Source organism: Mesorhizobium sp. M0119, from assembly GCF_040322615.1.
Lineage (GTDB): Bacteria > Pseudomonadota > Alphaproteobacteria > Rhizobiales > Rhizobiaceae > Mesorhizobium.
This window is the reverse complement of the sequence record NZ_JAMYTU010000037.1, coordinates 1-51,437: the sequence shown is the minus strand read 5'-3', so window position 1 is coordinate 51,437 and position 51,437 is coordinate 1. Positions and strand designations below refer to the sequence as shown.

46 protein-coding genes are annotated in these 51,437 nt (G+C 63.1%); 26 read left to right on the top strand and 20 right to left on the bottom strand.

What is annotated here, in order from left to right; translation table 11 throughout:
• Positions 1-298: 298 nt before the first annotated feature.
• From NKJ40_RS25410 to NKJ40_RS25400, 3 genes are all read right to left on the bottom strand, one after another.
• On the bottom strand, positions 299-796 hold the full coding sequence (locus tag NKJ40_RS25410) for a MaoC family dehydratase (RefSeq protein ID WP_352468430.1): 498 nt from the start codon (positions 794-796) through the stop codon (positions 299-301).
• Positions 797-934: 138 nt separating this feature from the next.
• Positions 935-1,363: a phasin family protein gene (locus tag NKJ40_RS25405; protein ID WP_352468429.1), complete on the bottom strand. Its 429-nt coding sequence runs from the start codon at positions 1,361-1,363 to the stop codon at positions 935-937.
• Positions 1,364-1,446: 83 nt separating this feature from the next.
• Positions 1,447-2,751: a DUF445 domain-containing protein gene (locus tag NKJ40_RS25400; RefSeq protein WP_352468428.1), complete on the bottom strand. Its 1,305-nt coding sequence runs from the start codon at positions 2,749-2,751 to the stop codon at positions 1,447-1,449.
• A 191-nt stretch (positions 2,752-2,942) separates the two neighbouring features.
• Between NKJ40_RS25400 and rirA the strand changes: the two genes are divergently transcribed.
• Positions 2,943-3,404, top strand: a complete 462-nt coding sequence (gene rirA, locus NKJ40_RS25395; RefSeq protein ID WP_023676431.1) for an iron-responsive transcriptional regulator RirA — start codon at positions 2,943-2,945, stop codon at positions 3,402-3,404.
• A 156-nt stretch (positions 3,405-3,560) separates the two neighbouring features.
• On the opposite strand, the gene NKJ40_RS25390 is transcribed toward rirA, so the two are convergent.
• The 5 genes from NKJ40_RS25390 to hemP are packed head-to-tail and all read right to left on the bottom strand — an operon-like array spanning position 3,561 to position 7,666.
• Complete coding sequence (locus NKJ40_RS25390; RefSeq protein WP_352468427.1) at positions 3,561-4,349, bottom strand: heme ABC transporter ATP-binding protein; 789 nt, start codon at positions 4,347-4,349, stop codon at positions 3,561-3,563.
• Positions 4,350-4,359: 10 nt separating this feature from the next.
• Positions 4,360-5,463, bottom strand: a complete 1,104-nt coding sequence (locus tag NKJ40_RS25385) for a FecCD family ABC transporter permease (RefSeq protein ID WP_352468426.1) — start codon at positions 5,461-5,463, stop codon at positions 4,360-4,362.
• A 5-nt stretch (positions 5,464-5,468) separates the two neighbouring features.
• Entirely contained in the window at positions 5,469-6,377 is a 909-nt protein-coding gene (locus NKJ40_RS25380) for a heme/hemin ABC transporter substrate-binding protein (RefSeq protein WP_352468425.1), read from the bottom strand.
• An 11-nt stretch (positions 6,378-6,388) separates the two neighbouring features.
• On the bottom strand, positions 6,389-7,450 hold the full coding sequence (locus NKJ40_RS25375; RefSeq protein WP_352468424.1) for a hemin-degrading factor: 1,062 nt from the start codon (positions 7,448-7,450) through the stop codon (positions 6,389-6,391).
• Positions 7,451-7,459: 9 nt separating this feature from the next.
• A complete protein-coding gene (gene hemP / locus NKJ40_RS25370) occupies positions 7,460-7,666 on the bottom strand; it encodes a hemin uptake protein HemP (protein ID WP_352468423.1) in 207 nt (68 codons plus the stop codon).
• Positions 7,667-7,954: 288 nt separating this feature from the next.
• Between hemP and NKJ40_RS25365 the strand changes: the two genes are divergently transcribed.
• Genes NKJ40_RS25365 through NKJ40_RS25355 form a run of 3 tightly spaced genes read left to right on the top strand, consistent with a single transcriptional unit; the run spans position 7,955 to position 11,863 of the window.
• Positions 7,955-10,102 (top strand): TonB-dependent hemoglobin/transferrin/lactoferrin family receptor, encoded by a 2,148-nt coding sequence (locus tag NKJ40_RS25365; RefSeq protein ID WP_352468422.1) that lies wholly within the window; start codon positions 7,955-7,957, stop codon positions 10,100-10,102.
• Positions 10,103-10,107: 5 nt separating this feature from the next.
• Entirely contained in the window at positions 10,108-10,539 is a 432-nt protein-coding gene (locus NKJ40_RS25360) for a hypothetical protein (protein WP_352468433.1), read from the top strand.
• Between the two features lies 1 nt (position 10,540).
• Positions 10,541-11,863 (top strand): energy transducer TonB family protein, encoded by a 1,323-nt coding sequence (locus NKJ40_RS25355; protein WP_352468421.1) that lies wholly within the window; start codon positions 10,541-10,543, stop codon positions 11,861-11,863.
• A 67-nt stretch (positions 11,864-11,930) separates the two neighbouring features.
• Here NKJ40_RS25355 and putA read toward each other — a convergent pair whose 3' ends face one another.
• Positions 11,931-15,542, bottom strand: a complete 3,612-nt coding sequence (gene putA, locus NKJ40_RS25350) for a bifunctional proline dehydrogenase/L-glutamate gamma-semialdehyde dehydrogenase PutA (protein ID WP_352468420.1) — start codon at positions 15,540-15,542, stop codon at positions 11,931-11,933.
• A gap of 162 nt (positions 15,543-15,704) precedes the next feature.
• On the opposite strand from putA, the gene NKJ40_RS25345 reads away from it, so the two are divergent.
• On the top strand, positions 15,705-16,157 hold the full coding sequence (locus NKJ40_RS25345; protein WP_352468419.1) for an Lrp/AsnC family transcriptional regulator: 453 nt from the start codon (positions 15,705-15,707) through the stop codon (positions 16,155-16,157).
• Positions 16,158-16,394: 237 nt separating this feature from the next.
• Here NKJ40_RS25345 and NKJ40_RS25340 read toward each other — a convergent pair whose 3' ends face one another.
• Both NKJ40_RS25340 and NKJ40_RS25335 read right to left on the bottom strand, forming a co-directional pair.
• On the bottom strand, positions 16,395-17,594 hold the full coding sequence (locus tag NKJ40_RS25340; RefSeq protein WP_352468418.1) for a cytochrome-c peroxidase: 1,200 nt from the start codon (positions 17,592-17,594) through the stop codon (positions 16,395-16,397).
• Positions 17,595-17,601: 7 nt separating this feature from the next.
• On the bottom strand, positions 17,602-18,048 hold the full coding sequence (locus NKJ40_RS25335; RefSeq protein WP_352468417.1) for a FixH family protein: 447 nt from the start codon (positions 18,046-18,048) through the stop codon (positions 17,602-17,604).
• Positions 18,049-18,206: 158 nt separating this feature from the next.
• Here NKJ40_RS25335 and NKJ40_RS25330 point away from each other — a divergent pair, with 158 nt between their 5' ends.
• Positions 18,207-19,136, top strand: a complete 930-nt coding sequence (locus NKJ40_RS25330; RefSeq protein ID WP_352468416.1) for a sugar kinase — start codon at positions 18,207-18,209, stop codon at positions 19,134-19,136.
• Here NKJ40_RS25330 and NKJ40_RS25325 read toward each other — a convergent pair.
• The 3 genes from NKJ40_RS25325 to NKJ40_RS25315 all read right to left on the bottom strand — a co-directional run bounded on the left by NKJ40_RS25325 (position 19,129) and on the right by NKJ40_RS25315 (position 21,983).
• Entirely contained in the window at positions 19,129-20,130 is a 1,002-nt protein-coding gene (locus NKJ40_RS25325) for an NADP-dependent oxidoreductase (RefSeq protein ID WP_352468415.1), read from the bottom strand. The genes NKJ40_RS25330 and NKJ40_RS25325 overlap by 8 nt on opposite strands.
• 5 nt (positions 20,131-20,135) lie before the next feature.
• A complete protein-coding gene (locus NKJ40_RS25320) occupies positions 20,136-21,083 on the bottom strand; it encodes an alpha/beta fold hydrolase (RefSeq protein ID WP_352468414.1) in 948 nt (315 codons plus the stop codon).
• Positions 21,084-21,167: 84 nt separating this feature from the next.
• Positions 21,168-21,983: an oxidoreductase gene (locus NKJ40_RS25315; protein WP_352468413.1), complete on the bottom strand. Its 816-nt coding sequence runs from the start codon at positions 21,981-21,983 to the stop codon at positions 21,168-21,170.
• A 103-nt stretch (positions 21,984-22,086) separates the two neighbouring features.
• Here NKJ40_RS25315 and NKJ40_RS25310 point away from each other — a divergent pair, with 103 nt between their 5' ends.
• Positions 22,087-22,671: a TetR/AcrR family transcriptional regulator gene (locus NKJ40_RS25310; RefSeq protein WP_352468412.1), complete on the top strand. Its 585-nt coding sequence runs from the start codon at positions 22,087-22,089 to the stop codon at positions 22,669-22,671.
• 12 nt (positions 22,672-22,683) lie between these two features.
• Here NKJ40_RS25310 and NKJ40_RS25305 read toward each other — a convergent pair whose 3' ends face one another.
• A complete protein-coding gene (locus NKJ40_RS25305; protein WP_352468411.1) occupies positions 22,684-23,733 on the bottom strand; it encodes a LacI family DNA-binding transcriptional regulator in 1,050 nt (349 codons plus the stop codon).
• A gap of 147 nt (positions 23,734-23,880) precedes the next feature.
• Between NKJ40_RS25305 and NKJ40_RS25300 the strand changes: the two genes are divergently transcribed.
• From NKJ40_RS25300 to NKJ40_RS25280, 5 genes are all read left to right on the top strand, one after another.
• Entirely contained in the window at positions 23,881-24,921 is a 1,041-nt protein-coding gene (locus tag NKJ40_RS25300; protein WP_352468410.1) for an ABC transporter substrate-binding protein, read from the top strand.
• Between the two features lie 127 nt (positions 24,922-25,048).
• The gene (locus NKJ40_RS25295) at positions 25,049-26,086 is read left to right on the top strand and encodes an ABC transporter ATP-binding protein (protein WP_352468432.1); all 1,038 of its coding nucleotides are present in this window, start codon (positions 25,049-25,051) and stop codon (positions 26,084-26,086) included.
• A complete protein-coding gene (locus tag NKJ40_RS25290; RefSeq protein ID WP_352468409.1) occupies positions 26,083-26,970 on the top strand; it encodes an ABC transporter permease in 888 nt (295 codons plus the stop codon). Before NKJ40_RS25295 ends, NKJ40_RS25290 begins: the two co-directional genes overlap by 4 nt.
• Complete coding sequence (locus tag NKJ40_RS25285; RefSeq protein WP_352468408.1) at positions 26,963-27,754, top strand: ABC transporter permease; 792 nt, start codon at positions 26,963-26,965, stop codon at positions 27,752-27,754. The genes NKJ40_RS25290 and NKJ40_RS25285 overlap by 8 nt, the downstream gene beginning before the upstream one ends.
• Before the next feature lie 14 nt (positions 27,755-27,768).
• Positions 27,769-28,689, top strand: a complete 921-nt coding sequence (locus NKJ40_RS25280; protein WP_352468407.1) for a phosphorylase family protein — start codon at positions 27,769-27,771, stop codon at positions 28,687-28,689.
• 113 nt (positions 28,690-28,802) lie between these two features.
• Here NKJ40_RS25280 and NKJ40_RS25275 read toward each other — a convergent pair whose 3' ends face one another.
• The 3 genes from NKJ40_RS25275 to NKJ40_RS25265 form a co-directional block, all read right to left on the bottom strand.
• Positions 28,803-29,828: an aldose epimerase family protein gene (locus NKJ40_RS25275; RefSeq protein WP_352468406.1), complete on the bottom strand. Its 1,026-nt coding sequence runs from the start codon at positions 29,826-29,828 to the stop codon at positions 28,803-28,805.
• 81 nt (positions 29,829-29,909) lie between these two features.
• Positions 29,910-31,367 (bottom strand): NAD-dependent succinate-semialdehyde dehydrogenase, encoded by a 1,458-nt coding sequence (locus tag NKJ40_RS25270; RefSeq protein ID WP_352468405.1) that lies wholly within the window; start codon positions 31,365-31,367, stop codon positions 29,910-29,912.
• 170 nt (positions 31,368-31,537) lie between these two features.
• Positions 31,538-32,488 (bottom strand): AEC family transporter, encoded by a 951-nt coding sequence (locus tag NKJ40_RS25265; protein WP_352468404.1) that lies wholly within the window; start codon positions 32,486-32,488, stop codon positions 31,538-31,540.
• 150 nt (positions 32,489-32,638) lie between these two features.
• On the opposite strand from NKJ40_RS25265, the gene NKJ40_RS25260 reads away from it, so the two are divergent.
• From NKJ40_RS25260 to NKJ40_RS25230, 7 genes are all read left to right on the top strand, one after another.
• Positions 32,639-35,641 carry a caspase family protein gene (locus NKJ40_RS25260; protein WP_352468403.1) on the top strand — a complete coding sequence of 1,001 codons (3,003 nt, stop codon included), beginning with the start codon at positions 32,639-32,641 and terminating at the stop codon, positions 35,639-35,641.
• A 106-nt stretch (positions 35,642-35,747) separates the two neighbouring features.
• The gene (locus NKJ40_RS25255; protein ID WP_352468402.1) at positions 35,748-36,296 is read left to right on the top strand and encodes a histidine phosphatase family protein; all 549 of its coding nucleotides are present in this window, start codon (positions 35,748-35,750) and stop codon (positions 36,294-36,296) included.
• Positions 36,297-36,507: 211 nt separating this feature from the next.
• Positions 36,508-36,792, top strand: coding sequence for an acyl carrier protein (locus NKJ40_RS25250; protein ID WP_023719977.1), 285 nt, complete (start codon positions 36,508-36,510; stop codon positions 36,790-36,792).
• Positions 36,793-36,830: 38 nt separating this feature from the next.
• The gene (locus tag NKJ40_RS25245; RefSeq protein ID WP_352468401.1) at positions 36,831-38,018 is read left to right on the top strand and encodes a beta-ketoacyl-ACP synthase; all 1,188 of its coding nucleotides are present in this window, start codon (positions 36,831-36,833) and stop codon (positions 38,016-38,018) included.
• A 75-nt stretch (positions 38,019-38,093) separates the two neighbouring features.
• Positions 38,094-39,365, top strand: coding sequence for a beta-ketoacyl-ACP synthase (locus NKJ40_RS25240; protein WP_352468400.1), 1,272 nt, complete (start codon positions 38,094-38,096; stop codon positions 39,363-39,365).
• Positions 39,366-39,448: 83 nt separating this feature from the next.
• Positions 39,449-40,477 (top strand): zinc-binding dehydrogenase, encoded by a 1,029-nt coding sequence (locus NKJ40_RS25235; protein WP_254818204.1) that lies wholly within the window; start codon positions 39,449-39,451, stop codon positions 40,475-40,477.
• A gap of 2 nt (positions 40,478-40,479) precedes the next feature.
• The gene (locus NKJ40_RS25230) at positions 40,480-41,472 is read left to right on the top strand and encodes a lipid A biosynthesis lauroyl acyltransferase (protein WP_352468399.1); all 993 of its coding nucleotides are present in this window, start codon (positions 40,480-40,482) and stop codon (positions 41,470-41,472) included.
• 143 nt (positions 41,473-41,615) lie between these two features.
• Here the strand turns inward: NKJ40_RS25230 and NKJ40_RS25225 are convergent, their stop codons facing one another.
• Positions 41,616-42,044, bottom strand: coding sequence for a L,D-transpeptidase (locus NKJ40_RS25225; RefSeq protein WP_352468431.1), 429 nt, complete (start codon positions 42,042-42,044; stop codon positions 41,616-41,618).
• A 222-nt stretch (positions 42,045-42,266) separates the two neighbouring features.
• Between NKJ40_RS25225 and NKJ40_RS25220 the strand changes: the two genes are divergently transcribed.
• The 6 genes from NKJ40_RS25220 to NKJ40_RS25195 all read left to right on the top strand — a co-directional run bounded on the left by NKJ40_RS25220 (position 42,267) and on the right by NKJ40_RS25195 (position 49,652).
• Positions 42,267-43,556, top strand: a complete 1,290-nt coding sequence (locus NKJ40_RS25220) for an acetylornithine deacetylase/succinyl-diaminopimelate desuccinylase family protein (protein ID WP_352468398.1) — start codon at positions 42,267-42,269, stop codon at positions 43,554-43,556.
• A 129-nt stretch (positions 43,557-43,685) separates the two neighbouring features.
• Positions 43,686-45,164, top strand: a complete 1,479-nt coding sequence (locus NKJ40_RS25215) for an ABC transporter substrate-binding protein (RefSeq protein WP_352468397.1) — start codon at positions 43,686-43,688, stop codon at positions 45,162-45,164.
• Between the two features lie 259 nt (positions 45,165-45,423).
• Positions 45,424-46,371, top strand: coding sequence for an ABC transporter permease (locus NKJ40_RS25210; RefSeq protein WP_352468396.1), 948 nt, complete (start codon positions 45,424-45,426; stop codon positions 46,369-46,371).
• Positions 46,368-47,237 (top strand): ABC transporter permease, encoded by an 870-nt coding sequence (locus tag NKJ40_RS25205; RefSeq protein ID WP_352468395.1) that lies wholly within the window; start codon positions 46,368-46,370, stop codon positions 47,235-47,237. The genes NKJ40_RS25210 and NKJ40_RS25205 overlap by 4 nt, the downstream gene beginning before the upstream one ends.
• On the top strand, positions 47,234-48,856 hold the full coding sequence (locus tag NKJ40_RS25200) for an ABC transporter ATP-binding protein (protein ID WP_352468394.1): 1,623 nt from the start codon (positions 47,234-47,236) through the stop codon (positions 48,854-48,856). The genes NKJ40_RS25205 and NKJ40_RS25200 overlap by 4 nt, the downstream gene beginning before the upstream one ends.
• A gap of 52 nt (positions 48,857-48,908) precedes the next feature.
• Positions 48,909-49,652, top strand: coding sequence for a CPBP family intramembrane glutamic endopeptidase (locus NKJ40_RS25195; protein WP_352468393.1), 744 nt, complete (start codon positions 48,909-48,911; stop codon positions 49,650-49,652).
• Positions 49,653-50,463: 811 nt separating this feature from the next.
• On the opposite strand, the gene NKJ40_RS25190 is transcribed toward NKJ40_RS25195, so the two are convergent.
• Complete coding sequence (locus tag NKJ40_RS25190; protein ID WP_352468392.1) at positions 50,464-50,895, bottom strand: TerB family tellurite resistance protein; 432 nt, start codon at positions 50,893-50,895, stop codon at positions 50,464-50,466.
• A gap of 198 nt (positions 50,896-51,093) precedes the next feature.
• Between NKJ40_RS25190 and NKJ40_RS25185 the strand changes: the two genes are divergently transcribed.
• On the top strand, positions 51,094-51,264 hold the full coding sequence (locus tag NKJ40_RS25185) for a hypothetical protein (protein ID WP_023676480.1): 171 nt from the start codon (positions 51,094-51,096) through the stop codon (positions 51,262-51,264).
• The last annotated feature ends 173 nt before the right edge of the window (positions 51,265-51,437 follow it).

Here is a 51,437-nt window from a genome sequence, read left to right as displayed (position 1 = left end):
CGGAACTTGCAAGTAGAGGAGAAGATGGGTGTGACCGATCGAACCGGGACCAGCGAGACACTCCGAGGTGCTCACCGGCAGCCGATGCCGTGTCCATGCTTGGAACTCGCTATCCGCGTAGCCCATCTTGGCCAGCGCTCACAAACCGGCGCGCAAAAAGGCCGGACATATGAGCGCAAGCGATCCGATCAAACTATCCGAACCAATCCTTGCAAGCAGGGGGCCGTCCACATATGAGCACCGGAAGCGCAGAAAACGCCATCAGATGGCCGCCAGAGTAGAGTTTCCAAACGGTCTCTCAGGTGCCGGCCCGCTTGCGGCGTGCGTAAAGCATGACGAGCGTCTCGGCGGTCATCGCCGGCCTCTGCTCGCCTTCGATCTCGACCGTATTGGCAGCTTTCATCAGATATTGCCCCGGGCCTTTGTCTTCCATCGACAACAGCGTGGTGCGCAGCCTGATTCGCGAGCCGACCCTGACCGGCGCCACGAAGCGCACTTTGTCGAAACCGTAGTTGAACGCGGCCTGCGTGTTTTCGGGTACGATGCCCATCTCGAGCGCCAGCGCGCCGATGATCGACAGGGTCAGATAGCCATGCGCGATCGTGGTACGGAACGGGCTTTGCCGCTTCGCCCGCTCGGGATCGACATGGATCCATTGATGATCGCCAGTGCAATCGGCAAACTGGTCGATGCGGTGCTGATCGACCAGTGTCCAGTCCGAGACGCCCAACTCCTGCCCGGCCATCGCCCTGAGTTGCTCGAAGGTCGGCGGCGTCCTCGGCCGTATCTGCGTCATTCCTGCTTTCCCGATCGCTTGCCTGTTCCGGACCACGACGGGCCGCCCCTGTCAATTCGCCAGTGCGATTCCAGCCCATAATCTTCGGCCGCGAACCGCCGGTCTTCGCCGCCGGCAAGCGTGCTGCCGGGGAACAGCTTACTTCTTGTCGTGGCCGGCGCGGATCTCCTCAATCGCCTCCTTGATGCGGCTGCGCAGGATTTCGATCGATTCGGTACCGGACGCCCTCGCCAGTTCGGCCATCTCGCCAGCATTCTTCAGCGCGGTCTCGAAGGATTTCCTGGCGAACGCCGCCTGCTTCTGCATCATTTCCTGCGGATTGCCGGGCGCCCTGTAGCTTTGTGCCATGTCGGTGATTTCGCGCAGCGTGTCCTGCAGCATCTCGCGTTGCCTGGACAACAGCGCCGACGCTCCGGCGGCACTCGCCCGTGCCGACTTCTCCAGCGCTTCCAAGTTTTTGCGGTTGTGAGCGAGGATCGCCTCGACGTCGACATTCGGCAGCTTCAGGTCGCGGCCGAACTTGCCGAACATGTCGATGAAGGACTCGGACTCCGGTCGTTTTGCCATGCTGGTTCTCTCCCCCTGTTGCCGTGAACGCCGCCACTGCACGGAAGATAGTGCAGCGAAGCCCAGCGGTCCATTCGGACGAGTCAGCCGACGAGAAACAGCCGTTCGGCGGTGTAGAGCACGAGCCCGGCAAGGCCACCGATGATCATGCCGTTGAAGCGGATATATTGCAGGTCCTTGCCGATGTTCATTTCGATCAGCTTTGTCAGTTGCGCGAGGTCCCAGCGCTTGACCTGGTCGGCGATGAACTTCGACACGCCGCTCTTCTGGCTTTCGACGAAGGACGCCAGCGCCACGATGAACCCCTGGTTCATGTCGGCCCTGATCTGCGCGTCGTCGGCAAGATGGCGGCCGACCTCGACGAACATGGTGGCGAGATGGTCGCGGATCATCGAATTCGGCGCCTTGGCGTCCTGTTCGATGAACAGCCGCAGGCTGTCCCACATATCGCCGGCCAGCGCGCTGAGCTCTGGCCGGGCAAGGAAATCGCGCTTCAGCTTTTCAGCGCGCCTGGCATATTGTTTGGATGTCCTCAACCGCTCGACGAAGGTTTCGACGAAAAGGTCGAATTCGGCTCGCATCGGATGGTGCGGATCGGCCCGCACCTCATCGAGCAGCGAGCCGGCCGACGCAATGATCTTCTTCAACAGATAGGCGTCGGCGCGAAACAGGTTGAACAGCGACGGCAGTTCCTCGCGGATCTTCTCGCGCATCGTCGCCAGCGCCTGCTCGTCGCTCAGGAAGCGGCCGACCACCTTGGTGAACTCGTCGAATAATTTCTGGTGGCGGCGATCGTCAGTCAGCGCCGACAGCAGCTCGGCGGCGAGCGGCGCCAGCGGCACCTTTTCGATCTGCTCCAGCATACGGCTGGTGACGAAGCCGCGCAGTCCGGATTGCTCGACCGCCGCCAGCGTCTGCGGCACCAGCCGGCCGACGAAGCGCGACAAATCGGCGGCGCGGTTCGGGTCGGCCAGCCAGTCCGCGACCAGCGCGGAAAAGTCGACCTCGGCGAGCTTTTCGCGCACCGGTTCCGGCGCCAGGAAATTCACCTCGATGAAGCGGCCGAGATTGTCGGCGATGCGATTCTGGTTTTCCGGGATGATGGCCGTATGCGGGATCGGCAGGCCAAGCGGCCGCCGAAACAGCGCCACCACCGCATACCAGTCCGCCAGGCCGCCGATCGTCGCCGCCTCGGCGAAAGCGGCGACGAAGCCCAACCACGCATGCCGGCTCTCGAGCGATTTCGCCACCGCAAAGACCAGCACGCAAAACGCAAGCGCTGCGGCGGCAACGAACTTGGTGCGCCTGAGCGCCGAAAGCTTGGCGTCGGCATCGGCGTCGAACCGGACGGACGCGACGGATGCAAATGCCGGGGCTGGTCGTGACATGATGGGCCGCTCCTGATCGTGTATGCGAACTTATCTAGTGTCGCCTGCCCCAGAAAGCGCGCCGCTGGTTCCGGTGCGCGCAATCGTGCACGCAAACTTGACGCCGGAATTCATCTATTATGCAGCGCCAGTCTGGAATTGTTCCAAACTATAGGCCATATTGACGCCAACCACTGTTATGTGAGGACACAATGCGGCTTACCCGTCAGACCAACTACGCCATGCGCATTCTGATGTATTGCGCCGCCAACACCGAGCGGTTGAGCCGCATCCCCGAGATCGCCGCCGCCTATTCGGTATCGGAACTTTTCCTGTTCAAGATCCTGCAGCCGCTGGTCGAAAACGGCCTGATCGAAACGGTGCGCGGCAGGAATGGCGGCGTCAGGCTCGGCCGCGCGGCCGAATCAATCAGCCTGTTCGATGTCGTGCGGGTGACGGAGGAAAGCTTTGCCATGGCCGAGTGCTTCGAGAACGACGCCGCCGAATGTCCGCTGGTTGACAGCTGCGCGCTGAATTCGGCATTGCGCGAAGCGCTCAACGCCTTCTTCGCCGTGCTGTCGCGCTACACGATCGCTGATTTAGTGGCGGCGCGCCCGAATGTGCGCCACCTGCTCGGCATCGACATGCTGGTGCAAAGGGCGCCGGCCGCCTGATTTTTGGTCGCATCTCAGTTGGTGAGGTCTGTTGAGATTCAGGTCAGGCCGAGCCGAAAATGGTGGGTTCCGAGAACCGGAACGGAGCGCACGTTTGGGTACGTGAGTACCGGAAGCGCAGGAAACCGCCATTTGCAGGCCGGCATCACCTGAATATCAACAGACCGACTGCGGCAATACGAACGGCATGTTTGCCGCCGGCAACACGCCGACCTTCAGCCGGCAATCGAAGACCTTTTCGATCAGCTCGTCGCTGAGCACCTGCTGCGGCGAACCTGTAGCGGCGAGCCTGCCGCGATGCATGACGAAAATCCGGTCGGCATACATTGCCGTCAAATTGAGGTCGTGCAGGATGGCGACCACGCCGCCTCCCCGTCTGGCGAAATCACGCGCGATGTCCATGATGATCAGCTGGTGCTTGATGTCGAGGCTGGACACCGGCTCGTCGAGGAACAAATAGCGCGGCTTGCCGTCGAGCACCGGCGCCCACACCTGGCAGAGTACGCGGGCAAGCTGCACGCGCTGCTGTTCGCCGCCGGACAGCTCCTGGTAGAAGCGGCCGGCGAAACCGTCGAGGTCGACGCGAGCCAGCGCCCGTTCGGGCAGGCGCTGGTCCTCGCCGGACAGCGCGCCGGAGCGCCCGCCGACCAGGCCCAGCCTGACGATCTCGCGCACGGTGAACGGAAACGACAGCGTCGTCGCCTGCGGCAGCACCGCGCGCACCGTCGCCGCCTCGACCGGCTTCATCGCGGATAGATGGCGGCCGTTGACGGTGACCTCTCCCGAATAGCCAAGATCGCCGGACAGTGCTCGGAGGAAGGTCGTCTTGCCCGAACCGTTGGGGCCGACGATGGCCGCGATTTCGCCGGGCCGCGCCTCGAAATCGACATTGGCGACAATGCGCTTGCCGCCGATCGCCACCGAGACATCGCGCGCTTCGATCATAGGCAAACTTTCACAAGTCGATGACGCCGCGCTTGCGCAGCAGGATCCACAGGAAGAACGGCGCACCGGCGACCGCGGTGACGATGCCGATCGGCAATTCGGCCGGGGCAACGATGGTGCGGGCAACGGCGTCGGCCAACAGCAGCAGCGCGGCGCCGAGCAGGGCCGATGCCGGCAGCAAATAACGGTTATCGGGGCCGATCAGCAGACGCAGCAGATGCGGCACGACGATGCCGACGAAACCGATGCCGCCGCTGACGGCGACCGACGCGCCGACCGCTGCCGAGACGCCGACAATCGCGGTGTATTTCAGCCGCTGCACCGGAATGCCGAGATGGCCGGCCGTGGCCTCGCCGAGCGCCAGCGCGTTGAGGCCGCGCGCCAGGAACGGCATTGCCGCCAGCGCCAGCACGATGACCGGCCCGCCCGAGCCGATCTTCTGCCAGGTTGCGCCGCCCAGCGAGCCGAGCTGCCAAAAGGTCAGGTCGCGCAATTGCCGGTCGTCGGCCATGAAGATCAGGATGCCGGTCAGCGCCATGGCAAGCGCCGCCAGCGCGATGCCGGCGAGCAGCATGGTGGCGACCGAGGTCCGGCCTTGCCGTGTCGCGACCTTATAGAGCAGCAATGTCGTCGCCAGCCCGCCGCAGAACGCAGCCAGCGGCAAAGCCATCGTGCCGAGCGCCGAAGTCAGCGGCGCCAGCATGGTCGAGCCAAGCACGATGACGGCGACCGCACCGAGGCTCGATCCGGCCGAAACGCCGATCAGGCCGGGGTCGGCCAGCGGATTGCGGAACAGCCCCTGCATGACGGCACCGGAGACGGCAAGCGATGCGCCGACCAGTACGCCCAGAATGACGCGCGGCAGACGGATGTCATGGATGATCAGGCGGTCGCGGGCGCTCAATGCCGCGTCGCCGGGCAACGCGCCGAACAGCCAGTCATGCATGACGCCGATGGCCGAGGCATCGGATGCGCCGGAGGTCAGAGACAATAGCGCGGCGATAGCCAGCCCGACGCAGAGCAGCACGACGACGAGGCGGGCGCGCCGCGAACGGTCACCCTCGGCTGCCGTCGTCATGATGCCCGCCGCACCGGCGATCGAATGATCGGCCATCGCGCTCAATCCGTGACCTGGCCGCCATAGAGCGAGACGGCGAGATCGTGGATGGCGTCGGCCGTGCGCGGGCCGAAGCCGAGCAGATAGCCGCCGTCCATGCGGATCAGCTTGCGGGCGGCACCCGCCGGCGTCGAAGCCACGGCAGGGTTCGAAAACAATTCGTCATCCGCGGTGGCCGGTCCGGCATTGTTCATCATCAGGATCACGTCGGGCCTGGCGGTGATGACTGCCTCGTCCGACAATTGCTTGTAGCCGGCAAAGCCGTCGATGGCGTTGATGCCGCCCGCAAGCTTGATAATGCCGTCGGCTGCGGTGTCGCTGCCGGCGGCAAGCAGCTTGCCGCCCTGCATCGACAGCACGAACAGGATGCGCTTGCGCTCCTTGATCGAGGCGGTCTGCTTTTCAGCTGCCTTCAGCTTGGCGTCGATCTGGGCTGCCAGGGCATCGGCCTTGGCCTCGACGCCGAGCGCCTTGCCGACGATGTGGATCTTTTCCAGAATGCCTTGATTATCATAGCGCTCGGGCACCTCGATGAACGGGATGCTCGATTTCTTCAGCACGTCGACGGCTTCCTTCGGTCCGCTGCCGTGCAGGGCCAATATACCCGATGGATTGACCGACAGCACGCCCTCCGGCGACAGCTGGCGCATGTAGCCGACATCAGGCAGTTCCGACGCCGCTTGCGGATAGCGGCTGGTCGAATCGCGCGCGACAAGGCGATCCTGTTCGCCGAGCGCGTAGACGATCTCGGTGATCGAGCCGCCGATGGCCACGATCCTCGAGCGGTCGGCGAAAGTCGCGATGCCTTCGGCGGCCTGAGCCGGCATCAGCGCGGCGAACGCCAGCAAAACAGCGGCCGCAGGACCAAGCGTCGACCTGGAGACCGATGCCAGCCTGGAGAAAAGAACCATCGTCGTTTTCCTCAGGCTGCAGTCGGGCTTGGGATACGCGGCAGGTTTTCGGCCAGAAAGCGCCAGTCTTCGCGCTCGCTTTCGCCTTCATGCCGCTTACCGAAGAACTGGATGATCATCTTGCCGTCGGCGCCATAGACTTCGAGCGAGGTGACATGGCCGTCCTTGGTCGGCTTGCGCACGGCCCAGACCTCATCGATGTGATCGGTCCGCAGGTGCAGATGGAAGGTCTCGTCGAGCACATTGAGCCATGGTCCCATCGGCTTGATCGAGGCGACGGGGCCGGAATGGATCTGGATGCAGCCGCGATTGCCGACAAAGCACATGATCGGCATGGCGCCAGCAGCGGCGTGGTTGAACATGGCGTTCACCGCATCCTTGTCGACCAGCCAGGCATAGTCCTGGCCGACCATGCGCACCGCCTGACGGCGACTGATCTTTAGTGTCTTCAACATGCCGAAGAACTGATGCACGTCGGTCAGTTGGCTCCAGCGGTCGCGCAGATCGTCGACGCTGGCCGAATTGTCCGCAGTCTCGGCCTCGTCGTCAGCCGCGCCCGCTGAAATTGCCACCGTCGTTTCCTGGTTCGGCGATTCCAGCCCGGCCACCAGCTTCTGATAGGCGTAGAGGTTGGATGCGGGTCTGAGATGCACCTTGTGCATCGCCTCGCCTGCGGTGTCGAAGAACTGCAGGCTGCGTCGGATGTCGGCGCCGTCGCGCTTTTCCACGGCAAAGCCGTGCGCCCAGACTTTCGGAAAGATGCGCAGGTCGATGTTTTCGCCGAGCACCATGGCATTGTGATTACCGGTGACGACCTTGTCGTAGACGCCGATCTTCTCGTGCACCGCGCTTTCGTTGCGGGTCAGCGCCATCACCTCACCGACAGCTTCGAGGCCAGTCAAAAGGTCGTTGACACGCGGCTCGACGCGCACGACGCCGTCGCCGCAATGCGCGGCGACCAGTTCGGCCTCCGAAATGCCGAGCTGGGCGGCGAGGTCGCGCTCGCGCATCTTCGGATTGTCTGCCCGTGCCCGCCGGATCTCGTGCGGGGCAGGTTTTACGCGCTGGTCCATTTCTACCACCTACTTGTTGAGGATGAGCTTGCCCTGCCGGGTGATCTTCAGCCGATACAGCGCACCGTGATGTTCGATGCCGATCTCGTGCTCGCCCTGGAACAGCGTGTTGCTGGACAGCGTTCTCACGGCCGATTGGACCCGGTCGAAACGGGCGGAATTTTCGTCGGAACGGCGGACGCGATAGCGAAAGTCGCTGGGATCGTGCGTGTTCATGGGTTCGCTCCCTGTTTTGTGCCGGGCATCTGGCTCGGCGCCTGCGTGAAATGCCGATTCAATTCTTGACTCGAATGGTCATGTTATCTAGCAGTGCAATACCGGAGTAAATGAGTCAACATTTAAGACGCCGGACACGATGAAAAATGCCAGCGAGCCCCAAGCCAGCCAGCATCGAACATGGATTCTTGGAGTTGCAGCATGGGGTTGGCGAATTGGGGACGGCCGGCGGGCAGCGGCCTGGCACACTGGTCGACGGCAAGCAAAATGGGGTCGATGGCAAGCAAAATGGCCGCGTTGCTGGCCGGCGCAGCGGCGATCCCGCTGCTCGCCACACCGGCCGGCGCCCAGCAGGCCGCCCAACCGGCAGCCGACCAGCAGCAGACTGACCCGTCTCAACAGCCCGAAAAGGTAAAGCCGGCCCCGGCGGGTACCACGCTGCTCGACAAGATCCTGATCCTCAGCCGTGCCGGCGAGACGGCGATCGAGTCGCTTGCTTCAGCCAGCCACGTCGACGAGGAACAGCTCGAGCGCCGCATGGCGACGACGCCCAACGAGATGCTGTTGGGTGTGCCGGGTGTCGCCGTCCAGGCCGACGCAAGGCGTGTCAGTTCCAGCATCAACATCCGCGGCCTGCAGGACTTCGGCCGCGTCTCCGTCATCGTCGACGGTGCCCGCCAGAATTTCCAGCGCTCGGATCATGGCACGCAATCGACCTTCTACATTGATCCCGAATTGATCAAATCCGTCGACGTGATCCGCGGCCCGGTCGCCAACACCTACGGCTCCGGAGCGATCGGTGGCGTCGTCTTTTTCGACACCAAGGATGCTCAGGATTTCCTCAAGCCGGACGAGACCTGGGCGGCATCAGCGACCGGACGTTATGAAACCAACGGTGAAGGCTGGAGCACCAGCGCCACCGGCGCCTATCGGATCAACGAGAACTGGGACGTGCTCGGCAATATCGTCTACCGCGACTATGACGACTACAAGCATGGCGGCGGCGACACTGTAGCGGGCACTGGCTTCGACGTCTTGAGCGGCCTCCTCAAGACGACCATCCGCCCCAGCGAAAACAGCGAGCTGAAGCTCGGCTGGATCGGCTCGAACGACGGATGGACCGAGACCAGCGGCAGTACGCCGGTGAACGACGCCGACCCGAAGGCGAATACCTTCACGGCCCGCTACAACATCACCGACGAAGACAAGAGCTGGCTCGATCTCCACATCAACGCCTCCTACAACAAGACCAAGCTCGATTTGACGACCCTTGTCGCGCAAAACCGGTTTGATCCGGTCACCGGCCTGCCTGTGGTTCTGCCGGCGGGTTCGAAATCGACGTTCGACATCGGCACCTCCGGCATCGACATTTGGAACACGTCGAGATTCGAGACCGTCGGCATTGCGCATGAGCTGACCTATGGTGGCGACTGGGTTGGCGACGATGTCGAGACAGGCGGCACGGCGGGCGGCGACAGTTTCTACACGCCCTCGGGCGATAGAAACGTCTCCGGCGCTTACGTCCAGGACAAGCTCACCTGGGACTGGCTCGAGGTCATCGCCGGGCTGCGCTACGACAGCTACAAGCTCGACAGCGATGTCGGCGAAACCTCTGGCAACCGGCTGTCGCCACGCATCACAGTAGGCGTTTCGCCCTTCGAAACCGCCAGCCTTTCCGGGCTGCAATTCTACGGCACCTTCGCAGAAGGCTACCGTTCTCCGTCGCTGTCGGAGACGCTGATCAGCGGCAATCATCCGGCAGGCGTCAGCTTCCCGTTCCTCCCCAATCCCAGTCTCAAGCCCGAAACCGGCAAGACCGTGGAATTCGGCGTCAACTACAGCACCAACGGCGTCATCCAGGCCGACGACGCGCTGCGGCTGAAGGCGGCCTATTTCAACAACAATGTCGACGATTACATCGACGGCGTAACTCTATCGGCGTTCGACCCGACCAGCGGCTGCCCGTTCGGTCCGGGCATACCGATCTGCTTCCAGTATCAGAATTTCGCCAAGGCCAAGATCCACGGCTTCGAGATGGAGGGCGTCTATGACGCAGCGTGGGGCTTTGCTGGCCTTTCCGCCTCGTTCACCGATGGCCACACGATTTCCTATGAAGGCGAACGGGCGGACCTTGTCACCGTCCCCTCCTCCCAGATCACCGGGCAACTCGGCTTTCGCTTCCTCGAGGACAGGCTGACCATCGGCGGTGAGGTGCAATACAACGGCAAGCCGCAGGGCAACGCGGTGGCCAAGGACTATACGCTGGTCAATGCCTTCGCCAGCTACCAGGCGACCGACAATTTCAAGGTCGATTTCCGCGCCGACAATCTGTTCGACGTCAAATATGCCAACCCGCTGAACGCGTCGACCACGAGTGTCGTCTACGAGCCCGGCGTTACGCTGAAGCTGGCGGCGACCATGAGGTTTGGAGGCTGACGATGATGCAAGGCGTGACAGCACCCCTTCGTCTGTTCGCCGCTGTGTTGGCAATGTCGCTTGCGGCGGCTCCGGCGTGGACACAACAGCAAGCGCCGGCGCTGATCCTCGAGCTCAACGGCGCGCAGCCTTCCGACAAGGGCTGCCGACTGACCTTCGTGGTCACCAACAATCTCGGCGCCGGTCTGTCCAAGGCGGCGTTCGAGATCGCATTGTTCAACGAGGCCGGCGTCGTCGATCGGCTGACCGTGCTCGATTTCAAGGAGCTGCCGGCAGGCAAGACCAAGGTGACGCGTTTCGACCTTGCCGGCACCGATTGCGGCAAGGTCAGCCGCGTGTTGATCAACAGCGCCACGGAATGCGCCGGTGCCGAGCCAAATGCCTGCATGCGCGGGCTGAAGACGCAGACCAGGACCGGCATCGCCTTCGGGGTCTGAATTGGGACTGGAACCCGCTTTCGCGCGAAACACCGTGGCGAGGCCGCTAGCCGGTTTCCTGCCGCCGGAACCGGACGATCCGGATTTCGCCATCCCGCGCGGGGCGCTACGTGTTTCGCCGCGCGACAGGCCGGAAGACAGTTACATCGCCGATGCCGACGGCGACTTGACTGCGGTACCTGTGGAGCCATTGCGGCAGGCACGACAGAAGCAGCGGCGCCGCAATTGGACGGTGGCGATAGCCTGCTCTTGCGCATTCCACGTAGCCGTGGCGCTGGCCTTTCTCACGCTGCCGGACGACCGGCCAAGGATCGAAGGTGCCGACCAGCAAGGCGAAATGCTGCTCGGCGCCGACCCGCAGCAGGCGGCCGGCGATGCCGCAGACGACCCGGAAGTGGCCAACGTAACGATGGTGACCATGCTGGACGCCAAGCCCGTCGAAACGGTCGAGGCACAGGCGACCGCGGCGGAGGAGACGCTCCAGCCGGTCACTGACGCGGCCGAAGCATCGGGAACAGAAATGGTCGAGCCGGTCAGCGAGGCCGCAACGGAAACTGCTGCCCTTGCCGATCGCACAGAGCCGGCACCTGCCCAAGCCGTCCAGCCTGCCGGCCAGGACCCATCGCCCGACATCCTTGCGACCGACAGGCTGGTGCCTGCCGACGACAATGCCGTGCCGCCGCCAGTCAGCGCTGCCAACCCTGCCGAGACAGATGCACCTGCACCAGCCGACCCGGCGCCGGGCGAAACTGTTCAGACGACCGAGACAGTCGGCGCGGCGGAAGAATCGAAGCCGGACAGGCCGGAGCCCAAGCAGCCGAAGAAGGCAACCGCTAAGAACAAGTCGGCCAAGAAGGCCGAACCAAACGAGCCTGAAAAGCCGGCCCTGCGCAGGAAGGCGGGCAAGGCACTTGCCAAAGCCGATTCCAAGAAGAGAAAGACCGGTTCCGACGGCCGTCACGAAACGGATGTCGCGCGCGGGATGGCCGACGGACAGAAGGATGGCAAGATCCTGACCGCCAGCAGGGGCGGCAAGTCCAGCATCGGCAATGCAGCCGTCACGAACTATCCCGGCAAGATCCGGTCAAAGCTGGTGCAGGCCTTCAATTCGACACGCACGCGCGCCACCGGCACAGCTACGGTTGCTTTCACTGTCGCTTCGAACGGCAGCGTCCGGTCGGCCAGGCTGACGGGCAGTTCAGGCGTTGCCGCGCTGGACAAGGCCGCTCTCGACGCGGTCCGCCGGGCTTCTCCGTTTCCCCCGATTCCAGACGGAGCCGGTCGCTCGGCCTGGCAGTTCGAAGTGCCGCTCGGTATCAGGTAACGATCGTCACCATGCGGCAACAAAGTCGGCGCCGCCCCTGCCCGCGATACGCGAGCCCTGGCGAAACCTACGCCGCGGCCAGCAGGCTGGCATTGCCGCCCGCCGCCGTGGTGTCGACGCAGACCGCGCGCTCGTGCGCATAAGCGGCCGGATAATAGATTTCGCTGACCAGCGGCACGATCGGGCCGGCGCGCTCGGCGATGACCTTGCGCACGATGCGCGCGGCCTCGAGGGTGCCAGAAAAGGCGACGACATCGACCCGCAGCGAGCGCGCTTCGACTGGGTCCGGTCTGCCGTCGATGGCCGCCAGCGGCAGGCCCTTGCCGGTCAGCGCCGATAGCGCAGCCGGCGCGCCGGGTGCGACGGCGAGCACCGCATTGCCGGCGGCCAGCGCCTGGATCGTCTGCGCAAGCAGCGTGTCGGCGTCCGGGCCGAGGCAGAGCACGCGCCCGCGGGGCGACAGCGACAGCGTGTTGGCCTCGCCGGTCGGCCCGGGCAGGTCGACCTGGCCGAAATCGATCGCGGCGGCAGCACCGATGGCCGCCGCGCCCTTGCCGCGGAGATGTTTCCTCAGGATGGCGACGCGGTCCGGCCGCGTCGACCAGCCGCCAAACGCCGGGTCCGGCAGATTGTCGGCGAGCTCGGTCGCCGTCACCTTGCGGCCTTCGGCAAGATGGGTGCCGGCCTCCGGCCCCTTGCGGAAGCGCCGGAGATAATGTGGCCCGCCGGCCTTCGGCCCGGTGCCGGAAAGCCCCTCGCCGCCGAACGGCTGCGCGCCGACGACGGCGCCGATCTGGTTGCGGTTGACGTAGATGTTGCCGGCATGGATGCCGTCGACGAAATGCTGGGCGCGGCCTTCGATGCGGGTGTGCAGGCCGAAGGTCAGGCCATAGCCTTTGCGGTTGATCGCGGCGATCACAGCATCGATCTCGTCGGCATCGAAGGTGGCGACATGCAGCACCGGCCCGAACACCTCGCGCTCCAACTCCTCGATGCCCTTGACCCGAAAGACGTGCGGCGCGACGAAGCGGCCGTCCTTCGGCGCTTCGAGCTTGGCGATCAGCCGGCCCTGCAGGCCCATTTTCGTGCAATAGTCGCGGATCGACGCTTGTGCCTCGTCATCGATGACCGGGCCGACGTCGGTCGAGATCCGCCAAGGGTCGCCGAGGCTGAGCGCTTCCATCGCGCCCTTCAGCATCTCAAGCATCTTCTTCTCGACGTCCTTCTGCACGTAGAGCATGCGCAATGCCGAGCAGCGCTGGCCGGCGCTCTGGAATGCGGAGGCGAGGATGTCGCGCACCGCCTGTTCGGGAAGTGCGGTGGAATCGACGATCATGGCGTTGAGGCCGCCGGTCTCGGCAATCAGCATGGCGTCAGGCGCGGCGGTGTCGGCGAGCTGCTTTTCGATCAGCTTGGCGACCTCGGTCGAGCCGGTGAAGCAGACGCCGGCAATGCGCGGATCGGCGGTCAGCGGGCCGCCGACCGTGGGGCCGTCGCCGGGCAGAAGCTGGATGATGTCTTCCGGCACGCCGGCCTCGCGCAGCAGCTGGACAGCGCGGAAGGCGATCAGCGGCGTCTGTTCGGCAGGCTTGGCGATGACGGAATTGCCGGTGACGAGCGCTGCTGCGATCTGCCCGGTGAAGATGGCCAGCGGAAAATTCCACGGCGAGATGCAGGCAATGGCGCCGCGCGCCTCCGTTCCAGCTTCGGCATTGGCGGCCTCGGCAGCATAGTAGCGCAGGAAATCGACCGCCTCACGCACCTCGGCGACGCCGTCGGCCAATGACTTGCCGGCCTCGCGGGCGGCCAGCGCGAAGAACTCGACGGCGTTCGCCTCATAGAGATCGGCCGCCCGGTTGAGAATGGCAGCGCGCTCGGCGACCGGGCGTCTTGCCCATGCCGGTTGTGCTTCGACGGCGATGCGCACGGCGGTCTCGACCTGCTTGGCGCCGGCCTCGCTGACCGTGCCGACCACTTCTGAAGGTTTTGCCGGATTGACGACCGGACGCTGCTTGCCGTAGCCGGCGGCGCGGCTGACCGGCTTGGCGTGCCAGCGGTCCGGCCCGGCGAACTCGGCCCTGGCCTTGTCGATCGCCGCGAGCGTCAGCGTGTCGGTGATGTCGAAACCCTTGGAATTGCGCCGGCCGGGGCCAAAGATCGCCGACGGCGGCACGATCGCCGGATTGGCGGCGGGGCCTTGTTTCTCCACCGTCTCGAGCGGGTCGCGGGCGATGTCCTCGGGCTCGACCTCCTCGTCGGTGAGCTGGTGGACAAAGGAGGAGTTGGCGCCGTTTTCGAGCAGCCGGCGGACCAGGTAGGCGAGCAGGTCGGAATGAGCGCCGACCGGCGCATAGATGCGGCAGCGCGTGCCTTCGGCCTTGCGCACCGTCTCGTGCAGAGCTTCGCCCATGCCATGCAGCCGCTGGAACTCGAATGTATCGCGCTCCGTCGTCATCGACAGGATGGCGGCGACGGTGTGGGCGTTGTGGGTGGCGAATTGCGGGTAGATGCGGTCGGTCATCGACAAAAGCTTCTTCGCGCAGGCCAGGTAGGAGACGTCGGTGTTGGCCTTGCGGGTAAAGACCGGATAGCCGTCGAGCCCGAGCGTCTGCGCCCGCTTGACCTCGGTGTCCCAATAGGCGCCCTTGACCAGCCGCACCATGATGCTGCGGTCGTATTTCCTCGCCAGTTCGTAGAGCCAGTCGATGACGAAGGCGGCGCGCGGGCCATAGGCCTGCACGACGACGCCAAAGCCGTTCCAGCCGGCAAGCTCCGGTTCGGCCAGCACGCGCTCGATGACGTCGAGCGACAAATCGAGACGGTCGGCTTCCTCGGCGTCGATGTTGAGCCCCATGCGCGAATGGCGCGCCGCCAGCGCCAGCGACAGCAGCCGCTCGGCCATGACGGGCAGCATCTTTTCCTTCTGCGTCACTTCATAGCGCGGATGCAGCGCCGACAGTTTTACCGAGATGCCGTGATTCTGGCGGATGTCGGGGCCGTTGGCGCCGGCATCGAGCGACGAGATGGCGTCGGCATAGGCCTTGAGATAGCGCAGGGCGTCGGCCTCGGTGCGGGCCGCTTCGCCCAGCATATCGAAGGAATAGAGGTAGCCCTTCTGCGTCATCGGCCGGCCGCGCTTGACGGCCTCGGCAATCGTGCGGCCGAGCACGAACTGCTCGCCCATTTCACGCATGGCGGCGGCGACCGCCTTGCGGATGACCGGCTCGCCCAGCCGGCGCACCATGGCGCGCAGCGTGCCTTCGATGCCGCCCTCGCCCTCGTCGAGCACCCGGCCTGTCAGCATCAGCGCCCAGGTCGACGCATTGATGAAGATCGAGCTCGAGCCGCCTGAATGCGCCGACCAGTCATGCGGCGCGATCTTATCGGCGATGAGGTCGTCCATCGTCTCGGTGTCGGGCACCCGCAGCAGCGCTTCGGCCAGGCACATCAGCGCGACGCCCTCCTTGGTGGAAAGGCCGTAGGCGGACAGAAAGACCTCCATCAGCCGCGGATCGGACGAGCCGCGCACCGCCCGCACCAGATCGGCGGCGCGGGCCGAGATCGCCTTTCGGTCTTTCCCCGAGAGCCCCGTCGCCTCGGCCAGCCGCTTCACCGCCTGGTCTTCGTCGGGCAAATAATTGGCACGGATCTGCTGGCGGATGGTGTCGAGCGCTGGCATGGCGGTCCTGTAGAGCGAGCATAAGAGAGCGGGCCGGCCGTCACCGGACCGAATGGCGCAAGCTAACATAAGTAGGGAGTCCAGTCGGTCCAAAGAAATCGACAGGACAGGTCGATTGATCTATCATTAGGACGGATAACCTCCAATTCGACCAGGAATCCGATGGCAGAAGACCAATTGGACCGGATCGACAGGAACATCCTGTTGGCCCTGGGCAGCAATGGCCGGCTTTCCATGTCGGAACTGGCGGCGAAAGTCGGCCTGTCGAAGACGCCGGTGCAGGCACGGGTGAAGCGGCTGGAGAAGGACGGCTTTATCAGGGGCTACCAGGCGATCATCGACCGTGAGCGCATGGGCGAAGGCCATGTCGCCTTCGTCCAGGTGAAACTGTCCGACACCCGCTCGGCCGCGCTCGACGCCTTCAACCGCGCCGTGCAGGCGGTGCCGGAGATCGAGCAGTGCCATATGATGGCGTCGAGCTTCGACTATCTCCTGAAAGTCCGCACTACCGACATCGCCGCCTATCGCCGCGTGCTCGGCGAGCGCATCTCCGCCCTGCCGCACGTCGCCCAGACCTCGACGTTTGTCGCGATGGAGACGGTGAAGGACCGGTGAGTATCTCTGCATACAGACCGATGTCAGCGGCCGATCCAACGCTGGCGATTAGCCTATCCCCACCATCCCTTCGTCATCCCAGGGCGGAGCAAGGAGCGAAGCGACGCGGCACAGACCCTGGGATGACGAAGTGGAGGGATGTCTCAGCTAATCTCGAGGCTTTGTGATTGCCACCTTTTTAATTTGCTTCAAGTCGGGAAAGTCGAAATCTATCTTCACGTCCCGGCAAACCCAACCTCACTCCGTCAGCGTCTTCAAAAACGCCACCAGCGCCGCGCGCTCGCGGTCCGAAAGCTGCAGCGGGTGGACCTCCGACACACCCTCGACACTTGCCGGCGCCTTCGAATAATGCGCCACCACCTCGTCCAGCGAGGAAAACTGCCCGGCATGCATGTAGGGCGGACGGGTGGCGGCACCGCGCAGCGACGGCGTCTTGTAGGCGCGGACGAGTTCCGGCCCGGTCTTGACCATGAAGCGCAGCTCGCGGCAGGCGCTGGCATCGCCGTCGCGAAAGGCGCCGAAACAGTTGAACGGGTCGGCCTCGACCTGCGCCACCGCGTCGACGCGGCCGCGATCCGGCGGCAGGCCCGCGACCGGCGGCACGCCGGTGTTGTGAAAACTGCCGTCGGCAAAACGCGCGCCGTTGTGGCAGGTCACGCAATTGGCCTTGCCGATGAACAATTTCAGCCCGAGGATTTCCTCCGGCGAAAAGGCGGCGTCGCCTTTCGGCTCGGCGCCAGCGGCCAGATCGTTGGCGAAGCGGTCGAAGCGTGTCTGCGGCGGCGCGATCGAGCGCTCGAAGGCGGCGACCGCCTTGCCGATATTGGCAAAGACGCGGTTGACCTCCTCGGCTTGGCTGGCGGGCATGGCGTTCCAGGCCGCCTTCTCGGCATCGGTGCCGAGCGGGCTGGCATTGGCCGGCACGCCCGAAAGGTTCGGCAGCGGCCCGAAGATGCGCTCGTAGCGCTCGCCGAAGCGTGCCTTGATGTAATGCGCGAAGGCGGCGCGGTTGCCGGCCTGCTCCAGCGGATTTTCGAGCGGTGTCAGCGCTTGCGCCCACAGGCTGTCGCGCCGCCCGTCCCAGAAGAACCAGGGATCATGCGCGACGCCGGCCAACGGCATGGTGCGCCGGTTGGTGCGGCCGACGCCGACCGCCTGCGGCAGGTCGTCCTGGAACTGCCGGTCGATCTTGTGACAGGTCGAGCAGGATACCGTGCCGCCGCCGCTCATCCCGGTGTCGAAGAACAGCGTCGAACCGAGTGCCGCGGCGGCCGGCGCGTCGGCAAAGCGATTGGTGGTGTCCGGCTTCAACGGCGGCAGCTTGGATAGGGCCAGCGAGGCGATGGTCTGCTTTTCGGCGTCGGAAAACTCCGGTCTGCCGCAGCCGGCAAGCACGGCCACCACCACCAACGCGAGAAGACTGGAAAACCGGGCCATCAGTGGCTCACAGCACCACGTTGAAGACAACTGTGTCCGAACCGGCCGCAGCGGAAATGGCAAAATGCAATTGCCACCACCCGCTCATCGTGAATTTCACGCCGTCGATGCGATAGCGCCCCTCGCCGAGGTAATCGGTCGCCTGCGGGCTGGTCGGTAGACCGTGCTTGTGCTGCGGCATGCCGCCGGAAATCGTTATCGCAGCACCTTCCACCGGCGCACCCTCGACGGTTTTCAGCGTCAGCAGCCAGGATTCCAGTTCGCCCTGCCGGATGACGCCCTTCTCGGGCTCGAAAGTCGCCACGAACAGCTTGTTCGCTGTCGTCTTGGAACGGCCTACGTCCGAGCTTGGTTGCGGCGCATGCGGCGCCGCCAGATAGACGACGGCCAGCACGCCGGCGAGCAAGGTAGCCAAGCCGAGGCCTCCAAGAAGATAACGCCATAACGATGCCAAACCTATTCCTGTTCTGCGGATAACGTTTCGCTGGGCAGATCGCGTCCCACGCCCCTGTGGGAAATTGCGCCCAGTGCAAGAATCCGCCATCGCCAAGCATGGCGCTGCCGGCCGCAAAAAGCTACAGCACCGCAATTGCACGGATGGAGGAGTACTTCATGGCAGGAAACGGCGTCGCCTCGATCGGCGAGTGCATGCTCGAGCTGTCAGGCCAGGCCGGGCCGAACTGGCGCATGGGCTTTGCCGGCGACACGTTCAATACTTTGTGGGCGCTGCATGCCTTGAGCGGCAAGCGGCCGGCGACGTTTGTCTCGGCCTTCGGCGACGACCCGTTCTCGCGCGACCAGATCAAGTTCCTGGCCGAAAACGGCATCGGTATTGGCGCCAGCCCGGTGATAGCGGGCGCCCGCCCCGGCCTCTATGCGATCACGCTGACAGGCGCCGAACGTTCTTTCACCTATTGGCGGGCCGATGCGGCCGCAAGGCAGCTGGCCTCGGACCCAGCCGCTTTGCAGAAAAGCCTTGAAAACCAGGCGCTTGTCTATTTTTCCGGCATCACTTTGGCAATCCTCGACGAGGATGCATGCAACGTGCTGCTGACGGCCGTGGCCAAGGCGCGCGCGGCCGGCTCGCTGATTGCCTTCGATCCCAATTACCGGCCGCGGCTTTGGCGCCGGCGCGAGGAAGCGCAGGCCGCGATCCTCGAGGCGCTCGCCGTCGCCGACATCGCGCTGCCCACCTTTCCCGACGAGCAGATGCTGTTTGGTGATACGACACCGCAGGAAAGCGCCGAACGGCTGCGAAAGCTGGTCGGCGAAGTCGTCGTCAAGAACGGCGAGGAACCGGCGCTGATCGCGCAAAACGGAATCTTGCAATCGGTGCCGGCGGTACACGTGGCCAACCCGGTCGACACCACCGGCGCCGGCGACTCCTTCAACGGCGCCTATCTCGCCGCCCGCCTTGCCGGCCATGGGCCGACTGAGGCGGTGCAACGCGCCCATCGCGTCGCCGCCGCCGTCGTGCAGGTGCGCGGCGCACTCGCGCCGTTCGAGACGCTGCGGGCAGCGTTCGAAGGACTTGCTATCTGACCTTGATGACGACCTTGCCCTTGGCGCGTCCTGTTTCGACATAGGCTAGGGCGTCATTCGTCGCTTCGAATGGGAAGACCCGATCCAAAACCGGGCGGATCGCGCCGGCTTCGATGAGGGCGGTGATTTTGCTTAGTTGATCGCCCTGCGCCCACATGAAAATGAATGAAAACTGCACCCCGCGGCGCTTGGCTTTGGCCCGAATTCCGCGGCTGAGTAGGTGCAGCACCAGCCTCAGCATCAAATTCAGTCCCTTTTCCCTGGCAAATTCGGGATCCGGTGGACCGGAAATGGAGATGAGCTTGCCACCCAGTTTCAGCACGCTCAGGGATTTTTCCAGTGTTTTGGCGTCCTGGCTGTTCAAGACGACATCGTAGCCCGACAGAACTTTCTCGAAGTCGTCTTTCCTGTAGTCGACAACGACATCGGCGCCGAGACTTTTGACCAGATCGGCACTCGCCGCGCTCGCGGTTGTCGCAACGGTCGCGCCGAGGTGCTTGGCCAGTTGAATGGCGAATGTTCCCACGCCGCCGGAACCAGCCTGAATGAATACCTTCTGTCCCTTCTTCAGGTTTGCCCTTTCTATGAGCGTCTGCCAGGCGGTCAGCCCGACCAGGGGAATCGAGGCCGCCTCTTCCATGCTGAGATTCGCAGGCTTCAAGGCTACGTCGGCCTCATTCACGGCAATGAATTCGGCGAATGTCCCAATCCGGCCATCGCGCGGCCGCGCATAGACATCGTCGCCGGCTTTGAACTTGCGGACTTTCGATCCCACGCGAACAACCTTCCCGGCCACGTCGTGGCCCAGGGTGAAGGGCCGGCGATAGGGCAGGATGAGTTTAAATTCTCCGGTTCTGACCTTGGAATCGAGCAGGTTCACCCCTGCGGCATGGACCTCGACCAGAACATCGCTGTCCTGCAGCTCCGGCTCCGGCATTTCGGCCAGCCGCAGAATGCCCTTTTTATTATACTTATCGACAACGAATGCCTTCATGGCAGTTACTTTCTAAGAATGTCTGTTGCTGTTCGGGACGAAACAAGCCGAACGTTTTCAGCTGCATAGCCGCCCTGCGGCAAGGCCTCAGCCTCGAGGAAGGACAGGGCTTTCGGGACGAAATCGGCGTAGTTCTGAAATACCCCGCCATGACCGGCATCCGGATAGATAATCAGATGCGCCCCCGGGATACGCCCGGCGAGATCGTAGGTATTGCTGCTCGGCACCATCCTGTCCTGGTCGCCATTCGCAACCAAAGTGGGAATGCGGATGGTGCTCAGGTCTTGTGGCGCCTGGAGTCCGTAGGCCTTGATCGCCTTGAGTTGCGCGCCGAAGGCGCTCAGCGATACCGCCTTGTCCCGGTTGGTCCGGCGTTCTTTCAGCCGTCTCAAAAATGCTTTCGCGGCGCGGCGCCCATTCGGCGTTCTTGTGAAGAAGAGATAGTATTTCGGATCCCGAAAAGTCAGCGCGCCCTTGATCATGTCCACGATCGTCAGCGGCGTCACCTTGTCGATGCCTTGCCCACCGGCCGGCCCCGTGCCAGCCAGGATGAGTTTGCGCACAAGCTTGGGCTCGGTCAGCACAATCTCTTGCGCCACGAAGCCGCCGAGAGAAAAGCCGAAAAGGTCGACTTCTTCGAATCCCAGGGCCCGGATGAAGGCGACCGCATCCTGCGCCATGTCGGAAATGGTCGACGGAGTCTTGCCACCCGAAGCGCCGATGCCGCGATTGTCGAAGGCAATCACCCGCCGGGTCGCAGCGAGACCGTCGACGATGCGCGGATCAAAATTGTCCAGCTGAGCAGCAAGATGGTTGAGCAGGATCACCGGCACGCCCGTCCTGGGCCCGAGTTCCCTGTAAGCAAAGGCTGTACCGCCGACATCGACCGAGCGTGTTGGCGCGTCCCGGAATAATGCCGGTGAACGCGGCGACCGATTGGATGTATGTGTCATATTTGGCGCCTCCGTCTCGTAGGGCCTGACCAAATGTGTTGTGGTTGCTAGTCGCATGTGCGTGATCCTCTGGCTCGCTGTTGTTCAGACCGGCAAGCGGAACTGCTTGCGCAGGCTCTTGTCGAAAATCCCCGCGGGGGCAAAGCGGCGCAGCAGGCTGACCTGGCGCGCTGCCTTACCAGCGGGATAGCGCCGTCGCGGACGGGCATCGGTCGCTGCCTTGACAACCACATCCGCCACCACTTCCGGCCGATCGGCCTTGGGCATCACATCGCCCAGCAGCGCCTTGAGCCCGGCTCGAGCCCGATCGTATTCCTTCAACAGCGAATCCGGCTCGATGCCGTTCTGGTCGAAGACGGTGCGGACGAATGCCGGCTCGATGACGGAAACGCGGACGTTGAAGGCGCGCACCTCGTGGTCGAGCGATTCCGAATAGCCTTCGAGCGCGTGCTTGACCGCCGAGTAATGAGCTGAGTATGGCGCGGGTACCAGTCCCAGAATGGAGCCGATATTGATGATGCGCCCTTCGCCGCGCCGCCGCATCGACGGCAACACCGCATTGGTCATTCGCATGACGCCGAACAGATTGACGTCGAACAGGGCTTGTACCTGTGCGACCGAGGATTCCTCGGCGCCGCCTAGCAGGCCGACACCGGCATTGTTGACCAGGAGGTCGATCCGGCCGGTCTGCGCGAGCACAGTTGATACGAGGGCGCCGACCGAGTCCCCGTCGGTGACGTCGCACGTCAGCATGGATACCTGTGTCGGTCCGTTGCTTGTCGCCCTGCGGCTTGTCCCGAAGACCGTAAACCCTGCCCGCGCCAGTGCCTGGGCGCTGGCTCGGCCAATGCCCGAGGAGGCTCCAGTCACGAGCGCGGTCTTTCCCGAATTCATCTTCATTTCGTGCTCCAAAATCATGAGGGCTAGCTTTTTTCCACCAATTGAATTATGATCATAATATCACATTACGCTAATAATGCAATAGCAAAGAGGAATAGCAGCCATGCGCTACGAAAAGGGCCGAAAAGACGCGTCACGCAGCCGGATCATGGAGGTCGCCGCCGAACGTTTTCGATCTGACGGCATCGCGGCGTCCGGGCTGGCAACCATCATGAGCGACGCCGGGCTGACGAACGGCGCCTTCTATCCGCACTTCCAGTCCAAGGCGGAGCTCGTCCGTGAAAGCGTGGCGGCGGCCTTGGACGCGCAGTCGCATCAAGTGCAGGAAGCGTTGGCCGCCGGCGGCCCGGAAATGGCCATAGAGGCATATCTATCGGCCGAGCACCGGGACAATCCTGGAAAGGGCTGCGCTTCGGCCGCGTTGTTGCCGGAAATAGGGCGGCAGCCGCCTGAAACGCGGGCCCTCTACGCCGAGCGCATTCAATCCCTGGTGCGCCAGATAGCCGAAGCTCTGCCGCAGACCAATGATCCCGAGGGTGCTGCGTTGGGCATGTTTGCAACGCTCATCGGCACGCTTCAACTCGCGCGCGCCGTGGAAGGGACGGAATTGTCGGATCGTATCCTGGCGGCGGGAGCAGTTGCCGCAAAGGCGCTGATCCGGCCGGTTCAAGACGAGGTGGCATCCTGAGGGCAGCCCGGACTATTCGGCCGGCTCGAATCTGCCTTGCACTAAGACTGTCTCCACCGGCCCAAGCGGATTGATGATCCGGCTCTCCAGGATTTCGATAAGTTTGCGTCCAACACCCGCCATATCCACGGAATGAACTCCGATCTTTGCCGGCAGGAAGCGTGCCAGCCGCGTGCTGTCACGGGTGACGATGTGGACGTCGTGGCCTGGTGTAAGACCCCGCTTGCCGAGAGCGTGCAACGCTCCCAGAAGGCCGAGTTCGTTGGCGCACGCCAAGCCCGTCGGCGGATCTGACGACGCCAGCAAGCGATCGAACCAGCCTGCGCTCGATTCCATGGTGAACATACCATGACCGATCAACGATTGGTCGATCGGAATACCGGCCTCGGCCATTGCCCTTCCATACCCGGAAAGACGCATGGCACTCGCCTGGTCCTCCGGAACGAGAAGTTGCAGCGCAATGCGTCGACAGCCCATATCCATGAGCCGCCGGGTCGCCTCATAGGCAATCTGTTCATTGTCGACATCGACATAGGGATACGCGATATCCAGGTCGGTTCTTCCAAACGCGACGAATGGCATGCGTTTATCCAGCAGCAGCTTGACGCGCGGATCAGCCGACACCAGGCGCGTGATGACCAGGCCGTCTGCGCTGCGCGCCTGAAGCTGCCGCTGCACACTCTCAACGGGATCATCGTCGGGAGTGGTGGAATAGATGGACAGACTATAACCGGCTTGCCGCGCCGCCAGCGTCATGCCTTCGATCAAAGGAAGCTTCAACAGATCGGACAGATGGTCTCGTGTCTCCATCGGGAGTACGGCCGTCAGCGTTTGCGTTCGACCGGTTTTGAGCGCGCGACCATAATGATTTGGTAAATAGCCGACCCGCTTAGCCGCCTCCTTGACGCGGGCTATGGTCGAGGGCTGCACTTCCGGCCCATCCTTCAGAGCGCGGGATACCGTGGTCACCGAGAGGGAAAGTTCCGCCGCGATCTGCTTTAGATTGGCCATTGTTCGCCCGACTTCATTTGCGAAAGCGCCGGCTGATTTGCTGACCGCCATAACGTTGCCGAATTCGACATCCCGGTCAATCCAAACTCCCATAGGAAGCAGCTTGACTCAAGCGTATTCAGGTGCAATCGTAACGTTACGATTACAAAATAATGGCTCTTTCAAGCAATATTCCATAAAAGTTGGGGAGGAGAACCTATGTCCTGGCTACGCATTTCCTTAACAGCATTCGCAATCTCGGCTGCCCTGCCCGTGCATGCGCAGACGGTCACCATCACGACCGCAGGCGGCGATTATGGCAACGCCATAAAGGAAGCCATGTGGGGCCCGGCTGCAAAAGAGCTCGGCTATGATGTCCGCGAGGAGACGCAGAGCGACGGCCTGGCCGCCCTGAAGATGCAGGTTACCTCGGGTGCAGTCACGACCGACATCGTCCACCTGGGTTCGCCGGAAGGTGCCCAGGCTGCCGCACAGTCGCTGCTTGAGCCACTCGACTACAAGATCATCGATCCGAAATCCGTGCCGGAGGGTGCAAAGTCCGACTACTGCTATCCGTTCGATTCCTATGGCACCGTCATGTCGTGGAACACCAAGACCTATGGCGAGAACCCGCCGAAGACGTGGGCGGAATTCTGGGATGTTGCCAAATTTTCTGGCCGTCGCGCGTTGCGCGCCAATGCGCAAGACTCGATCGAGATCGCGCTTCTCTCCGACGGCGTGGCACCGGCCGACGTCTATTCCGTGCTCAGCACGCCGGAAGGGCTAGAACGCGCCATCAAGCGGCTTGAAGCGATCAAACCAGATGTCGCCGTGTGGTGGACCTCGGGCGCTCAATCCGCGCAGCTGCTGAAAGACGGTGAAGCGGATTTGGTCATTACCTGGAACGGACGGGCCCAAACCGTGAAGGCAGATGGCGGCGCGGCTGACTACACGTTCAAGGGTTCGGTCATCGGCACGGACTGTCTTGGGGTGCCGAAGGGAGCGCCGAACAAGGAAGCCGCGATGAAGCTCATCGCAGCGATGACGCAGCCCGCGCGCGTTGCCAAGCTGACCGATTTCATTGCCTACGGCCCAGTCAATCCTGCGGCATATGAGGGTGGCCTTATTCCCGAGGACCGTCTGAAGACCCTTGCGACCGCGCCTGAAAATGCTGGCACTTCGGTGTTTTCCAATTCAGAATGGTGGGTCAAAAATGGCGAGGCTGCCCAAAGAGCCTTCGATGAAATGATGGCCCGCTGACTTTCAGCTCTGACGCATGTCGCGCAAAAATGTGCAGCGCGCGACAACGACATGCATGAAAACAAGAACCTAAAGCGCGTCGCGTGAGGCCGGTCGAACGCGACGCGCTTCAAGGCTGGAGCACATGATGAAGTCGCTCGCGATCACCATCGAAAGCGTGCACAAGGCTTATGGGTCCTACGTCGCACTGGATAATGTTTCGCTCGACATTCAGGCTGGCGAATTCCTCACGCTGCTAGGGCCATCGGGATCGGGCAAGACCACGTTACTCATGGCTCTGGCCGGGTTTGTCCGGCCGGATTCCGGTAAACTTTTCTTGGGCGATCGAGACATCACCCGCCTGCCGCCCAACAAACGAGACATCGGCATAGTATTCCAGAATTACGCCTTGTTTCCCCACATGAATGTCCTGGCGAACGTCGCGTATCCGCTGGTGCTGCGCAAGGTACCGAGAGCGGAGGCGCGTCAGCGGGCGCTTGATACCTTGGCCCGCGTGAAGCTGGATGGTCTGGCGGAGCGCAATGTTGCCGCACTATCCGGCGGCCAACGTCAACGGGTGGCATTGGCGCGGGCTATCGTCTTCGAACCGCGCGTAATGTTGATGGACGAGCCGCTGTCGGCGCTCGACAAGAATCTGCGCGAGACCATGCAGTATGAGATCCGGCGTCTGCATGATCATCTAAGGATCACCACAATCTATGTGACGCACGACCAGCGCGAAGCGCTGATTATGTCTGACCGGATTGCGGTGATGAATTCTGGCCGCATCCAGCAGATAGATACGCCGCAGCGGATTTATGATCGTCCATCGACCCGCTTCGTCGCGGAGTTCATGGGCGAGGCTAACATTGTGGCCCCGGGCTCGGCGCGCAGAATCGATGGCGCCGAAGCGTCCCGCGAAACTCTGATGATCCGCGCCGAAAGCTTCCATCTTGATGCGAAGCTCGTCGGGGGAGACGGAGTGGCTCTCGAAGGAATACTGCGCGCCAAAGCGTTCCGCGGCGAGAACTGGCTTTTGACGCTGGGGCTTGACGGTGGGCAAGAGGTTCTTGTCTGCATTCCGGCAGCGCTGGCCGGCGGCTGCGCCGAGCTTGCGGCCGGTCAGCGGGTGACCGCATACGCACCAGCAGCGAAGGTTCACGCGATACCGGGAGCGATGGCGTGACCGTCGTCCAGGATCCGGCGCTCGCGGCGGATGCGCAGCGCGAGCGGCGGTTTTTCCTTTCACTTTCGCTCCCGGCGCTGTTCATCGTTGGGCTGGCGGCGATACTGCCCATCCTTTGGATCATCCGGCAATCCTTCCTGACCACCGCGGGTGAGTACACCGTCGGCAATTACCAGAAGGTCCTTTCGAGCGGACTGACGTGGTCGGCGCTCGTCACGACCCTCGAACTATCCTTGGGTACGCTGGCGGCCTGCATTCTTCTCGGCACCCCTCTGGCGCTGGCGCTGGCCAGCATCAGACCAAGGCTGGCCAACGTGCTCATGGCGTTCGTCATGCTGCCGCTGTGGACCTCTATTCTGGTGCGTACCTATGGTTGGCTCGTGCTCTTGCGGCGTGATGGCCTGATCAACGCGGCTTTGACCGGTTCAGGCCTGACGGCGGAGCCATTGCCGCTGGTCTACAACTTCACGGGAACGCTCATCGGCATGGTGCACTACATGCTGCCACTTTTTCTGCTGCCTGTTTATGCTGCGATGCGCGATATCGACCCAAACCTCATTCGCGCGGCAGCGAGCATGGGAGCCACTCTCAGGCAGGTCATCCGCACAGTCATTATGCCGCTTTCGGCGGGCGGCATCTTCTCGGGTTCGATCATCGTCCTCATCTACGCCATAGGTTTTTTCATCACGCCGGCGGTGCTTGGCGGCGGCAAGGTAAATCCGCTCTCTACCCGGATCGAGCGTACACTATCGACCTTTCAGGACTGGGGGTCGGCGAGCGTCCTGGGCATTCTGCTCCTCGTTCTTATGGCGCTGATCGGTGTGATGTTGCTGGCGGCACGCCGTCTGGTGGCCCAGAACACCGTGGAAGCCTCCCATGCTTGAAGCCTATCCGCAAAACAGGCTCGCCCGCATTTTGCTCTGGAGCTTTGCCGCTCTTGTCATGGCGTTTCTGATGCTGCCGACGCTCGTGGTGGTGCCGCTGTCCTTTTCGGCGTCGAATCTCCTCGAGTTTCCGCCGCACGCCTACTCGTTGCGCTGGTACGAGAACTTCTTCGGCTCGGCAACGTGGATGGCCGCGCTCAGAACGAGTTTGATCCTTGGGACATTGACGGCGTTGATCGCGGTGCCTTTCGCGCTGCTCGCCTGCATTTCAATGAATCGGCTGGGCGGAAAGACCGCTGCGGCCATCCAGAGCGTCCTGCTGACCCCCTCGATCACCCCAGGTATCCTGCTTGCGATCGGTCTCTTCTTTGTGTTGGCCGCACAACATCTGATCGGAACGCTATTCGGTGTGCTGGTCGGACATGTGGTGCTGGCCGTTCCGGTCGCCTGCATTGTGTTGCTGCCCGCGCTCGCCCGCTTTGACTGGAACCAGGTTCAGGCGGCGCGCAGCCTCGGTGCAAACTGGGCCAGGGCCATTGGCGGAATAATCGTTCCGCAACTTCGGATCAGCTTGCTGTCGGCGACATTGATGGCGTTCCTGACTTCGCTCGACGAGTCTGTGATTTCGATCTTCGTCGCAAGTGGTCGCAACAGCACGATGCCGAAGCTTATGTTCCTGTCGCTGCGCGATCAGATCGATCCGACCATTGCGGCGATCTCGACATTGTGGACCGTCATCGTCGTGGCCGTGGTCTTGATTGTGACCCTTCGCCAAAAATCCTGACCGAGACTGGAAACATGCCCACCAATCGCCACGCAGCCGACGATCTGACGGACCATTCGACGGACATCCCACAGGTAGGATTGGCCATCATCACCGGGTCGGCAAACTGGGGGCTTGCCTTCCCCGAAGATGTCGAATTCGATGGTGTGCGCACCTTGCGGCGCGACATGAGTTTTGAAACGCCTTTCGGTCGCACCGACAACTGGAAGCTGCTCGAGTTCGATGCGTCGATCACAGCGGAAGGGAGAGCGAAGCGCGCGTTGTGCATGTATTCGCACGGCAATCCCCGCGACCGTATCGACCATTCCTGCCATCGCCGCGCGTTCTGGGTATTGATGCGGGCGGGTGTACGGCAAGTTCTCGCCTGCTCGACTGTGGGCGCCGTCAACAAGGCGATCCAGCCGGGCGACATGGTGGTGGCCGCCGATATCATCGAACTGACGCAGACCCCGTTTTCACTGCTTCCTGACCGCCAGAGCTTTGACTGTTCGGGCAAGCAAATCGTGTGTCCAAGATGTGCGGCGGTTCTGGTCGAAACGGCCCGCCGTCATTGGCCAGCCGAATGCCGCGTTTATGGCGTCGAACAGCAGTTGGTGGCTGCCCATTGTTATGGGCCCCGGCTGACAACGCCAGCAGAAGCCTTGGCGTATCGGGGCATGGGGGCGGACGTACTCAACCATTCCATCGCCCCCGAGGCGACCTTGTCGCGCGAGATCGGCGCGTGTTTCGTGCCTTGCGCGTTCGTGACGGCGGGCTTCAACGATTATATGGATCGCAATCGCCAGAAATTGCTGCAGGAGGACGTGCTGCCCAGTCTCTCCATGACAGCCTCGCGGGTCGCGCTGGAGACCGCAGCGCGACTTCCCGCTGATCCGGAGTGCTCCTGTCAGGGTTTGAAGTCGCCTCAGCCGCAAGAACGCTCCAGCCGGTTCTGAGATAACCCTGGTGTGCTAGCTGAAGCTCTGGCACCGGCCGAGGATCCCGAAGGCGCTACGCTGGGCATGTTCGCGACGCTCAAGTCGTACGCTTCGGCAGCGGCACTCCAGCCCTAAGGCAGCCTGAACCGGTATTCCGTCACATGATGGTAGATCTGGCCCGGCCACAGCGTGGCTTGCGGGAAATACGGCCGGTTGGGCGCATCCGGCCAGATTTGCGGCTCCAGGCAGAAGCCTGAAAAAGCCTTGTACTGGCGCCCGCCCAATCCAGGCGAGGATGGCGCCAGATACTGGCCGGTATAGAGCTGGACGCCGGGCTCCGTGGTCCAGAGCTCCATTTCGACGCCGGAATTCGCGCCTTGCGCCCACGACGCCTGCTTCAGCGGCCCGCGCGTCGAGGCTAGGCAGAAATTCTGGTCGTAGGGGAGCTGCTCGCCCTCGGTCTCCATGCGCAGCGGCCGCGCCTGGCGAAAATCGAAGGGTGTGCCGTCAACCGGCTTGACCGTGCCTGTCGGGATCAGGTCCGCGTCGACCGGCAGGTAGGCGCCGGCATTCAGCATCAGCCGGTGGTCGAGAATGTCGCCGGCGCCGCCGTCATCCAAGTTGAAATAGGAATGCTGGGTGAGATTGCAGAGCGTCGGCTCCTCGCAGGTGGCGGTCAGTTCGACGCTGAGCGTGCCGGGGATCTTCAGCCGGTAGGTGCAGGTCACGTCGAGCGCGCCGGGAAAGCCCATCGTACCGTCGGGGTCGTGCAGGGTCAGCGTGACAAAATCCCTGCCATGCAGCGAAACCGCCCAGGCCCGGCGCGAAAAACCTTGCGAACCGCCATGCAGCGTATGCCTTTCGAGGAAATTGCGCTCGGTCTGATAGCGTTTGCCGGCAAGCGTGAAGCGGCCGTCGCGGATACGGTTGGCGTAGCGCCCGACGACAGTGCCGAAGAAGGCGGTATCCGTCTCATAGTGCTCGAAACGATCATAGCCGAGCACCAATGGCGCCTCGTGCCCGGCCAGGTGCAGATCCTGGATGATCGCGCCCAGCCCGATGATGTTGGCGGTGAGGCCGCCGCCACGGATGGTGAAGCGGCGGACTTCCTCGCCCGCCTGCGTCGTGCCGAAAACCTCGCCGTCCTTCATCGCCATGCTCGCAAGTTCGTTGCTCGATGCCAGCCTGGCCTTTCCAAAGCGGCTCAGGGTCTTTTTCGGTATTACCGCATGAGGCTTCTAGAGACCAAGTCCGCCGATGCAGACATATTTGGTGTCGAGATAATCCTCGATGCCCTGATGGCCGCCTTCCTTGCCTAGGCCCGATTCCTTGACGCCGCCGAACGGCGCCTCAGGCGTGGTGATGAGCCCTTCATTGACGCCGACCATTCCGTACTTCAACCCTTCCATGACCCGGAAGGCGCGGCCGAGATCGCCGGTGTAGAAATAGCAGGCCAGGCCGAACTCGGTGTCGTTGGCGAGTCCTACGGCCTCTTCCTCGGTCTCGAACTTGAACACAGGCGCCACCGGGCCAAAGATCTCTTCCTTCATGAAACGCATTTTCGGCGTGGCATTGGCGATCACCGTCGGCTGGAAGAACGAGCCGCCGAGCGCGTGGCGCTTGCCGCCGGCGACAACCTTGCCGCCTTTGGCGGTAGCGTCGGCAATCAGCTCCTCGACTTTTTCCACCGCCTTCTCGTCGATCAGCGGTCCCTGCTGGACACCGTCTTCGAGGCCTGAACCGACCTTCAGCCCGTTGCTCGCAGCAGCCAGCTTTTCGACGAACTGGTCATAGATGCCGGCCTGCACCAGGAAGCGGTTGGTGCAGACGCAGGTCTGGCCGGAATTGCGGTACTTGGCGGTGATGGCGCCGGCGACTGCCCGCTCGATGTCAGCGTCGTCGAAGACGATGAACGGCGCATTGCCGCCCAGCTCCATCGACACTTTCTTGACGGTGACCGACGACTTCTGGATCAGGATCTTGCCGACCTCGGTCGAGCCGGTGAAGGTGATCTTCTTGACCAGCGGGTTGGCGCAGATTTCGTTGCCGATCTCACCTGCAGCACCGGTCAGGATGTTGATCACGCCCTTCGGGAAGCCGACTTCCTCGGCAAGCGCGCCCCAGGCAAGGCCGGAATAAGGTGTCTGCGACGCCGGCTTGACCACAGCGGTACAGCCGGCGGCGAGCGCCGGACCGAGCTTGCGGGCCAGCATCGAGGATGGAAAATTCCATGGCGTAATGGCGGCGATCACGCCGACCGGCTCCTTGGTCACCAGGATGCGGCGGTCCGCCCAGGGCGACGGAACGACGTCGCCATAGGTGCGGCGGCCCTCTTCGGCGAACCACAATATGTAGGACGCGGCCGAGCCGATCTCGCCCTTCGATTCGAACAGCGACTTGCCCTGCTCGATGGTCAGCAGTTCAGCCAGCACATCCTGATTGTCCATCATTGCGTCGTGCAGCTTGCGCAACAGCTTCGAGCGTTCGAGCGCGGTGGTCTTGCGCCATGTCTGGAAGGCAGTGTCGGCGGCTTCGATGGCGCGGCGGGTCTCGGCCTTGCCCGACTTCGGCACTGTGCCGATCTTGAGGCCGGTGGCAGGATTGTTGACGTCGACCGTCTGGCCTGAATCGGCCTGCACCCATTCGCCATTGATGAGATTGGCCTGCCGCATGAAATGGCTGGTTTTCTGAAGCATGATCTCGCCTCCGTTCGGCACCTGGCGGGCCGGTCGCTGATTTCGTGAATGGACGTGCGCGATAGCATCGCTAGAGCCACTGCTCTTAGCCCAGGGCAAGCCCCGCAAGCAATCACAAGATGGCATATAGGGTTTGGGCCAGCCAAAGCGAGAGCGATACAGCCGGGCTCCTATCCAAAAAGATGGACGACCACTGTCAGCCAAAACGCAGTGGTCACGACCGCACAGGCGGTGGCGATGGTCATCTGGTTCGACGCCAGCGCCTGGCCGGTGTTGAACTGCACCGCGATGAGATAGGAATTGATGCCGGACGGCAACGCCGCAACCATGACCGCTACCTTGGCCGTCAAAGGCGGCAGGCCGATCAGCCAGACCAGGCCGAGAACCAGCGCCGGCATCAGGAACAGTTTCAGCGCCGACAGCGCCAGCGCCGGCCTTACATTGCCGGAGATGCCGAAGCGGCGCAGGCTGAGCCCCATGGCAAACAGCGCCACCGGGGCGGCCGTGCCGGCCAGCGCGTCGCTCAGCCGCGTCGCAAGCACCGGCAGCGGCGCACCGGTGAAGCGCCACGCCAGCCCGGCCAGTATGCCGATGATCAGCGGATTGATGAATACCCTCCTGAGAAAGCTCCTGACGACGCGGAGCGGATGCACAGGCTCGCTGCCGCCGCGGCCGAACATCTCGAACAGGATGATCGAGGCCATCATCATCACCGGCAGGTGAATGGAAACGAGCAGTGACAGCACTTCGAACCCGGCCGGCCCGAACACGCCGATGATGAAGGGCGCGCCGAGCAGGACGACGTTGGAGTAGGACGACGATACGCCGCCGACGACGCCGGCGCGGGCATCCCGCCCGAAGATGCGCGTAATGACCAGATGGCCGGCGGCCCAGGTGAGCGAGACCGCCGCGAAATAGGCGCCCCACAGCGACCACGGCGCGACGCCGTGGAAATCGGCCTTTACCATGGTCTGGAACAGCAACAGCGGCATCGCCACGTTGATGGCGAATTCGGATACGCCCTCGCCGCTCGCCGGCTTCAGATAGCCGGTGAACCCGGCAAGATAGCCGAGCCCGACGAGACTGAAGACGAAGAGGACGGTTTCGGTAAGCGGAGACATTTTTCCCGTGATAGGCGAGGCTCGGCGGCGGCGCAATCGCCCTTCCCTCGCGAATGTACCGGCCAACAATCCGGCCGCTCGGATCTTGCCCGAATTTGCTCATTGTTTGATGCCAGCGCTATACAGGGCTGTAGGGGGGACGCGCGGCGAATGGGCGCTGTCGGAAATCGGCACTTCTTCAAGCAGGCGTGGCGGACGGCTTTCGTAGCCGCCCTGCTCTGCCTGGTCACGACCTTGCTTCGCGCGGAGCCGGCGAGCCTCAAGGGCGTGGCGCTGATCGTCGGCCAGTCGAAATACCAGCACGTAGCGGCTCTTCCCAATCCCACCAACGACGCCCGCGACATCGCCAAGATGCTGACCGATCTCGGCTTCGACGCGCGCAGCGTCACCGACCGCGACGCGGCAAAGCTGAAGCGCGACCTCGAGCGTTTCGCCGAGGATGCCGAGGACGCCGACGTCGCCTTGATCTACTATTCCGGCCACGGCATCGAGGCCGGTGGCGAAAACTATCTGGTGCCGGTCGACGCCGACGTTTCTTCATTGAAGGACGCCGATCAGGCCCTGGTGCCAATCTCCGCCGTCATGGACGAATTGAAGAAGACCGTGCCGGTAACGATCATGCTGCTCGATGCCTGCCGCACCAACCCGTTTCCGGCGGACGCGGTGCTGCGCCGGGCGCCGACGGCCTCGGCCTCGCCGATCGGCGCCGGCGGGCTGGAGCCGGTGCGCGGCGCCAGGGCACTCGCCGATGCGCCGGCGAGCGAAAATTTGGGAACGGTGATCGGCTTCGCCGCCGAGCCCGGCCGTCCGGCACTCGACGGCCTCGTCGGTGAAAACAGCCCCTACGCAGCGGCACTTCTGCGCCACCTCGCGGCAATGAAGGGCACCGAGTTCGGCTCGGTCATGCGCATGGTGACCGAGGAGGTCTATCTCGACACCAAGACAAAGCAGCGGCCATGGGTCAATGAAAGCCTGCGCCGGCTGCTCTATTTCGGCGTAGCACCGCAGGAACCGACCGGCGACGACGGGCTGATCACCGGCGAGCGGCGCCAATTGCTGCTGACGATCGCCGAGTTGCCGAACCCCAAGCGGGCACAGGTCGAACTGGCCTCGCTGCAGGACGGCGTGCCGCTCGACGCGCTTTATGGCGTGTTGAAGGCGCTCGGCACCGAAAAGATGCCGGAGGACCCCACCGACCTGCAAAGGCTGCTCGATGCCCAGGCAGAGCGCCTGAAGAAGATGATCTCCGAGCGCAACGCGCTGCGCACCGACGACCCCGAGATCAGCCGTCTCGTCGCCTCGGCCGACAAGGCGATCGGCCAGGGCGCCATCGTCACGGCGCGCAACTTCCTCGACCAGGCGGTGAGCCGGGTCGAACAGGCCAGCGGCGTGGTCGACCAGGCAGAGGATCTGGTCAAGCGGAAGCGTCTTGCCGACGCGGCGATCTATGCCAGGCGCGCCGACGCTTCGGCGCTGGTCTTCGACTATCTGTCGGCCGCCAACGACTACGGCAAGGCCTTCTCGCTGGTCGAGAAATGGGACGACAGGCTGCGCTGGAACTACAAGAACCAGGAGGCGGAAGCGCTGAACGCGCATGGCAATGCCACCGGCGACAGTCAAGCGCTGCAGCGCGCCATCGACGCCTACCGCGTCATCCTGAATTTCATCGCCAGTGGCGAGCAGAACCGCGATTGGGCGATCACCCGCAACAACATGGCGGTGGTGCTGCAGACGATCGGCGAGCGCGAGCGCCAAACCGACCGGCTCGAAGAGGCCGCGAAAATCTTTCGCGATTCGCTTGCCGTGTTCGAGCGCGAAAAGGATGATCTCAACTGGGCGGCCGCCCAGAACAATCTGGCCAATGTGCTGCTGAAGATCGGCGAACGCGAGAGCGACCCGAAACGCCTGAACGAGGCAGTGGTGGCGATGCGCGCCACGCTGGAGAAGCGGCCGCGCGACAAAGTCCCGCTGGACTGGGCCGCATCGCAAAGCAACCTTGGCCTTGCGCTTTACGCGCTTTCGGAACGCGAACCGGGTAGCGAGCGCCTGACCGAGGCCGAGGCCGCCTACCGGCTGGCGCTTGAAGAATATACGCGCAAAAAGGCCCCCGTTCAGTGGGCGATGGTTCAGAACAATCTTGGCAACACGCTGGTGTCGCTCGGCACGCAACGCAACGACAAGGCGAAAATCGACGAGGCAGCCGACGCCTTCCGCGCCGCGCTCGAAATCCGCACCCGCGACACCTTCCCGCTCTCCTGGGCGAGCAGCCGTCTCAATCTCGGTAACGCGCTGAGCAGCGCTGCCCGTTTCGATCTCGGCACCGGCCTGCTCGAAGAGGCGGCTGCCGCCTATGGCGACGCGCTGACCATATTCACACGCCAGCGTTTTCCGACGGATTGGGCTTCAGCGGAGAACAATCTCGGCTCGATCTATCAGACGCTCGGCCAGCGCACGCGCGCCAGGCTTGAGCAATCGGCCGCTGCATACCGGGCGGCACGGCGCGTCTACACCAAGAAGCAATTTCCACTCGACTGGGCGATGACCCACTACAATCTCGGCAACACGCTGCAACTGCTCGGCGGCGTGACCGACAAGCCGGTGCACTACGAGGAGGCGATCGAGGCCTATCGCGATGCACTGCGCGAATACAAGCGCGAGACGACGCCGCGGCAATGGGCACTGGCGCAGGCCGGTCTAGGCTCGGCGCTGCAATGGCTGAGCATGAGCGAGGCCGATCCCGGCAAACTGGCTGCTTCGATCGCCGCGCGCCGGGCGGCGCTGGAGGTGCTGACCTTCGAGACCTCGCCCGTCGACTGGGCGAACGCGCAGAACGGCATCGGCATGAGCCTGATCAACCTCGGCAATCTCGAACGCACCGGCAAATATCTGGATGAGGCCGAAGCCGCCTTCGAGGCGACACTCAAGGTCTTCACCCGCGAAAGCCAGCCGATGCAATGGGCCTTCGAGCAGAACAATCTCGGCGACGTCCACTGGAACCGCGGCAGCTATGGCGGCGGCAATGCCGAATACCACAAGGCGATCGAATTCTTCGAGAACGCCAAGCAGGGCTTTACCGAAGCCGGCTACACACTCCCCATCCCGCTGACCGACCGCAAGATCGATCTGGTGAAGAAGCAGATAGCGAAGAAATAGGCGTTTCGGCCGCAGGTTGCACTCGGCTTGTCTTTCAGCCGGCTTTGCCGTCCCTATATGCCGGTCACCGGGGACCTGCCTGCCGGTCACCCGAAAAGGATGTCTGATGCTTCGATTTGTGCTGGCGCTGCTGTTGCTTGCCGTTTCCGCCACAGCCCATGCGACGGAAGCCGGCTGGGCGCTGCTGCGCGATGGCGGACATGTGGTGCTGCTGCGCCATGCCATGGTCACCGGCACCACCGATGCGGCCAATTTCGACCTCGGCAAATGCGCCACCCAGGTCAATCTCTCGGAGCGCGGCAAGCAACAGGCGCGCAAGATCGGCGCGCTGTTTGGCGCCCGCGCGGCACCGGTCGAGCGCGTGCTGTCCAGCCGCTATTGCCGCTGCCTCGAGACCGCCCGCATCGCTTTCGAAAGCGAGCCGGAGCCGTTCGCACCGCTTGACCTGCTGAAGATCGACGAAAAGGAGAAGGCCGCCCAGATCGCCGCGATCGTAGCCGAAATCCGCGGCTATTCCGGATCCGACAATCTGGTCATGGTCACACATCTCGAAAACATCAAGGAATTGACTGGCATCTCGCCGCGTGAAGGCGAAGCCGTGATCGTCGAGCCGCAAGGCGACGGTCTGCGGGTACTCGGCCGCGTTACGTTCTGAGGGGTCGTCGCTCCTCACGTCGAGCGAGATAGCTGTTGCCGAAATGCCACTGCCACGAGAAGTCGTCGTTGGATTCCGATCTCATCTTGCTCTGGCTGGGCAGCCAGCCCATCTGCGCGCGGCGTATCAGGCCTTTTCCTGCTCGGAAAAACCGATTAGACAGCGCCAAACACATGCGGACAGATTCCGCCCGCAATCGAAGGAAAAGCCCTTGTCCACCACGTTCGACAAAGTCGCCAAGATCATCGCCGACACCAGCGAGATCGACATCGAGACGATCACGCCCGAAAGCCACACCATCGACGATCTCGGCATCGACAGCCTCGACTTCCTCGACATCGTCTTTGCCATCGACAAGGAATTCGGCATCAAGGTGCCGCTGGAAAAGTGGACGCAGGAGGTCAACGACGGCAAGGCTTCGACCGACGACTACTTCGTCATGAAGAACCTGTGCGCCAAGATCGACGCGCTCGTCGCCGCCAAGAACGCTACCTGAGCACAGCGCTTGACGCGCCCGACCCACAACAGCCGCCCATGAACCCCCACGACGTCGTCATATCAGGCATCGGCCTTGTCTCGTCGCTGGGCGAGGGTCCGGACGCGCATTGGCAAAAGCTCGTCCAGCCGCGCCTTGAGCCGGTTCTGGAGGCCTCGCGCTTCTCGCCTTATACGGTCCATCCGCTGCCGGAGATCGACTGGAACCTGCAGATCGCCAAGCGTGGCGACCAGCGGCAGATGGAGACCTGGCAGAGGCTCGGCACCTATGCGGCCGGCCTTGCGCTCGACGATGCCGGCATCAAGGGCAACGACGAACTCTGCGCGACCATGGACATGGTGGTGGCCGCCGGCGGCGGCGAGCGCGACGAGGCGGTCGACGCGGCCATTCTCGCGGCATCGGAAAGCCGCAACGACCGCGACGTGCTGCTCAACGAGAAGCTGACCACCGAATTGCGCCCGACGCTGTTTCTGGCGCAGCTCTCCAACCTGCTCGCCGGCAACATCTCGATCGTCCACAAGGTGACCGGCTCCTCTCGCACCTTCATGGGCGAGGAAGGTGCGGGCGTTGCCGCAGTCGAGACGGCAGCCGCGCGCATCCGCTCCGGCCAGTCGACGCATATACTGGTCGGCGGCGCTTTCCAGACCGAACATTCCGACATGCTGCTCGGCTATGAACTGGCCGGCTACCTGCATCGCGGTCCGTGGCGGCCGGTCTGGCAAAGGCACGGTGCCGAGGGCGGCGGCGTGGTGACCGGATCCGGCGGCGCGTTCCTCGTCCTGGAGCAGCGCGAGCACGCGGAAAACCGTGGCCGCAAGATCTATGCGGAACTCGGCCCGGTCCTGTCCGGCCGTGCCAGGCGCCGGCGGCGCGAACTCGACGGTGAGATCGCAGCGCTGCTGAAGCAAGCCGCATTGCCGGACGGCGAAGTGCTGGCGATCTCCGGCGCTTCGGGCGCCCATGCCGCGACCGCCGCCGAGAAATCGGCGCTCGACGCCAATCCGGCGATCGCCGCACGCGGCTTTTCGACGCTAACCGGCCACATGAAGGAAGCGCAGTTCCCCTTTGCCGTGGCGCTGGCGGCCCTGGCTGTCGACCGCAAGGCCGCCTATCCTGTCTTCGACGCCACAGTCGAAAAACCGTTTGCCGGCGTCCCGAAGACCGTCCTTGCAACGGCGATCGGCTATCACCAATTCGAGGGCATGGCGCTGATCAAAGCCGCCTAGAGCATCGGACCGAAAAGTGTGACGCGGTTTTCGGGCGATCCGATGCTCCAAGAGAAACAGGTTTTTGGACAACAAATGGCCAATCTGAACGACCACATGGGCAGGCCCATCGTCGCCGTCACCGGCATCGGCGTGGTGACGTCGCTCGGTGTCGGCAAAGCCGACAATTGGGCGGCACTTACGTCAGGCAAATCCGGCATCCATCCGATCACCCGCTTCCCGGTCGATCATCTCAACACTCGAATCTCCGGCATGGTCGATTTCCTGCCGTCGAGCTCCAAGGGCGCCAGTCTCCTCACCTATGAGCTTGCCGAAACCGCCGCCCAGGAAGCGATGTCGGAGGCGGGCCTCGATGCCGGCGATTTCGGCGGACCGCTTTTCCTCGCTTCGCCGCCGGTCGAGCTCGACTGGAGCGAGCGCTTTTCGCTCTACAATTCCGACACGCACGACACCGGCGCCGAGAGGCTGCTGCGGGTGGCACGCGGCCTCAGGGAACTCGACATCTTCGAGACCACCCAGTTCGGCTCGATCGCCGACCGGCTTGCCGACCGTTTCGGCACGCGCGGCCTGCCGATTACGCTGTCGACCGCCTGCGCTTCGGGCGCCACGGCGATCCAGCTCGGCGTCGAGGCGATCCGCCGCGGCGAATGCGACAGGGCGCTGTCGATTGGCGCCGACGGCTCGGCGACCGCCGAGGCGCTGATCCGCTTCTCGCTTCTGTCGGCGCTCTCCACTCATAACGACATCCCCGAAAAGGCCTCCAAGCCGTTCTCCAAGGATCGCGACGGCTTCGTGCTCGCCGAAGGCTCGGGCGCCCTTGTGCTGGAATCTCTGCAGGCAGCACTTGCCCGCGGCGCCACCATTCTCGGCATATTGCGCGGCTGCGGCGAAAAGGCCGACGACTTCCATCGCACCCGCTCCAAGCCGGACGGTTCGCCGGCGATCGCGGCGGTGCGCGCCGCTCTTGCTGATGCCGGTTTGAGCGAGGACGGGATCGATTATGTCAACGCCCATGGCACCTCCACGCCTGAAAACGACAAGATGGAGCATTTGTCGCTGTCGACGGTGTTCGGTGAGCGGATCTCGTCAATGCCGGTCTCGTCGAACAAGTCGATGATCGGCCACACCCTATCGGCTGCCGGTGCCGTCGAGGCTGCATTTTCGCTGATGACGATGCGCGAAAGCGTCATTCCGCCGACCATCAACTACGACAATCCCGACCCGGCGATCGTGCTCGACGTGGTGCCGAACACCAAGCGCAACGCCGAGGTCGGCACCGTCCTGTCGAACTCCTTCGGCTTCGGCGGCCAGAACACCTGCCTTGTCATGGCGCGGGAACCGGTCTAAGCGACCGTTCCGCTCTAGCACTGTTGTCGTGCGCATGGTCCTTTCCGAAACGGTTCTCGGTCATGCGCAACCTGGGATCTGGCATGCGCGCATTGCAACTTATCGAGGATCGCCGGCTTGAGACGGTGGACCTGCCGCCACCGCCGCCGCCTTCGCTCGGCGAGGTGACGCTGCGCATCAAGGCCGTGGCGCTGAACCATATCGACGTCTGGGGTTGGCGCGGCATGGCCTTCGCCAAGCGCAAGCTGCCGCTGGTCGTCGGCGCCGAGGCCTCGGGCGAGGTCGAGGCGGTCGGCCCCGGCGTATCAAGTCTTGTGCCCGGGCAATTGGTGTCGATCTATGGCGCCCGGACCTGCGGTCTTTGCCGCGCCTGCCGCGAAGGCCGCGACAATCTCTGCGAGCATGTTTCGGGCGTTCACGGCTTCCATCTCGATGGCTTTGCGCAGGAAAAGATCAACCTGCCGGCGCGCCTTCTGGTCCCCGCTCCGCCAGGCGTGAGCGAAATCGGCGCGGCGGTGGCGCCGGTCACCTTCGGTACGGTCGAGCATATGCTGTTCGACAACGCCCGGCTGCAGCCCGGCGAGACGATACTGGTCCATGCCGGCGGCTCCGGCATCGGCTCCGCCGCGATTCAGCTGGCCAAGAAGATGGGCTGCACGGTCATCACCACCGTCGGCTCGAACGACAAGATCGACAAGGCAAAGGCGCTCGGCGCCGACCACGTCATCAATTACCGCGACGACCGCTTCGAAGGCGTCGTGCGCAAGCTGACGAAGAAGAAGGGCGTCGACGTGGTGTTCGAGCATGTCGGCGCCGACACCTTTGCCGCCTCGATGCTGTGCCTGAAACGCGGCGGCCGGCTGGTCACCTGCGGCTCGACCTCCGGCGTGTCGACACAGATCAATTTGATGCAGTTGTTCCAGCAGCAACTGAAGCTGCTCGGCTCGTTCGGCTGCCGCATGGAAAACATGGCCGACGCCATGCAGAAGATGGCGGCGGGCCTGGTCGCGCCGGTGATCGACACCGAGGTCGGCTTCGACGGCATCGATGCGGCGCTGAAACGCATGGAAGGCCGCGACGTCTTCGGCAAGATCATCCTGCGCGTCGGCTGAGAATGATCGGCAACGCCTTCAGGAAGATCCGCAGGGACGTGGGATTCCGCTATGGCAGGCGGCTTCGCCAGTTCAACTACTGGCTGGTCGCGCGGGTCGCGATGATCATCATCTCCGCGCTACGCCTGCTGCCGCCCGACAGAGCGCTCAATTTCGCCGACCGCGCTGCCCGCCGCATCGGCCCCTGGGTAGCGCGCCATCAGGTTGCTGTCGACAATCTACGCAAGGCCTATCCGGAAAAGAGCGATGCCGAGATCGAGGCGATCGCTTCCGACATGTGGGGCAACATGGCTCGCCTCGCCGCCGAATATATCTTTCTCGATGCTCTGTTCGACTACGATCCCGCTGCGACGAAGCCGGGCCGCGTCGAGGTCAAGGGCGTTGAGCATTTCGTGCGCATCGCCGGCGAGGACAAACCGCATATCGTCTTCACCGGGCATCTCGGCAATTTCGAGTTGCTGCCTGTCGCGGCCGCCACGTTCGGTATGAACATCACGGCGCTGTTTCGCCCGCCCAACAACCCTTACCTCGCCGACTACATCCTCTCGACCCGCCGCTCGAGCATGGGATCGCTGCTGCCGTCTTCGACCGGTGCCTCGTTCGCACTTGCGGCCATCCTCGAGAAAGGCGGCAATATCGGCGTGCTGGTCGACCAGAAATTCACGGGCGGGCTCGAGACGACATTCTTCGGCCGCCCGTGCGAGAGCAACCGGGTTCTTGGCACCCTGGCGCGGCACTACGATTGCGATGTCTACCCGGCGCGCTGCGTGCGCCTGCCGAACAACCGTTTCCGGCTCGAGATCGAGGACAGGCTCACCTTGCCGCGCACCGCCGGCGGCAGTGTCGACGTCCGCGCCACCACGCAGCTTCTCAACGACGTGGTCGAGCGCTGGGTGCGCGAAGACCCCGGCCAGTGGATGTGGTTCCACAAGCGCTGGGAGATCAGCGGCCGCAAAAAGCGTCGGCCGCCGACAATGCGCGACAAAGCCGCCTGAGCGGAACGATCTTTTTGGGCACAGGCCTTATTTTGTTCTTGCTTTGTGCCGGCAGCTATGCTACTAATTTCGGTATGGTGCTACTTGGCGCCGACGAACCCGCCGCTCCGGCGGGTTTTCTATTTCGGGCCGAGGAGCAGGCCCTAATTCGTCACGAGGATCCGCGTATTGCCGAAGCCGGCTTTGCGTACCATCGAATAGAACGCGGCGGCGTTGCTGGGGTGGAGGCGCACGCAGCCATGCGATGCCGGGCGCCCCAATTGCCGGATCGCGCCGGTGCCGTGGATGGCATAGCCGCCGCGGAAGAACACCGAATAGGGCATCGGCGACATGTCGTATTTGCGCGAATACCACATCCGGGCCGTCCGCTGTGGACGATAGCTGCCGCGTGGCGTGATGTAGCCTTTGCGGGCGGTGGAAACGCTCCACCGGTAATACGAAAGTCCGTATCTTACCGTCATCGTCTGTGAGGAAATATCGATGTTCGCGACCAGGCTGGCCGCCCGGCTCTCGAACGACGAACCGAACAGCATCGCCATCAATGCCATTGCCATGAGAACAGTGTTTTTCATGCAATCAAACCCCTTTGATGCCCCTTGCCTGCCTGCCGTCACGCTGTTCTCCAGCGTTTTGATGGCAAGCCAGCGAGCTAACACCTACTCCCTGACGATTTCACCAATCCAAAGCAGCGAATTTGAACGATTTCCCGCAATAGTTGCCGTAACGACACGCAATCGCCTGGCAATTCGCCATCGGGCTTGCAAAACCGCCTCATCCGCTGCTCAATTCACCGAATGAACGAACCGAACGAACGGCTCCTCAAGGCAATCGATGACCGAGCCGATGATCTGGTTGCGCTGACCGCGGATCTGATCCGCTTTCCGACCATCAATCCGCCGGGCGAAGCCTATCGGCCATGTGCCGAATATATCGGCGCGCGGCTGAAGAAGCGTGGTTTTGAGATCGAATTCATCCGTGCCGAAGGCACCCCTGGCGACACTGACCGTTACCCGCGCGTCAACGTCGTCGCCCGCTTCGATGGCCGGGCGCCGGGTGCTTGCGTGCACTTCAATTCGCATATCGACGTGGTCGAGCCCGGCGACGGCTGGAGCCTCGATCCGTTCGCCGGCATCGTCAGGGATGGCAAGGTCTATGGCCGCGGCGCTTGCGACATGAAAGGCGGCCTTGCCGCCTCGATCATCGCCGCTGAAGCCTTCATGGAGGTCTTTCCCGATTTTCCCGGCGCTATCGAGATTTCGGGGACGGTCGACGAGGAGTCCGGCGGCTTTGGCGGCGTCGCACATCTGGCGAAGCTCGGCTATTTCTCCAGGCCGAAGGTCGACCACGTCATCATTCCCGAGCCGCTCAACAAGGACCGCATCTGCCTCGGCCATCGCGGCGTCTGGTGGGCGGAGATCGAGACCAAGGGGGAGATCGCGCACGGCTCGATGCCGTTCCTCGGCGACAATGCGGTGCGCCATATGGGCGCCGTGCTGCGGGCCTTCGAGGATGAGCTGTTTCCGGCGCTCGACCGCAAGATGACGCGCATGCCGGTCGTGCCCGAAGGCGCAAAACGCTCGACCATGAACATCAACTCGATCCATGGCGGCCAGACGGAGGATTTCCGGCCCGGCCTGCCCTCGCCCAACGTGCCCGATTCCTGCCGGTTGACCATCGACCGCCGCTTCCTGCTCGAAGAGGATCTCGCTACGGTCAAGAGCGAGGTGACCGATATCCTGGAACGGCTGAAGCGCGAGCGCAAAAAGTTCGATTACGAGATCCGCGATCTGATGGAGGTGTTGCCGCTGATGACCGAGCGCGATGCGCCGGTGGTTAAGGCGGTCGCGCAAGGCATCATGGAGATATTCGACCGCGAGCCGGATTACGTGATTTCGCCCGGCACCTACGACCAGAAGCACATCGCCCGTATCGGCCACATCTATGACTGCATCGCCTATGGCCCGGGCATTCTCGACCTCGCCCACCGGCCCGACGAATGGGTCGGCATTGCCGACATGCTGGACTCGGCAAAGGTGATGGCCATCGGCCTCGACGTGCTGCTGAGGGGCGCCGGCCCGCGATGATCCGGCGATGGGCGGAAAAACATTCCTCCCGGCGTCGCGGACGGTACGAAACGCAATTTACTCGGCGGCGAATTCACGCTTCTATCCGCCCGGGTTTGAGCACGTGTTTTAGATATGGGGAGTTGCACGATGAAATTGTGGAAAACCATTCTGGCCGCTGCGGCGCTGGCGTTGGCGGCCGGAACCTCGGCGATGGCCGCGCGAACCGACCTGGTCATCGGCATTCCGCTCGAACCCCCGCATCTCGATCCCACCGCGGGTGCAGCGGCGGCGATCGACGAGGTGCTCTACGCCAATGTCTTCGAGGGCCTGACCCGCATCGGCCCGAACGGCGAAGTGCTGCCCGATCTCGCCGAAAGCTGGAGCATTTCCGACGACGGCAAGGTCTACACTTTCAAGCTGCATACCGGCGTGAAATTCCATGACGGCACCGACTTCAACGCCGACGACGTGAAATTCTCGCTCGACCGCGCCCGCGCCGACAATTCCGTCAACGCGCAAAAGGGCCTGTTTGCCGCCATCGACAAGGTCGAGGTCGTCGGTCCCACGACGGTGACGGTCACGCTGAAGAACCCGCAGGGCTCCTTCCTCTACAATATGGGCTGGGGCGACGCGGTTATCGTTGCGCCTGAGACAGCCGACACCAACAAGGAAAAGCCGATCGGCACCGGCCCGTTCAAGTTCCAGAGCTGGGCCAAGGGCTCATCGATCACGCTGGTCAAGTCGGACAATTACTGGGGCGCCCCGGTATTTCTCGACAAGGCCGAGTTCCGCATCATTCCGGATGCTGCCGCCGCCGTTCCGGCGCTGCTTTCCGGCGACGTCCAGGCCTTTCCGTTCTTCGACCCCGACAGCTTCGCCCAGATCAAGGACGACCCACGCTTCAAGGTGGTGATCGGCTCCACCGAGGGTGAAACCATCCTGTCGATCAACAACAAGAAGCCGCCCTTCGACAAGCTGCAGGTCAGGCAGGCGATTTCCTTTGCGCTCGATCGCAAGGCGATCATCGACGGCGCCTCGGCCGGCCTCGGCGTGCCGATCGGCTCGCACATGTCGCCCGCCAGCAAGGCCTATGTCGACCTCACCGGCCTCTATCCGCACAATGTGGAGAAGGCCAAGGAATTGCTGAAGGAAGCCGGCCTGGAGAATGGCTTCAAGGCGACGCTCAAGCTGCCGCCGCCTTCCTATGCGCGGCTTGGTGGCGAGATCATCGCCTCCGAGCTTCGCGAAATCGGCATCGATCTCGAGATCATCCCGGTCGAATGGGCGCAATGGCTGGACCAGGTCTTCACCAAAAAAGATTACGACCTGACCATCGTTTCCCATACCGAGCCTAATGACATCGATATCTATTCGCGTAAGGACTATTACTTCAACTACGACAATCCGGCCTTCGACAAGATCATCGACGAGCTGAACCTTACCTCCGACGAGGCCAAGCGCGTGACGCTGCTCGGCGAGGCGCAGAAGGTCCTGGCCGATGACGCCGTGGTCGGCTTCCTCTACGAATTGCCGAAGGTCGGCGTCTGGGACGCCAAACTGCAGGGCCTGTGGGAAAACGCGCCGATCCAGGCCAACGACCTGACCAAGGTGAAGTGGACGGATTGAGGGATCGCTGGGCAAAGAGGCGAAGCTTGCGTTCCCGCCCACCCCCCTCTGTCCTGCCGGACATCTCCCCCGCAAGGGGGGAGATTGGCAGTTTCCACGCTGGCACCGTCCTTGCAACGCTTGTGGTTAGCGAAAGCAGCGGTGAGGGCTCGATCTCCCCCCTTGAGGGGGAGATGTCCGGCAGGACAGAGGGGGGTGGGCGGGAACGCAAGCTTCGCCCGGTTTTTGCGTCCGGCAACACAGCGGTTCCTCAACGTCCATGACCGCCTACCTCCTCAAGCGCCTCGCCATCGCCGCCGTCACGCTGGTTGTGGCATCGATGGTGGTCTTTGCCGTGCTGGAGATCATTCCCGGCGACCCGGCGCGGCTGATGCTTGGCCTGAACGCCAGTGCCGACCAGATCGAATTGCTGCGCAACCAGATGGGTCTCAACGCTCCCGTCGTGCTGCGCTATCTGCATTGGGCCGGCGGCTTGCTGAGCCTCGATTTCGGCCGTTCCTACACCTATTCGGTGCCGGTCATCGATCTGGTCCGTGAGCGCCTCGTCGTCTCGCTGCCGTTGGCGCTGATGGCGCTGGCGCTGTCCACCGTCATTGCCATTCCGGTCGGGCTGTTTTCCGCCAGCCGGCGCGGTCGCGCCGGCGACACGATCGCGATGGGTGCCGCCCAGCTTGGCGTCGCCGTGCCCAATTTCTGGTTTGCGCTGATGCTGATCTATCTGTTCGCCGTCTGGCTGCGGCTGGTGCCGGGCGGCGGGTTTCCCGGCTGGGGCGCCGGCGTCTGGCTGGCACTGAAATCGCTGCTCCTGCCGGCGGTCGCCCTCGCTCTGCCACAGGCGGCGATCCTCGCCCGGGTCACCCGCTCGGCGCTGATCGAAGTGCTGAACGAGGACTACATCCGAACCGCCCGCGCCAAGGGCCTGCCCTATCGCCTTGTCTTGTGGCGGCATGCGCTGCGCAACGCCATGATCCCGGTGGTCACCATTTTAGGCCTGCAATTCGCCTTCCTGCTTGCCGGCACCATCATCATCGAGAACGTCTTCTATTTGCCCGGCCTCGGCCGGCTGGTGTTCCAGGCGATCAATCAGCGTGACCTGATCGTGGTCGAGAGTGTCGTCATGCTGCTGGTTGCCGCCGTCATCGTCGTCAATTTCATTGTCGATCTCTCCTATGCGGTGGTCGATCCGCGCCTGAGAGGCAGGCAATGACGCTGCACATAGACATCCCCGACGAGAACCTTGCCAGCATCCTGGCCAAGGCGTTCAAAAACCGCTCGTTCCTTGCCGGCTTCGTCATCACCGCACTGGTGGCCGCGGTCGCGATCATCTCCTTCTTGTGGACACCTTACGACGTCACCAGGCTGGTCATTTCCGACAAGACCCAGGCGCCGTCGCTGGCGCACTGGTTCGGCACCGACCATTTCGGTCGCGACATCCTGTCGATGATCATGGTCGGCGCCCGCAACTCGATTGCCGTAGCGCTGGTGGCGGTCGGCATCGGCATGGGCGTCGGCGTGCCGCTCGGCGCCTTTGCCGCCGCGCGCGGCGGCTTCGCCGACGAGGTGCTGATGCGGCTGAACGACCTGGTCTTTGCCTTTCCGGCGCTGCTTTCGGCAATCATGATCACCGCCATCTTCGGGCCGGGCGCGTTCAACGCCATCATTGCCATCGGCATCTTCAACATCCCGGTGTTCGCGCGCGTCGCCCGGGCCGGCGCCTTGGCGATCTGGCCGCGCGAATTCATCCTCGCAGCCCGCGCCGCCGGCAAGAGCAGGACGCTGATCAGCATCGAACATGTGCTGCCCAACATCGCCACGCTGCTGCTGGTGCAAGGCACCATCCAGTTCGCGCTGGGCATACTGGCCGAAGCCGGGCTTTCCTATGTCGGGCTGGGCACCCAGCCGCCGATGCCAAGCTGGGGCCGCATGCTGTTCGACGCCCAGACGCGCATGGTGGTGGCGCCGTGGATGGCGATCTTTCCGGGCATGGCGATCGTCGTCACCGTGCTTGGCCTGAACCTGCTTGGCGACGGCATTGCCGACATCCTCGATCCGAAGTCGCGGCGGCAGCGATGAGCCTGCTCAAGATCGACAAGCTGTCACTAACCATCGGCAGCACCCGTATCCTCAGAGACATCGAGCTTTCCGTGGCGCCGGGCGAAGTGATGGGGCTGGTTGGCGAATCCGGCTCCGGGAAGTCGATGACGGCGCTCACCGTCATGCAGCTTCTGCCCTGGGCGGCGCACGCCAGCGGACGCATCACCTTCGACGGCATCGACATCCTTGCCGCCAGCGAGGACCAGATGTGCGCACTGCGTGGCGACGACATCGGCATGGTGTTCCAGGAGCCGATGACGGCGCTCAATCCGGTCAAGACCATCGGCGAGCAGGTCGCCGAGGGTATTCGCTGGCACACCAGGGCGAGCCGCGCCGACGCCGAGGAACGGGCGCGAAAGATGCTCGACCGGGTCGGCCTGCCGGCAGCACAATTCCCGCTGTCGCGTTATCCGCACGAACTCTCCGGCGGTCAGCGCCAACGCGTCGTCATCGCCATTGCCTGTGCACTGAAACCCAAGCTGCTGATTGCCGACGAGCCGACGACCGCGCTCGACGTGGTGCTGCAGGCGCAGATCCTCGACCTGCTGCGCGATCTCGTAGCGGAAAACCGTATGGGCCTGCTGCTGATCTCGCACGACCTCGCAGTGGTGACCGAGATGGCGGACCGCATCACCATCCTGCGCCATGGCGAGGTGATGGAGGCCGGCGACACGGCCCGCACGCTATCCAAACAGCTTCACCCCTACACGCGACAGCTGGCGCAGGCCTCGATGCATGTGCCCGCGCGGGCGAAGACACACGAGGGCGGCCGAGCCAAACCGCTGCTTCAGGTAGAAAACGTGACGCGCGATTATCCGGGGCGGCGCCTATCGCTGTTGAAACGCGCGGCTCCCATCCGCGCCGTCGACGATGTCTCGTTTTCGATGGCGCCGCGTCAGTCGGTGGCGCTCGTCGGCCGTTCCGGCTGTGGCAAGTCGACGCTTGCCCGCATGGTTCTGGCACTGGACGGGCCGACCGCCGGGACGATCCGCTTCCGCGGTGAGACCATCACCGGCATGAGCGAGCCGGAGCTGAAGCCGGCGCGGCGCGACATGCAGGTGGTATTCCAGGATCCGTACGGTTCCTTCGACCCGCGTCAGAAGGTCGAAAAACTGGTGGCCGAGCCGCTGCATGTGCTGGAGAAGAAGCCGGCGCCCGCCGAGCGGCGCGAAATGGTGGCGCATGCGTTGCACGAGGTCGGCCTCTCGCCGCGCGACATGGACAAATACCCGCACGAGTTTTCGGGCGGCCAGCGCCAGCGCCTGTCGATCGCCCGCGCCATCATCACCCGGCCGAAGCTGGTCGTCGCCGACGAGCCGGTCTCGGCGCTCGACGTCTCGATCCGCGCACAGATTCTCGACCTGTTCGCCGAGCTCAACCAGAAACTCGGCATCGCCTATCTGTTCATCACCCATGATCTGACCGTCGCCCGCGCCATCACCGACGAAGTGATGGTCATGCATGACGGCAAGATCGTCGAGCGCGGCAGGACGAGCGAAGTGCTCGACCACCCGCAATCCGAAGCGGCCAAGGCGTTGGTCGCCGCCGCTCCAGACCTGCACCGGGCAATTGCTAAAAGACTGCAGGAACAGGGGTGAGCAGCTTCGTGGCACGGCTAATTCGTTGGGCGCACGGGCGGGAGAACGGCTATTGACAGCCAACAGTTCTGAAACGCGCGAAGGGCCTGAGCCTCCTCCACTGGGCCTGGGCGGCTCCGCTGCGCTGTTCGGGGCGGGTGCTCTGCTGCTGTTCCTGGTCACGCGGGTAGCCGTCCCAGCGTTTGTCTCCGCTAGCGGGGCTGAGACTGTGGTGGTGTGGTTCTTGGCCGCAAGCATCATCCTTTTTGGCCCCCTGCTTCTCACGGCTGCCCTGCTATTGCATCGAGAGCGGCGTCAAGGAAGGCTGGTGCCGTTGGGCGCGCGGCTATGGCTTCGCCCGATGAATGGCGGCGACTGGCTCTGGGCTGTTGGAGGACTGGCGGCTGTCAGCGTGCTGACCGGCGGCATCGGCGCCGCGCTCCGGATGCTGCAAGACGGGAAGACTCTTCATCCCTCGTTCATGGCTTTCGAGCCGCTCGGTCCAGGCCGGTACTGGATTCTCGGCGCGTGGCTTCCGTTTTTTGTACTGAACATCGTTGGGGAAGAGTTTGTCTGGCGGGGTGTCGCACTGCCGCGGCAAGAGGTCGCCTTCGGGGGGTGGGCTTGGCTGGTCAACGGGATAATGTGGTTGCTGTTCCACGCTGCCTTCCCCTGGCAAGTCCTGTTGACGCTCGTGCCGATCACCTTGCTCCTGCCCTATGTCGTCCAGCGGCGTCGCAGCACATGGGCCGGGATCGTTATCCACGCCGGGTTCGGAGCGATGGGCTTCCTGGTCTTGGCATTCGGGCTTGCATGAATGCCGCACGAAGTGAAGCGCTTGACGCAACGCGGAGCAAAGCTGCCGGATCAAGGAAACGACGAATCTGAGAATGATGAACGCGACAAACCCGAATGGGGCAATTCAAGTCCTGCCAGACAATCTCTGAACCCTTACACCGGGGCCCACTTTCGGTACCTCCCGGGGGCGAGTTCAAGGGAACATCAATTCGCACATATTCCAAACTGAACGCGAGAGGGTAAACGTCATATGGACTACCTAAAGGAAAATCTCATTGGAAAAGAATTTCGATCAATTAAGTACGAGAACGGCAGTATCATTATCGCATTTGAGAGAGGTTCAATTGCAGTAAACACCAAAATTTCACGCTCTATCCGAGCATACATGGAGTCTATCAATATTATTGACGTTGTCACCGACTCCCAGTGGGTTTGATGGCGCGGACAACATAATTATAGTAGACAATGCTATAGAAGAAGGGGATTAACTAATTGGCGCCGACGGCGTCAACCTTGTGGATAATTTAACTTAAGCCAAACATTGCCGGCTGGATACCGGCTGTCGGCCTCCGATCCTGACCTCGGCACCTCGTCCTATGTCTATGACGGAATAGCGGTGACAGTGCACTTTTATCCTGTTCACCGTCCTCTTCGGCGAAGGGTTCGTCAACCAATGATGAAACCGGCCCCGCGCACAGAACTCCTGACAGTCCCTTCCGGTAATCTTGAAACGGAGATAGGCGTCGATGCTGCGAGTGGGCAGCAGGATGCAACCATCGGCACAGACAAAATGACGTTCAGAACGTCGGCAATTGTAGTCAGCCGATGCCTCAGTCTTGCGACTTGACCACATCGGCAGGGCTGATGTCGAGCAGGTCGAGGGTGCGGCGCAACAGCTGCATCTCACTCCCGGCAAGTTGCGAATCGGCCTTGGCGATCTCGGCCATATGGCGGGCGAGCAGCTTGCGCCGCTCGACGTCGAGGTCGCGAAACTGGGCGACGGCCTGCGAGCCGTTGGTCTCGTAGCCGAACTCGTTGAGATATTCGATAACGCTGTCGATGCTGGTTTCGGGAATGCCGAAGGCTTCCCGGCAGATGCGCCTGAAGGCGGTCATTTCGCTTTCGCTGACCGACCCATCGGCCAGAATCATGCGGAACAGCATCAGCAATTCCGCCGACAGCACCGGATCGTCCGCGACCTTGCGCACGCCGGGGTCGCCGTCGAAGATCGAGCGTATCTGGTCCAGCAATCCCATCGCCATCAGCCCCTTCCGATTCGTTCGGAAGGTAGCGCGGAATCGGCTTGGCGCAAAAGGGGGGTGCGCATGGTGGAACCAGCCATATCCTCTCGCCGGAGAACTGCTGGCCGGCCAGGCGAACCCGCTGCCAGCGCTCATTGGTGTGTCACCGCGCGACTGATACTATGCCGCTGTACGAATCATGTTGAGGAGGGACCGAACATGAATCTCAGTGCGCCTACCCAGCTTATTTTCATCATATCCCTTGTCATCGCCATCATCGGCGTTCTCGCCGCGCTTGGCGTCCTTGCGTTCATCCCTTTGAATGCCGCGTGGATTGTCGTCATCGCCTACATCGTGCTGGCCGCCGGCTGCCTGATGCGCGGCGCTTAAAAACACGTCCAGACAATTCAGAATCTCAGGCAACTCGGAGCGGCCCGCCCAAAACCCGGGGCGTTTTTTTTTGGGAGCTGGGGGGGTTTTATCGGGGTTGGGGGTGGCGGTTGGTTTATTACAAACGGGCCGCCCCCCAGCGGAGAGGGCAGGGGGGGTCGGGGCGGTGGCGT

What these genes read in the sequence shown, in the direction of transcription:
- NKJ40_RS25320 (WP_352468414.1), bottom strand. Translation starts at nt 21,083, where the DNA reads ATGACACATACATCCAATCGGTCGCCGCGTTCACCGGCATTATTCCGG.
- NKJ40_RS25340 (WP_352468418.1), bottom strand. Translation starts at nt 17,594, where the DNA reads ATGGCCCGGTTTTCCAGTCTTCTCGCGTTGGTGGTGGTGGCCGTGCTT.
- hemP (WP_352468423.1), bottom strand. Translation starts at nt 7,666, where the DNA reads ATGAACACGCACGATCCCAGCGACTTTCGCTATCGCGTCCGCCGTTCC.
- NKJ40_RS25255 (WP_352468402.1), top strand. Translation starts at nt 35,748, where the DNA reads ATGCTTCGATTTGTGCTGGCGCTGCTGTTGCTTGCCGTTTCCGCCACA.
- NKJ40_RS25405 (WP_352468429.1), bottom strand. Translation starts at nt 1,363, where the DNA reads ATGGCAAAACGACCGGAGTCCGAGTCCTTCATCGACATGTTCGGCAAG.
- NKJ40_RS25300 (WP_352468410.1), top strand. Translation starts at nt 23,881, where the DNA reads ATGTCCTGGCTACGCATTTCCTTAACAGCATTCGCAATCTCGGCTGCC.
- NKJ40_RS25315 (WP_352468413.1), bottom strand. Translation starts at nt 21,983, where the DNA reads ATGAAGATGAATTCGGGAAAGACCGCGCTCGTGACTGGAGCCTCCTCG.
- NKJ40_RS25260 (WP_352468403.1), top strand. Translation starts at nt 32,639, where the DNA reads ATGGGCGCTGTCGGAAATCGGCACTTCTTCAAGCAGGCGTGGCGGACG.
- NKJ40_RS25220 (WP_352468398.1), top strand. Translation starts at nt 42,267, where the DNA reads ATGAACGAACCGAACGAACGGCTCCTCAAGGCAATCGATGACCGAGCC.
- putA (WP_352468420.1), bottom strand. Translation starts at nt 15,542, where the DNA reads ATGCCAGCGCTCGACACCATCCGCCAGCAGATCCGTGCCAATTATTTG.
- rirA (WP_023676431.1), top strand. Translation starts at nt 2,943, where the DNA reads ATGCGGCTTACCCGTCAGACCAACTACGCCATGCGCATTCTGATGTAT.
- NKJ40_RS25295 (WP_352468432.1), top strand. Translation starts at nt 25,049, where the DNA reads ATGAAGTCGCTCGCGATCACCATCGAAAGCGTGCACAAGGCTTATGGG.
- NKJ40_RS25410 (WP_352468430.1), bottom strand. Translation starts at nt 796, where the DNA reads ATGACGCAGATACGGCCGAGGACGCCGCCGACCTTCGAGCAACTCAGG.
- NKJ40_RS25305 (WP_352468411.1), bottom strand. Translation starts at nt 23,733, where the DNA reads ATGGCGGTCAGCAAATCAGCCGGCGCTTTCGCAAATGAAGTCGGGCGA.
- NKJ40_RS25285 (WP_352468408.1), top strand. Translation starts at nt 26,963, where the DNA reads ATGCTTGAAGCCTATCCGCAAAACAGGCTCGCCCGCATTTTGCTCTGG.
- NKJ40_RS25215 (WP_352468397.1), top strand. Translation starts at nt 43,686, where the DNA reads ATGAAATTGTGGAAAACCATTCTGGCCGCTGCGGCGCTGGCGTTGGCG.
- NKJ40_RS25365 (WP_352468422.1), top strand. Translation starts at nt 7,955, where the DNA reads ATGGCCGCGTTGCTGGCCGGCGCAGCGGCGATCCCGCTGCTCGCCACA.
- NKJ40_RS25330 (WP_352468416.1), top strand. Translation starts at nt 18,207, where the DNA reads ATGGCAGGAAACGGCGTCGCCTCGATCGGCGAGTGCATGCTCGAGCTG.
- NKJ40_RS25380 (WP_352468425.1), bottom strand. Translation starts at nt 6,377, where the DNA reads ATGGTTCTTTTCTCCAGGCTGGCATCGGTCTCCAGGTCGACGCTTGGT.
- NKJ40_RS25200 (WP_352468394.1), top strand. Translation starts at nt 47,234, where the DNA reads ATGAGCCTGCTCAAGATCGACAAGCTGTCACTAACCATCGGCAGCACC.
- NKJ40_RS25390 (WP_352468427.1), bottom strand. Translation starts at nt 4,349, where the DNA reads ATGATCGAAGCGCGCGATGTCTCGGTGGCGATCGGCGGCAAGCGCATT.
- NKJ40_RS25310 (WP_352468412.1), top strand. Translation starts at nt 22,087, where the DNA reads ATGCGCTACGAAAAGGGCCGAAAAGACGCGTCACGCAGCCGGATCATG.
- NKJ40_RS25245 (WP_352468401.1), top strand. Translation starts at nt 36,831, where the DNA reads ATGAACCCCCACGACGTCGTCATATCAGGCATCGGCCTTGTCTCGTCG.
- NKJ40_RS25185 (WP_023676480.1), top strand. Translation starts at nt 51,094, where the DNA reads ATGAATCTCAGTGCGCCTACCCAGCTTATTTTCATCATATCCCTTGTC.
- NKJ40_RS25400 (WP_352468428.1), bottom strand. Translation starts at nt 2,751, where the DNA reads ATGTCACGACCAGCCCCGGCATTTGCATCCGTCGCGTCCGTCCGGTTC.
- NKJ40_RS25345 (WP_352468419.1), top strand. Translation starts at nt 15,705, where the DNA reads ATGGCAGAAGACCAATTGGACCGGATCGACAGGAACATCCTGTTGGCC.
- NKJ40_RS25270 (WP_352468405.1), bottom strand. Translation starts at nt 31,367, where the DNA reads ATGCTTCAGAAAACCAGCCATTTCATGCGGCAGGCCAATCTCATCAAT.
- NKJ40_RS25265 (WP_352468404.1), bottom strand. Translation starts at nt 32,488, where the DNA reads ATGTCTCCGCTTACCGAAACCGTCCTCTTCGTCTTCAGTCTCGTCGGG.
- NKJ40_RS25210 (WP_352468396.1), top strand. Translation starts at nt 45,424, where the DNA reads ATGACCGCCTACCTCCTCAAGCGCCTCGCCATCGCCGCCGTCACGCTG.
- NKJ40_RS25225 (WP_352468431.1), bottom strand. Translation starts at nt 42,044, where the DNA reads ATGAAAAACACTGTTCTCATGGCAATGGCATTGATGGCGATGCTGTTC.
- NKJ40_RS25385 (WP_352468426.1), bottom strand. Translation starts at nt 5,463, where the DNA reads ATGGCCGATCATTCGATCGCCGGTGCGGCGGGCATCATGACGACGGCA.
- NKJ40_RS25235 (WP_254818204.1), top strand. Translation starts at nt 39,449, where the DNA reads ATGCGCGCATTGCAACTTATCGAGGATCGCCGGCTTGAGACGGTGGAC.
- NKJ40_RS25325 (WP_352468415.1), bottom strand. Translation starts at nt 20,130, where the DNA reads ATGAAGGCATTCGTTGTCGATAAGTATAATAAAAAGGGCATTCTGCGG.
- NKJ40_RS25205 (WP_352468395.1), top strand. Translation starts at nt 46,368, where the DNA reads ATGACGCTGCACATAGACATCCCCGACGAGAACCTTGCCAGCATCCTG.
- NKJ40_RS25360 (WP_352468433.1), top strand. Translation starts at nt 10,108, where the DNA reads ATGCAAGGCGTGACAGCACCCCTTCGTCTGTTCGCCGCTGTGTTGGCA.
- NKJ40_RS25280 (WP_352468407.1), top strand. Translation starts at nt 27,769, where the DNA reads ATGCCCACCAATCGCCACGCAGCCGACGATCTGACGGACCATTCGACG.
- NKJ40_RS25240 (WP_352468400.1), top strand. Translation starts at nt 38,094, where the DNA reads ATGGCCAATCTGAACGACCACATGGGCAGGCCCATCGTCGCCGTCACC.
- NKJ40_RS25375 (WP_352468424.1), bottom strand. Translation starts at nt 7,450, where the DNA reads ATGGACCAGCGCGTAAAACCTGCCCCGCACGAGATCCGGCGGGCACGG.
- NKJ40_RS25230 (WP_352468399.1), top strand. Translation starts at nt 40,480, where the DNA reads ATGATCGGCAACGCCTTCAGGAAGATCCGCAGGGACGTGGGATTCCGC.
- NKJ40_RS25275 (WP_352468406.1), bottom strand. Translation starts at nt 29,828, where the DNA reads ATGGCGATGAAGGACGGCGAGGTTTTCGGCACGACGCAGGCGGGCGAG.
- NKJ40_RS25190 (WP_352468392.1), bottom strand. Translation starts at nt 50,895, where the DNA reads ATGGCGATGGGATTGCTGGACCAGATACGCTCGATCTTCGACGGCGAC.